Below are 57,671 nucleotides of genomic sequence, written 5' to 3' on the forward strand. Positions count from 1 at the left end.
TCACCTGACATGCTGTTGATCGATGCGATGACGCTGGATATTGGAATTGAACAGCAATCAATCATAAAAGGAGATGCCAGAAGTGTGAGCATCGCTGCAGCATCCGTAATCGCTAAAGTGACGCGGGATCGCTTCATGACTGAACTTGCTAAACAATATCCATATTACCGGTTCGAGCAAAATGTAGGCTATGGTACGAAGGAGCATCTTGAAGGACTCAAGCAGCATGGACCGATTAAAGAGCATCGATTTAGTTTTGAACCGATTAAATCCTTTAAGAATGAGTAGAGTAATCGACGACTAGGGAGGAAATTCTATGACGTCATCAACGATTCTGAGTGGCCTAAGAACACCAGGATTAAATAATGAGAGACAGCAGAACCATCCTTTATTAAAGGATGGTCAAATCGTTTTCAGTATAATAAAAAAACAGTTACCTAACCAAATGGCCGAAGTTCAAATTGGGGAGCAGCGTTTGATCGCGAAGCTTTCAACACCTTTAAGTGTGGGAGATCGTCAATGGGTACAAGCCACTCAAAATGGTCATGTTATAGAGCTAAAAGCGATAGCAGCGCCGTCCAATGCGGGATCGAACGGAAAGATGGTAAATAGCCTTCTTGAGCATCTTGGAGTGCTTAAAACAACAGAAATGCGCAGTCTTGTGGCAGAAATGGTCAAAGCACAGTGGCCAATGAATAAACAGATTTTGTCACACGCAAGTGAATGGCTTTCTACATCCGCCAATAAAGGTGAAGCACTGGAAGTCATCCGCTTAATGATGACGAAAAATCTTCCATTTTCTCAAGAAGTTTTTTCCGCTTTGAAAATGGGAAACGAATCATTTAGTACTTCCATTACAGCACAGCTTAACCATCTTGGACAGCTGTTACAAAAAGAACCTTCCTCCCCTGTTATTGTAAGGGCTTTGGCCGCAATTGAAACAGTGGAGGCACCGTTTCAAAAACAGATAATTCAGCAGGTCATTTCGAATGCAATTGCTGCACTTTCTGATTCAACTCTCCCATCTTCTTTTAGAGCTTCAGCTCTGCAATTGCTGCAGGACATGCAAGTTATTCCAAAAGCAGCAACCCTATCTACATGGATAGGACAATCCATGCGAGCAAGTATAAATGATGTTGAACCAATATCAGCAGTAAACCAAGCTATAATACAAATCTCGAAAAATCATAGCCAGCCATCCGCCAGTAAAGTGCTTCAGAACGAATTACAGCAGCTGCAGCAAACGATCACTGATTTACCTGCACGCGGGAGCTTACAAGAAAAGGTAACGAATATACTGGGGTCTATAGAGAAGTCAGTCAGCCTCCTTCAAAATAGGAAAGGTGGACAAGTTGTAGCTGAACAAATCTTTAGTACCATGATAAAAGGGCAGGCGCTTGTTAATCAAATGATTTCAGCAGATCCACATACTGGTAGGGAAATGCCCTTGAATGAACTGAAAACAAACGTATTAATGGATTTATTATCTCAACGAGGATCGAATCAAGCTATGACCCAGCAGTTATTTACTAATGCTTTGAAATCAATTCAACTAAAAAACTCTATGGCGATGCCTAATTCAGCAGAATCCCTCCTTTTATCATTATCAAATCAGGCTGAGAATACCATGAGCCAGCAATTTAACGGGAAAATGATAGAGTCGATGATGCGGCAGGTTTTTGATTCAATGGGTATCGACTATGAAGCAAAACTTGCACGCATGTCTCTCCCTTTAGAAAAAATCACAGAAAGTTTGAAGCCACAGCTTCTAGGCCTAATAAACGACCCGCTGGTTAGTGATCAGACGAAAGATGCAGCAGAAAGTATTCTGTTGAAGTTTAACGGACAACAGCTTCTCTCCTCTGAAAACGGTCCGTTTCAGCAAATAATCTATCAACTACCATTTTCTTTTCTAGGACAACAAATAGATATGACCATGCAGTGGACGGGTCATAAGCGCAAGAATGGCAAGTTGGATCCGGATCATGCCAGAGTACTATTTTATTTGAATCTTTCTGCTTTAAGTGAGACGGTAATTGATATGCAGGTACAAAATCGTATCATTTCTATTAATATCTATAATCAGGCTGATAATTTGAAAGAATTGGCAGAACCATTCACTCCTATTCTAAAAAAAAATCTGGAGAAAATGAAGTATCAGCTCTCTTCGGTTCAATTTATTTCGACAAAGGAAATAGAGGCTCCTATTATCAATCCGGTTGTTGATCAGCTGCAGTCATTATACTCGGGAGTGGATATTAGAATATGAATAAAACGGAAAAATATCAAAGGAAAGAAGCGGTTGCATTATCTTATCGTCCGGAAAATCATGACGCTCCTACAATAACTGCTAAAGGAAAAGGCAAAATAGCTGAAGCGATTGTGTCAAAAGCCCTTGAAAACGACATTCCAATACAGGAAGATGCTAGTTTAGTAGAACTTTTAGGAAAGCTTGAAATTAATGACTCTATTCCAGATGAGCTATATCAAGCAGTCGCGGAGGTGTTTGCCTTTGTATATCGCCTTGATCAGGACACCCAGCAGAATAAAAAAACCAGGAAAATTGATGGGTAAAGTATTTTATAATAACTGCAAAATATATTATTTTTAGTTAAATGATGTAATAAATAAACCTTGTTTTTAAAAAAATTGTAGCTTTTTTCACAATATAGTCATAAAAGGTAGACAGATGAACGGTAATTTTTATACAATGAAAGCGCAGTCTATTTTCAAAAGAGTTTGATAGGAGGACGGAAGATGAATATCCACGAGTATCAAGGGAAGGAAATCCTCAGAAAATATGGGGTATCCGTTCCAAAAGGTTACGTTGCATTTACACCAGAAGAAGCGGTGGATGCAGCTAAAGAACTTGGCTCTAACATAACAGTTGTTAAAGCACAGATCCATGCTGGAGGCCGTGGAAAAGCGGGCGGTGTAAAAATTGCAAAGAGCATTGATGATGTGCGTACATATGCAAAGGAATTACTCGGAAAAACGCTCGTTACTCATCAAACAGGACCTGAAGGAAAAGAGATTAAGCGCTTACTGATCGAAGAAGGTTGCGATATTAAGAAAGAGTACTATGTTGGACTAGTGCTTGATCGTGCGACATCGAGAATTACATTAATGGCGTCAGAAGAAGGCGGAACGGAAATTGAAGAAGTTGCAGAAGCAACTCCTGAAAAAATCTTCCGTGAATCTATTGATCCAGTGGTTGGATTAACAGCCTATCAAGCAAGACGTATTGCTTTTAACATTAACATTCCAAAAGAGTTAATTGGTAAAACTGTTAAATTTATGCTAGGTCTTTATACTGCTTTTGTAGAAAAGGATTGCTCCATTGCTGAAATTAATCCGCTTGTAACAACAGGTGAAGGTCAGGTTATGGCACTTGATGCAAAATTGAATTTTGACAGCAATGCACTTTATCGTCAAAAAGACATTCTTGAATATCGTGATCTTGATGAAGAAGATGCAAAAGAAATCGAAGCTTCAAAATATGACCTGAGCTATATTTCACTAGACGGGGATATTGGCTGCATGGTTAACGGTGCAGGTCTTGCGATGGCTACGATGGATATTATTAAACATTATGGCGGCGATCCCGCTAACTTCCTGGATGTTGGGGGCGGCGCTACAGCAGAAAAGGTGACAGAAGCATTCAAAATTATTCTTTCAGATGCTGCTGTTAAGGGGATATTTGTAAATATATTTGGTGGTATTATGAAATGTGATGTTATTGCAGAGGGAGTAGTTGCTGCTGCGAAGGAAGTAGAAATTAAAGTTCCTCTTGTTGTACGTTTAGAAGGAACGAATGTAGATCTTGGAAAGAAAATCCTGAATGAATCAGGCTTAGATATAGTAGCGGCTGAGTCTATGGCTGACGGCGCACAAAAAATTGTGGAACTAGTAGGCTAAGAAAGGCAGGGAGCGTAGATGAGTGTCTTTATCGATAAGAATACAAAAGTAATTGTGCAAGGAATTACCGGTGCAACAGCCCTATTTCATACAAAGCAAATGATTGAATATGGTACGCAGGTTGTAGCTGGTGTAACACCTGGAAAAGGCGGTACAGAGGTTGAAGGCGTAGCTGTTTATGATACAGTGGACGCGGCTGTTAAAGAAACAGGAGCAAACGTATCAGTGATCTTTGTACCAGCACCATTTGCAGCCGACGCTATTCTTGAAGCTGTAGATGCTGAACTTGACCTTGCGATCTGTATTACTGAGCATATTCCAGTGCTTGATATGATTAAGGTAAAACGTTATATGGAAGGTAAAAAGACACGTCTATTAGGACCGAACTGTCCCGGCCTAATCACACCTGAAGAATGTAAAATTGGCATTATGCCTGGATATATTCATACAAAAGGTCATATTGGTGTTGTATCCCGTTCTGGAACGTTAACGTACGAGGCTGTGCATCAGCTTTCTCAAGAAGGAATCGGGCAATCCACAGCGGTGGGAATTGGTGGAGACCCTGTGAACGGAACAAGCTTTATCGATGTTCTAAAAGCGTACAATGAAGATGATAATACGTATGCAGTTATTATGATCGGTGAAATCGGCGGAACTGCTGAAGAAGAAGCTGCTGAATGGGTGAAAGCGAATATGAAAAAACCCGTTGTAGGCTTTATCGGTGGAGCTACTGCACCTCCTGGAAAACGTATGGGTCATGCCGGTGCTATTATTTCTGGTGGTAAAGGTACCGCTGAAGAAAAGATTAGAGTATTAAATGAATGCGGTATTCAAGTAGCCGCTACTCCTTCTGAAATCGGTGAAACATTGATTAAAGTAATAAAAGAAGAAGGAATTTACGAGAAATGTAAGACACATTAATAGAAAATTTATAGCCCCTATAATAGATTAGGGGCTATTTACCATTTTGAAAATTAGGAGGTTATTATGACGAATATTGAGAGACGCGATTTATTGCTGCATCTGCAATTTGGTCAAATTTTATCGAATAATCAGATCTGCCAATGGCTTCAGCATGATCCAGAATTTAATTTCTGGCGAAGAATAAGGCCTCCCTTTTGGCCGCCGGGAATGAAAATGACAGCCCAGCAGCACTCACGTCTTTTGGCTTATCATCACTCATTATCCTCAGTAGATCTTCTTGAAAAACTGGAGAAGCAAAATATATCCATTCTTACAATCCTCGACACAAACTATCCAACTCATTTAAAGGAAATCTATGATCCCCCAGTTATACTCTATGCCAAAGGCGATCTTACTAAACTGGAATCCTCTCATTTTTTAGCTGTAGTAGGCGCTAGAAAATCAAATGATTATACTCATTATTCACTCAACCTAGTCATTCCAGCACTTCTTGTGCATAACATTTGTATAGTAAGCGGTATGGCAGTTGGTGCTGATGGGGAGGCGCATAAAATAGCCATGTCAGGTAATACAATCGGTGTTTTGGGAGGCGGCTTTGATCACTTATATCCGAAAACACATGCAAAGCTTTATCATGAAATGATTAAACACCAACTTTTGCTTTCCGAATATCCTCCCCATATAAACCCTCAAAAATATTACTTTCCAATGAGAAACCGTATTATAGCAGGATTATCCAGAGGGGTTTTAATTACACAAGCAGCTATTCGAAGCGGCTCAATGATTACAGTTGACCGTGCTTTGGAAGAAGGAAGAGACATTTTTGCCATTCCAGGTCCAATTCATGATGAACTGTCACAGGGAACAAATGAGCTAATTAAGCACGGGGCAAAGCTGGTAGCCCATCCGAAAGATATCTTAGAAGAGTGGGGATTGTGAAAAGAGGATAGGGAATCTTCATTAAAAATAGTTGCAATTTAATAAAAGATGGTTTACATTGTGCTTCAGGCATAGATATGAAAAAGTAATGCTGCGTGCCGTATAATACCGCTAGTGTAAACGATACCAAAATGAATTGGAATGAAAGATTTAACAACAATTATTTGTATAGTAGAACAGGAAATATATTGACAAATTAAAAATTGTACACATATAGTTACACATAAATAGAGAAGTATATACAACCTCTGGGGAGGATTATGAATGGCAGATTTTTTAGTAATTGTAGAATCACCCGCCAAAGCAAAAACAATTGAGCGGTATTTAGGGAAAAAATATAAAGTTCGTGCATCCATGGGCCATGTCCGTGATTTGCCAAAAAGCCAAATGGGTGTGGATGTAAAAGATAATTACGAACCAAAATATATTACGATTCGTGGTAAAGGCCCAGTATTGAAGGAATTAAAAACTGCTGCAAAAAAAGCAAAAAAAGTCTATCTCGCAGCCGATCCAGATCGTGAAGGGGAAGCAATTGCCTGGCATTTAGCTCACAGCCTCGATCTTGATTTGGACTCTGAGTGCCGCGTAGTCTTTAATGAGATTACGAAAGATGCGATCAAAGAATCATTTAAGCATCCTCGGAAAATTGATATGGACCGAGTCGATGCGCAGCAGGCAAGACGTATACTCGATCGCCTCGTTGGATATAACATCAGTCCGATATTATGGAAAAAAGTCAAAAAAGGACTGAGTGCTGGACGTGTTCAATCCGTTGCTCTTCGTTTAATTATCGACCGAGAAAATGAAATTAAGAATTTTCAGCCTGAAGAGTATTGGACGATAGATGGGGCATTTAAAAAAGGAAATGATACATTTCAAGCTAATTTTTATGGTATTAATGGAAAGAAGAAAAAGCTAGAAAGTGAAGAGGATGTAAAGGCTATTTTAAATCAAATGGAGGGGAAGGATTTTTCGATCACGAATGTATCAAAAAAGGAAAGAAAAAGAAATCCCTCTTTGCCATTTATTACATCCTCTCTACAACAGGAAGCAGCGAGAAAATTAAACTTCCGTGCCAGAAAAACAATGATGCTTGCACAACAATTATACGAAGGTATTGATATTGGGAAAGAAGGTACAGTCGGATTTATCACTTATATGCGTACCGATTCAACTAGAATTTCTGATATTGCAAAGCAGGAAGCGATCACCATGATCGAACAAGAATATGGCAAGGAATACGTTCAGCAATCTCCAACATCAGCTAAACCGACGACTGCCAAAACCCAGGACGCGCACGAAGCGATCCGACCAACAAGTGCGATGCGAACACCGTTATCCGTAAAGCAATACTTAAGCAGAGACCAGTTGCGTTTATACCGTCTCATTTGGGAAAGGTTTATTGCAAGTCAAATGGCACCTGCCATAATGGATACAATGAGTGTCGATTTAATGAATGGAAACATTCAATTTCGAGCAACTGGTTCAAAGGTAAAGTTTCCTGGATTTATGAAAGTGTATATTGAGGGAAGCGATGATCAGTCCGAGGAAAAGGAAAATTTTCTTCCTGATTTGAGGGAAGGTGAAACTGCACAATCCGATTCCATTGATCCTAAGCAGCATTTTACACAACCACCTCCGCGTTATACGGAAGCACGGCTTGTAAAGACGCTTGAAGAACTTGGAATAGGTAGGCCATCAACCTATGCTCCTACACTTGATACCATTCAAAAACGAGGCTACGTTTCGCTAGATAATAAACGCTTTATCCCAACCGAGCTTGGTGAGATTGTATTGGAACTCGTTGTTGAGTTTTTCCCTGAAATTATCGACGTTGAATTTACGGCGAAAATGGAAAAGGACCTAGACAGTGTGGAGGATGGACAAATTCGGTGGGTAACCATCATCGATGATTTTTATCAAGATTTTGAGAAGCATCTTGATAAAGCAGAGAAAGAGATGGAAAAAGTTGAAATCAAGGATGAGTACGCAGGAGAAGATTGCGAAAACTGTGGTAATCCAATGGTTATCAAAATGGGCCGCTACGGAAAATTTATGGCCTGCAGCAATTTTCCTGACTGCCGAAACACAAAGCCTATTGTAAAAGAAATTGGGGTTAAATGCCCAACTTGTAAAACGGGTAATATCATTGAACGCAAAAGTAAAAAGAAGCGAATTTTTTACGGCTGTGACAACTATCCTACCTGCGAATTCTTATCTTGGGATAAGCCGATCGACCGACCTTGTCCTAAGTGCAACGAGATGCTTGTTGAGAAAAAACTGAAAAAAGGAAATCAAATTCAGTGCTCAATATGTGATTACAAGGAAGAACCACAACAATAGATTACAAAGAGTCTTGGCGGAAATCACCGTCAGGCTCTTTCTTAATGAGGGTTAAATTAAGATAAATGTAGAGGGTTTATGTTAAACTACATAGTGAAAAGATGCTAGGAGGAAAATGAAATGACGCAACCAATTGTAAATGTTGTAGGTGCAGGGCTTGCCGGAAGTGAAGCAGCATGGCAGCTCGCACAACGAGGAATATCTGTCCGATTATATGAAATGAGGCCGGTAAGACAAACGGCTGCTCATCATACTGATAAATTTGCAGAGCTAGTATGCAGCAACTCATTGCGTGCAAACAACCTTACGAACGCAGTAGGCGTGTTGAAGGAAGAAATGAGAATACTTAATTCAGTTATTATAGGAGCTGCTGATGCATGTGCAGTACCAGCGGGTGGAGCACTGGCTGTTGATCGCCACGAATTTGCGGGCTATGTAACTGAAAAAGTAAAAAATCATCCCAACGTTACTGTATACACTGAAGAAATCACAAAGATCCCAGAAGGGATTACCATTATCGCGACTGGTCCACTGACTACTGAAGGGTTAGCGGCAGAATTAAAAGAGCTCACAGGTGAGGACTACTTGTATTTTTACGATGCAGCAGCACCAATTCTTGAAAAAGAAAGCATCGATATGGAGAAAGTGTATCTAAAATCTCGATATGACAAAGGTGAGGCAGCTTATTTAAATTGCCCGATGACGGAAGAAGAGTTTGATCGTTTTTATAATGCATTGGTCGAAGCTGAAGTTGTACCATTAAAGGAATTTGAAAAGGAAATTTATTTTGAAGGGTGTATGCCTGTTGAGGTTATGGCGTCACGAGGCAAAAAAACGCTTCTTTTTGGACCGATGAAGCCTGTTGGATTAGAAGATCCAAGAACAGGAAAGCGTCCGTATGCCGTTGTACAGCTTCGTCAGGATGATGCTGCTGGAACGCTTTATAATATTGTCGGTTTTCAGACACATTTGAAATGGGGACCACAAAAGGATGTTATCCAATTAATTCCGGGGTTAGAAAATGCTGAGATTGTTCGATATGGTGTGATGCATCGCAACACGTTTATAAATTCTCCAAAAGTATTAGAGGCTACTTACCAGTTCAAAGAAAGAAAAGGGTTGTTTTTTGCAGGGCAGATGACTGGGGTTGAAGGATATGTAGAATCGGCTGCTAGCGGCTTAGTGGCAGGGATAAATGCCGCTAAATTGGCACTTGGGGAAGAGCCAGTGACATTCCCAGTAGAAACAGCAACTGGAAGCATGGCGCGTTATATCACATCTGCCAACACTAAAAATTTCCAGCCGATGAATGCGAACTTTGGTCTATTTCCTGACCTTGGCGAAAAAATCAAAGGAAAAAAAGAACGTGCTGAGAAACACGCTGAGCGTGCATTAGAAACAATTCAGAACTTTTCGAAAAAGGTGTGAAATTTATTGCCATAGCTTCTAAATCATGATAGAATTTAGAAGCTTTTGTGAGGTGAAACCATGAATGACCAGTTGACAGATGCAAAAAATTACTTTGTGCAATATTTGCAAACTGAAAAAAATTATTCTTCCCTTACAATAAGTCATTATGTTCATGACATTGAACATTTTTTTGCTTTTCTTCATCGTGAAGGGGTAGCTAAATTAAGTACGATTGAGGATCTTCATTCAAGACTTTATTTAGTCACCTTACACAATGAGCAATTCTCGCGTGCCAGTGTTTCCAGGAAAATTTCTAGCTTGAGAAGCTTTTTTAAATTTTTAGAGCGTGAAGAGCAAATATCAGCCAACCCGATGTCATATGTTTTACACCCAAAACGTGAGGGCAGGTTGCCCCATTTTTTTTATGAAGAGGAAATGGAGCAGCTTTTTTTAGCATGTGATGGAACAGATCCTTTGAGTTTGAGAAATAAAGCAATTTTGGAGCTGTTGTATGCAACGGGGATTCGAGTAAGTGAGTGTACATCGATTGAGCTTAAAGATCTTGATCTTTCATTGTCGACGCTCCTTGTTAAAGGGAAAGGCAGGAAGGAAAGGTATGTCCCGTTTGGAGGATTTGCTCAAGATGCTATTGCGCAGTATTTAAAACTAGGCAGACCTGAACTAATTAAGGAGCAGCCTCATTCATCTTTGTTTGTCAATCATAGAGGGAAGCCCTTAACGGCTAGAGGTGTTCGCCATATATTAAGCACACTTGTTGAAAAGACAGCTTTGACAGCTTCTATTCATCCTCATATGCTTAGGCATACTTTTGCCACACATTTGCTGAATAACGGAGCAGATTTAAGGACAGTACAAGAACTGTTGGGCCATGCCCATCTTTCTTCTACTCAACTATATACGCATGTGACAAAAGAGCATTTACGAAAGACATACAATTCGTTTCATCCTAGGGCATAATAAACAAAACAATAAGATGTACGATAAAAAAAGAAAGAGGTATCGCAATGGATCAATTTCATGCTACGACGATATTTGCTGTTCAGCATAAAGGACAATCCGCTATGTCAGGGGACGGGCAAGTCACATTTGGCAATGCAGTTGTAATGAAGCACACAGCGCGTAAAGTGAGAAAATTATTTAACGGTAAGGTGATTGCCGGATTTGCTGGTTCTGTTGCAGATGCTTTTACACTTTTTGAGATGTTTGAAGGAAAGCTTCAGGAATTCAATGGAAATCTTCAGCGTGCTTCTGTAGAAGTAGCAAAACAATGGAGAAGTGATAAGGTGCTTCGCAGACTTGAAGCCATGCTTATTGTTATGGACAAAGATGGACTTCTCCTTGTTTCAGGCACTGGAGAAGTAATTGAGCCGGATGATGGCATTCTGGCGATCGGCTCTGGCGGAAATTACGCATTAGCAGCTGGGCGAGCACTGAAGCAGTATGCTGGAGAAGCGATGACGGCTAGAGAGATTGCGGATGCGGCTTTACATATCGCTGCAGATATTTGTGTATATACGAACACTCAAATCATAGTTGAAGAACTGTAAAGGAGTGATTGGATGGTAAAAACTAATGAACTTACCCCTAAACAAATTGTTGAAAGACTCGATCAATATATTGTAGGGCAGCGAGATGCAAAAAGGGCGGTAGCCGTTGCTCTTCGGAATCGATATCGTCGAAATCTTCTTGATGAATCCTTGCGTGATGAAATCATCCCAAAAAATATTTTGATGATGGGACCAACAGGAGTAGGTAAAACTGAAATTGCACGCCGCATTGCTAAGCTGGTTGGTGCGCCATTTATTAAAATTGAAGCAACAAAATTCACAGAAGTTGGCTATGTAGGCCGTGATGTTGAATCAATGGTTCGTGACTTAATGGAAACATCCGTTAGAATCATTAAAGAAGAAAAGATAATCTCGGTTCAAGGAAAGGCAGAAGAAAATGCCAATCAGCGATTAATTAAACTTCTTGTTCCAACAGCTAAAAAAACTGCAAATTTTAAAAATCCATTTGAATTAATGTTCGGTGGTAATGATGACAGCTCAGATGATCCATCCAACGATCAAAAGGAAGAAGAAGCTTCTATAAAAGATCGCAGAAGAGAAATCTCCCGCCAGCTTGCTGCAGGTGAGTTGGAGGAACGATTTGTTACGATTGAAGTTGATGAACAGCAAATGTCTTCCATGTTTGATATGCTTCAAGGTTCAGGAATGGAACAAATGGGGATGAATATGCAGGATGCTTTAAGCAACCTTATGCCGAAAAAGAAAAAGAAGCGTAAGCTTAAAGTAAAGGATGCACGAAAAGTGTTAACACATGACGAGGCAGCGAAGCTGATTGATATGGATGAGGTATCGCAAGAGGCGCTTTATCGAGCGGAACAAATGGGGATTATCTTTATCGATGAAATTGATAAAATCGCTTCTAAATCTTCCGGTTCAAGCTCAGTTGATGTTTCTAGGGAAGGTGTACAACGAGATATCCTGCCAATTGTGGAAGGTTCAACGGTTAACACTAAATATGGACCGGTCAAAACAGACCATGTTCTATTTATTGCAGCTGGAGCATTCCACATGGCGAAGCCTTCTGACCTTATTCCAGAGCTTCAAGGGCGTTTCCCTATTCGTGTTGAGCTTCAGAAGCTAACGGTTGAAGATTTCGTACGGATTTTAGTTGAACCTGACCAAGCGCTAATTAAGCAATACATTGCGCTTCTAGCCACAGAAGGAATTGAAGTGGAATTTACAAAAGAAGCCATTCACCGTCTTGCCGAAATTGCTTATCAAGTAAATCAAGACACAGATAACATTGGTGCAAGAAGACTTCATACAATCATGGAAAAGCTGTTAGAGGATCTTTCTTTTGAAGCGTCGGATATAGCGATTGGGACGATTTCCATAACACCAGCATATGTAGAAGAAAAGCTCGGTTCTATAGCTCAAAACAAGGATTTAAGCGAATTTATTTTGTAACGTTTTGATTTTTTTGATAATGGGAAAGATGGTACAACAAAGCAAATGATTTTGTAGATAATTTAGGAGGATTTGATAAACATGAATTTATTAGGAAAAACAAGAACAATTAATGCAATGCTTCAGCAATCTGCTGGAAAACCAGTTAACTTTAAAGAAATGGCAGAAACACTGAGTGGAGTTATTGAAGCCAATGTATTTATTGTAAGTAGAAAAGGAAAGCTATTAGGCTTTGCCATTAACCAGCAAATTGAAAATGAACGTATGAAGCAAATGCTTGTGGATCGTCAATTTCCTGAAGAATATACAAAAAATCTTTTCAATATATCAGAAACATCTTCAAACCTAGATGTGCAAAGTGAATATACTGCTTTTCCTGTTGAAAACCGTGAGCTTTTCAGTACAGGTCTTACAACAATTGTACCAATTATCGGCGGGGGAGAGAGACTGGGTACTCTTATCCTTGCAAGAGTAGAACAAGCATTCGAGGATGATGATTTGATTCTTGCTGAATATGGTGCAACAGTTGTTGGAATGGAAATCTTGCGCGAAAAAGCAGAGGAAATTGAAGGAGAAGCGCGAAGTAAAGCAGTGGTTCAAATGGCAATCAGCTCTCTTTCATATAGCGAGCTTGAAGCAATTGAACATATTTTCGAGGAACTTGATGGCAACGAAGGACTATTAGTGGCATCGAAAATTGCAGATCGCGTAGGAATCACACGATCTGTGATTGTAAATGCACTTCGTAAACTGGAAAGCGCAGGAGTAATCGAGTCTCGTTCTTTAGGGATGAAGGGTACGTACATTAAAGTATTGAATGATAAATTCCTTAACGAGCTGGAGCAAATAAAAAACAGTTAAAGATTATATAGTTCGGCAATGAGCTGATCCAAATTAAAGCAGCATCATATGGTACAAATTATCCGGATGAATTAGATGCATCTGGATAATTTGACCATTTGGTGACATCTTTAATGAGGATTGGCTTTTTTTTTTGCTTTTCTTATTGAATTTTAAAAATAGTTATGATACTTTTTTTGGATAAAATATTACGTTTATATAACAAAATTAACATATTTTTTTTAAAGAAAGTAACCAGAAACTGTTCTATAATAGGATTGTGGATGATATTTGTCGAAAAATAGAATAAACTAGTCTTAAAGAATTATTTTTCAAAAATAGAACTTTATTACTATAACAATCTTAGTTGATGCCATAGACAGTAAATGATCAACCCTTTAAAATAATGTATAAGTGTTTATTTATATTGTGTAGATAAGTGATGAATTATGTAGGAATAAGGGGAGCGGTGTAAAAATGAATTTGTTCTCAGGGACTATAGCTCGCCTAGAGCGAGGATTAGCGTATTCATCTGTTAAGCAAAAAGTCATTGCAAACAATATTGCAAATGTTGATACAGCAGGATATAAGTCGAAAGATGTGAGTTTTAATAAGATGTTACAAACTGAAATGCAATTGTCATCATCGGGAGGGGAGAGTCGTCATCCAAAACATTTCAACCTGACTTCAGGTGAGACGAACCCAAAAGTCTATAATAGAATGTACAGCGTTCGTGAAAATGGCAATGGCGTAGATATGGACAGAGAAATGGCCAATTTGGCAACTAATCAGATTTACTATGATGCGATGATAGAACGCGTAAGTGGAAAATTTGGGAGTTTAACTACAGTGATTAGAGGAGGTCGTTAATCTTTATGTTTACTAGCATGAATACAACTGCTTCAGCTCTTACAGCCCAACGGCTTAGAATGGATGTTATTTCTTCGAATATGGCAAATGTAGATACCACGCGTGCTACTTTTGAAAATGGAGAATGGCAGCCTTATAGAAGAAAATCAGTTGTTTTGCAGCCTAAAGATGCCGAATTTTCATCTTTTTTACATACAGCAATGAACCGAGCTGATCGAGGCGGGACAGGAAATGGTGTTACGGTGTCTGCTATTGAAGAAGATGCAAATACACCTCCAAAGTTAGTATATGATCCCCTGCACCCAGATGCGAGTGATGATGGCTATGTCGAGCTGCCAAATGTTGACCCTTTAAGAGAAATGGTCGATTTAATGTCGGCTACTAGATCGTACGAAGCAAATGTTACAGTCTTTAACGCAAATAAATCTATGATGATGAAAGCATTGCAAATTGGAAAATAATAATTCAAAGGATGAGTTTATTGTCTAACTATCAAATACATTCGGTTGGGATGGATATTTTAAGTCCGTCAACTGATCAAAAAATCAAAAGAACTTCTCCGTTCGAAGCTCAACAGAATTTTTCATCGATGTTGAAGGAAGCGATCAGCAATGTAAACAGTAGTCAGATAGAATCTGACCGTATGACTGACAAACTAATAAATGGTGAAAATGTTGAACTTCACGATGTCATGATTGCATCACAAAAAGCATCTGTTTCAATGACCTTAACAATGGAGATGAGAAACAAAGCAGTTGAAGCCTATCAGGAAATTATGAGAATGCCAGTATAGATTACATCCTAAATAATGAAACTGCGCACTTTTAGAAAGACCGGAGGATTGTGATGAATGAGAGATTTCAACAAATAAGAACGAAAACAAGGGCTTTTTTTGCTGAGAGATCACGCAAGACGCTAATTCTAATAGGGAGCGCTGTGCTTCTTTTTGTTTTAGTGATTGTGTTCGTGTCGATCTTCACGAATCGGAGCGAAATGGTTCCTTTATATAGTAATTTAACTCCTTCAGAAACGGGAGCAATAAAAGAGAATTTAGATGGCAGAGCCATTCCTTCAGAGATTGGAGAGGGAGGAACGGCTATACTAGTGCCAGCTGAACAGGTCGATACACTAAAAGTAGAGCTTGCTGCGGAAGGGATTCCTCAATCAGGTAATATTGACTATTCATTTTTTAGCCAAAATGCCGGATTTGGTATGACGGATAATGAATTTAACGTTTTAAAGCTAGATGCCATGCAAACAGAACTTGCGGACTTGATGAAGGGAATCGAAGGAGTACAGGATGCGAAGGTGATGATAACACTTCCACAACAAGGAGTGTTTTTAAACGATTCGGTTGAACAGGCCTCTGCATCGATTGTATTAAATACGAGACCTGGATACCAATTTGATGAAGCTCAAATCACTTCTTTATACCATTTAGTATCAAAAAGTGTACCAAATCTGCCTACAGATAATATCGTCATCATGAATCAATTATTTGAGTACTTTGATATGAAAAAATCAAATTCATCTTTTGCTGGTGTAGATCTTTCAGAACAAATGGCGCTTAAGCAAACGATCGAACGCGATCTGCAGCGCCAAGTTCAGATGATGCTTGGTACCTTAATGGGACAGGACAAGGTTGTTGTATCTATCACGACAGATATTGATTTTGATCAAGAAAATCGTGAAGAGAATCTGGTAGAGCCTGTTGATGAAGAAAATATGGAAGGCATTGCTGTAAGTGCACAACGGATTTCTGAAACATTTGAAGGAACAGAAGGAGCTGCTGGCGGTGTACCTGAAGGTGGGGATCCGGCCGATAATTTAGTTGGATTTGTTGAAGGCGCTCAAGGTAACGGAGACTACGAGCGTGTGGAAGAAACGATCAATAATGAAGTGAACCGTATAAGACGGAACATTGTTGAAAGTCCTTACCGTATACGGGATATAGGATTCCAGGTCATGGTGGAGCCTCCTGATCCAGAGAATGCTGCTACCCTGCCGCAAGAAAGAGTAGACGATATTGAAACAATGCTTCAAACCATCATCAGTACCTCAATCGATAACGATATTTCAAATCAATTAACCCCTGAACAGCTTGCAGACAAAGTGGTGGTGTCAGTTCAGCCGTTTAATGGCCGAATTGCGTTTGATGAAAATCCAGTTCCTCCAGCCATACCTTGGTGGGCGTATTTAATTGGTGGTGTACTCGTTACAATTATTGGTTTATTAATCTTCTTTATTCTTCGCTCTAGAAGACAAAGAGAAAAAATCGAAGAAGAGATTATTATTGAGCAGGAAGCCGCACTTGAGGTTCCTGATGTAAATGACGAGAAAGAAACAGAAAGCACTTTACGGCGCAAACAGCTTGAACGAATGGCAGCAGAAAAACCTGAAGATTTTGCCAAGCTGCTACGGTCTTGGATTGCAGAGGATTAGGAGTGAGTAATAGTGGTTAGGAAAGCAAAGGAATTATCAGGGAAGCAAAAAGCAGCCATTTTGCTCATTTCCCTCGGACCGGACGTTGCATCGTCTGTTTACAAGCATTTAAACGAGGAAGAAATTGAACAATTAACATTAGAAATCTCTGGAGTGAAAAAAGTTGATTCAGATTCGAAAGAAGAGGTGCTGGAGGAATTCCACAGTATAGCTTTAGCACAGGATTATATTTCTCAAGGTGGAATTGGCTATGCAAAATCTGTCCTGGAAAAAGCATTGGGCTCAGATCAAGCGAACGCGGTAATTAATCGTTTAACCTCTTCTTTACAAGTTCGGCCTTTTGATTTTGCAAAGCGAGCAGATCCAATGCAAATCTTTAATTTTATACAAAATGAACATCCACAGACAATCGCACTAATTTTGTCATACTTAAATCCTCAGCAAGCAGGACAAATTCTTTCAGCTCTTCCACAGGATGTGCAGGCTGACATTGCAAAGCGTATTGCCGTAATGGACAGTACTAGCCCTGAGGTGATTAGTGAAATCGAATCAGTATTAGAACGCAAGCTGTCATCTACTGTTCAGCAGGATCATACGGAAACAGGCGGAATTGAAGCGGTCGTGGAAGTATTAAACGGTGTAGATCGAGCAACTGAAAAAACGATTCTGGATGCACTTGAGATACAAGACCCTGAATTGGCAGAAGAAATAAAGAAACGAATGTTTGTATTTGAAGACATCGTAACCCTAGATAATCGTTCGATTCAACGAGTTATTCGTGACTGTGAAAATGAAGATTTGCTGTTGTCTATGAAGGTGTCAACGGATGAAGTGAAAGAGATTATTTTTAAAAACATGTCTCAGCGTATGGCTGAGAATTTTAAAGAAGAGATGGAATATATGGGTCCAGTAAGGCTTCGTGATGTTGAAGAAGCACAGTCTAGAATTGTAGCCATTATTAGGAGGCTGGAAGAAGCTGGTGAAATCATTGTTGCGCGCGGTGGAGGAGATGATGTAATTGTCTAGAATTATTAAATCTCAATCTGTTGGAATTAGTTTAAAAGAAGCGAAATCGATTCCATTCCTGCCACTTGATTTTAGTGAACCGCATCTTAATGATTCATTGCAATGGACAGTTGATCAAGCAAAAAAAGAATCCACTCAGCTGATTGCAGATGCACAGAAGCGGTCACAACTGATCATCAAACAAGCTGAAGATCGTGCTGCTGAACTATCGAGCCAAATTCAACAGCAGCAACTGGGCTGGGAAGAGGAGAGGACACTTCTTCAACAGGATGCTTATGAAAAAGCCTTTCAATTAGGACATGAAGAAGGACGTGAAAAAGGATATTCTGATCTCTCTAGCGCAATTGAAGAAGCAAAGCAAATGATTGCTGCTTCAAAAGAAGCATTTGAAGATCATATCAACAACAGTGAACAAGTAATACTGCAGATTGCCATGAAATCAACTGAAAAAATTTTGGCTCAAGTGTTGGAAGATAAACCAGAGCGCTTTCTGGAAGTGGTCAAAAAAGGCATAAAAGAAGCTCGAGAAATGAAAGAAGTAAAGGTATATGTTGCTTTGCAGCAGTTTACCCTAGTTCAACAAGAGCGTGAAGAATTACGTGCAATCTTTCCTGTTGATGTACAGCTGTATATATATCCAGAAGAAGAATTAGCACCATATCAATGCTTTATTGAGAGTAATCAAGGAAGAATTGATGTAAGCGTCGATGCGCAGCTAACCCAAATGAAGCGTAAATTATCTGATTTGCTAGGTGATGAGTAATGAAATCTGCTGAATTGCTACCCTTTATCGATACGATACCAACAATGCGCCATTACGGGAAAGTTAAAAGAGTAATCGGACTCATGATTGAATCACAGGGACCTGAAAGCTCAATAGGTGAGGTTTGTTATATTCATGTCCATTCCGCATCAAAAAGGTGTGAGATCAAGATTAAAGCTGAAGTAGTGGGATTTCGGGATGACATTGTTGTTCTTATGCCGTTTACTCATCTGCAAGATATATCTCCAGGAAGTATTGTTGAAGCAACGGGGCGTCCTTTAGAAATAAAAGTTGGGGAAGCATTGATAGGTAAAACTGTCAATCCTCTCGGTTTACCAATCGATGATAGTCCATTACCAATAGGAATGCGAGCTGTAACGACTGAGAATGATCCTCCCAATCCTTTAACACGTCCTCCAATTAATGAAATAATGGAAGTTGGAGTACGTGCAATTGATGGGATGCTTACTGTAGGAAAAGGGCAAAGAATAGGAATTTTCGCCGGTAGCGGCGTAGGAAAAAGTACGCTATTAGGTATGATTGCGAGAAATACGCATGCTGATCTAAATGTAATTGCACTTGTTGGTGAGCGGGGAAGAGAGGTCAGGGAATTTATTGAACGCGACTTGGGTTCAGAAGGCGCTAAAAGAAGTATTATTGTTGCGGCAACATCAGATCAGCCAGCATTAATGCGTATAAAGGGTGCATTCACAGCTACTGCCATTGCGGAATATTTTCGTGATAAAGGGCTTAATGTCATGCTGATGATGGATTCTGTTACAAGGGTTGCGATGGCACAAAGGGAAATTGGATTGGCCATTGGGGAACCGCCTGCGACGAAAGGATACACGCCATCTGTATTTGGAATCTTGCCAAAACTGTTAGAGCGCGCAGGAACGAATGAACATGGAAGTATTACCGCTTTTTATACGGTACTTGTCGATGGTGATGATATGAATGAACCGATTGCAGATGCAGTAAGGGGTATTCTTGATGGCCATATTGTATTGGACCGTGCAATTGCAAACAGAGGACAATACCCTGCGATCAATGTTTTAAAGAGTGTTAGCCGACTGATGAATCACCTGGTGGATAAAAACCATTTAGCCGCCGCAGAAAAGCTAAGACAGCTGATGAGTACATTTGATCAAGCCGAAGATTTAATCAATATCGGTGCATATAAAAAAGGTTCTTCTCAAGAAATTGATGAAGCTATTCGATATAGCCCGATGATTAAATCCTTATTAAAACAGGCATTTGATGAAAAAATACCAATGTCAACTAGTGCCCAGCAGCTGATTCAATTATCTGAAAAAGGTGAGTGGTCTTGATGGTTTATCAGTTTCGATTTGACCGGGTATTAACGGTAAAAGAGCGTGAACAAAAGGAAGAGGAAGATCGTTATCGTGAATCAATAGAATCTTTTGAAGCGATTGCTCAAAAGCTGTACCACCTGCTAAAGCAGAAAGAAATGATGGAACAAAATCAAGCGGATCAAATCAAAACAGGTATCCCTGTTCAATCACTGCGTCACGGACAACATTTTTTAACAAATATTGAAAAAAGTATTGCTCATCAGCAAAAACTTGTGATAGAAGCTAGAACAAATATGCAATGGCATGAGCAAAAATTAATGGACCGCAATATTGAAGTGAAAAAATACGAAAAAATAAAAGAAAAAGATTATAAGAAACATTTAATTCAAGTAAATGATCTGGATCATCGGAGAATGGATGAATTATCAATGATGCAATACATGAAATCACGGAAATAGGTGATAAAAATGAACAAACAAGTGACAAAAGAAATAGAGGAAGAAGTGAAGTCACCAGGTCGTTTTCAAGTGTTCCTTTTTATCTTCTTTATTCCGATTCTCTTTCTTGTATTTGTAGCTTTTGTCGTGTTGACTTTGTCAGATATAAATGTTGTGAAAAAAGCAGAAGAAATCGGAATCTCAATTCCTTTTTTATCAGAAGATAAGACAGCTGAACAAACTTCAACTGCAGAAAGCTCTGACCAAAAAGTTGTGAAACTTCAAGATCAAATTAAAGAAAAAGAAGCAGAAATCTCTAGTCTGAATAGCGAAATTTCACGGCAACAGGAAGAAAATCAACAATTGGTCCTTGAGCAAGAACGATTACAGGAAGAAATGGACGCGCTGAGACAAGCTCAGGAGCTTGATGGCAAAGAATTTAATGAAATCGTTTCTATTTTCAAAGAAATGTCAGGGAAGTCTGCTGCTCCTGTCATTATGAATATGGATGACGAAGAGGCAACACGCATTCTATCACAGCTTCCACCTGATATACTTGCAGATTTCTTTGAAAAGATGCCTGCTGAAGAAGCTGCTCGTTATACGCAGCTATTAGCAGCTAGTACTCCATAATGAACCTTCATTGAAAGGAGGTGAAATATACAAATGATCGCTCATTTACCATCTGTTCATCTTCCAGCAGCTGAAGCTTCAAACCAGAAATTAGGAAGCACAGCAACTAAATCAACTCAATTCACAGATCGTTTTGAAGGCTTTGGATTCACTCTGAGTAATATGCTTAAACCTTCAAATAACGAATCCTCTGAAGAAAACAAAGAAGAGGAGCAAGCTCAAATTCAACTGTTTATGGATCTAATGAACACTGATTCCATTCAAGAACTGAAGGAATTACTGAACAATGGCCAAGTAGGGATGGTTTTAAGCCAGGAATCTAATCAAGAGATCATGCCTGAAACAATTTTATCAAAGAATACCGCTTCGCTTACAACTGAGGAAGTAGAATCGGCTTCAACACAGAAATTACCATCAGTTGAGTTCCCGAGTATGTCTATGACGCTCCCTGAACTGCTGAAAAACCTAAATCTATCAGTGGAGACCATTCAACAGCTAGCAGGAAAAGAGTTCAGTGCAGAAATACCAGACGTAAAGCTTTCACAACCGGAAGCTCTGTTATGGGTTGCATCATTAGGGGATAAAGTTAATTCTCTAGAGAACAAACAACTGTTGACTGGCATCATGCAGCAAGCTGTTACTGTATTAAAAGGAATAGCACTTCTTGCAAAAGCGAGTGACGGCCCTGCCGCACAAAGTGTCTTCGTTTCTAATATAACGAAAGTCTTGTCAAGAATTGAAGAAAAATTAGGCTCCATGCAAAAAGAGCGGACAGTAATGCCCACTAGCATTAAAGCGAATAATTCACTGCTTGAGATAAAAGGCTTGAATGAAATGAATGGGTTCAGCAATTGGTCAAATACAAGAGAAAACAAACAAGTGCTTTTACCAAGTGAAAAAGCGTTCGAACAGCCGACGATGATTAACCTTGCAACACTGCAATGGCAGTCTAGTCAGTCCAAGTGGTCTACGGCTGCTGCTCCACTAAAACAGAATGAACAAACGACCACGCTAATGGAGCAATTTCAGTCCGTTATGAAGAATGCGAAATTCGGAAAATTTAATGGGACAGAAAAGCTGATGATTAAATTACAACCAGAACATTTGGGCACACTTCGGATTGAATTAGTGCATAAATCAGGAATGTTAACTGCCCGAGTGATGACTACGACTGGTGCTGCAAAAGAGTTAATGGATTCACAGCTCCATCAGCTTCGACAATCATTAACTGGACAGAATATTCAGGTTGAAAAAATTGAAGTGCTTCATATACAGCCGGAAGCCTCAAAATCCGATCGGCCAATGGATCAGCCTTCACAACAATCAGAACAGCAAAAGAAACATCCAGATCAACAAAATCAGGAAGAACAGTCAGAGGAACAAAGCTTTCACCAAATTTTTATGAATATTGAGGTATAAGCGATGGAAGTAAAATCAATGAAAGAAGATCTTTTTCTGTCTTCATTACAGAAAAAAGCATTACAGCCAAAAAATAACACAATGGACAAAGATGCATTTTTAAAACTACTTGTCGCTCAGCTGTCAAACCAGGATCCTACAAATCCAATGGAAGATAAAGAGTTTGTGGCACAAATGGCCAGTTTTTCCACGTTAGAACAAATGACAAATATGAGTGAATCATTTGAACGATTTGCATCTATGCAGGAACAGACTCAATTGATTCAATATAATAATTTTGTCGGAAAAGAAATAAAGTGGGATAAGTTTGAAGAGCCTGAAGAAGGCGGAGATCCTAAAGCGGTTAGTGGTGAAGGCATCGTGGAAACCATTCGTTTTAAAGGACAGTCAGTTGAATTTGTACTCACTGATGGAACCGTATTGACACCAGGAAATGTATCAGAGGTTCACACGGAAAAAAAAGGGGATTCATTCCAGGAAGCAAGTCAATTAATTGGTAAAAAGGTAAGTTGGAAAGATGATAAGGATCAAGAACTTGAAAGTCTTGTAACCTCTGTCTCTCGCAAAGATGGGGTCGTTTGGCTTCATACAGAAAATGAAAAAAGAATCAACCTGGAAGAGCTTATAAAAATTGGACTATAAAGGATCTGGTTTGGATGGAGAAAATAAGATTTACACCCATTCTATCACCGCCGATTACGGTTAAAGGAAAGACGGATAATCCAGCTTCAACCTCAAGTTTTGCTGATAAATTTAAAGATGCACTTCATCAGGGTGACCTGAAAATTAGTAAGCATGCGAATGACAGATTGATTCAAAGAAATATTGATATTTCAGAAGCACAGTGGCAGAAGGTTGGAGATAAAGTCCGGGAAGCGAAATCCAAAGGAGTACAGGATTCACTGGTATTACTTAAAGATGCTGCATTAATCGTCAGTGTCAAAAACCATACCGTTATCACGGCGATAGACATAGCAGATGCAAAGGATCAAATTTTTACAAACATTGATGGAATGATTTTCGTGCAAGAATAGGTGGACCTGATAATGGAGCCTATTGGCTGCTGACTGATTGAAGCAGTCACATTTTGAAAGGGGAGAACACAATGATACGTTCAATGTATTCAGGGATTGCAGGTCTTAAAAATTTTCAAACAAAGCTTGATGTTATAGGTAATAATATTGCCAATGTTAACACATATGGGTTTAAGAAAGGCCGTGTTACGTTTAAAGAAGCCATGACACAAACGATTCAAGGCGCTTCTGCTGCACAAGAGGGAAGAGGAGGGACAAATCCGCTTCAAATTGGACTCGGTTCAACTACGGCCACTATTGATAGTGTACAAACACAGGCCTCACTTCAAACAACAGGCCGCTCACTTGATCTGTCAATTAATGGAGATGGATTTTTCGTCGTCCAAGGCCCTGGTGGACAGAATTTTTATACGAGAGGCGGGAATTTTTACCTTGATCAAGGGGGACAAATGGTTACCGGTGAAGGCTATCGAGTTCAGCAATTTCAAAATGGTGTTGTAAATGATGTGGTTATTAATAGCGGGGCTGTCATGCCTGCACAGCAAACCGAAAATATTACATTTAGCGGAAATTTATCATCGTCTGTTTCATATAGCGCTGATAATCCGTACACATATACACAACAAATGAAAATAGTTGACGACGCTGGAGAAGAGCATGTATTTCAAATCGAAATGTCTCCTGGTGGTGGAGGTACAAATGCTTGGAATGTGACCGCTACAAACTTTGCCATTGATGATGAAGATGGTACTGTTGAAAATCAATCAACCGGTGTTATTACATTTAACGCTGAAGGTGTAGCAGAATGGACTACGCCGCTTAATTCTTTGCGAATCATTCAAGGAGGAGCCCCAATGGATTACTTTGGTGCTGGTACGCCTAACTTGCAAGGTCTTACAAACAACGTAGGTGAAGTAACGGCCATGATTGGAGCAGATGGCAACATTGACGGTTCGCTTGAAAGCTTTAATATTGGTGCTGCTGGTGAAATTAACGGCGTCTATTCAAATGGACAAATAACACCCCTTGGTACTTTAGGTCTTGCGAGATTTAACAATCCATCTGGTCTTGTGAAAGTTGGAAATAATTTATTCCAAGAATCTGTGAACTCAGGGGTTGCAAATATTGGAACTGCTGCAGCTGGCGGGGGATCAATTTCTGCAGGGACACTTGAAATGTCAAACGTTGATTTGTCTGAGGAATTTACTGAAATGATTACAGCCCAGCGTGGTTTCCAAGCAAATACACGTATCATTACAACATCTGACCAAATTTTAGAGGAATTAGTTAATCTTAAACGTTAACATTCTTTAAGGGGGTGACAGGGCTGGGTTTTATCCAGCTCTGACTGTAATGATCAAAGTAACCAGATTAAATGGAAAAGAATTTATGCTTAATGCAATGTATATAGAAACGGTTGAATCATTTCCCGACACGACCATTACCTTGACAAATGGAAAAAAATTTATAGTTAAAGATTCTATTTATTATGTCAAACAGGAAATTGAATTGTTTTATCGCTCGATTCATGTGCTGAACATGAATCATCTTAAGGAGGAGAACGTTGATGAAGAATAAGCTATTATTATTTATGCTTATTATTTTAGTCAGCATAACGCTGGTGGGAGTTGTTACATTAATCGTTCTCAATCAACTTTCAGCTGAAGAAGATGAAGTGAAAGAACCGACTATAGAGGAGATTGTCGAATCTTCGGTAGATATTCCAGAGATTACAACAAATATTTCAGGTAATAACTTTGCCCGTTTATCAATAAAAATTCAAACGGACAGTCCGGAAGCAGCAACAGAGCTGGCACAGCGTGATTTTCAAGTAAAGGATATTTTAATTGAAGAGCTTTCTGAAATGACGAAAGCAGATTTGGAAGGAAAAGAAGGAAAAAAAGCCTTTGAAGATACAGTTAAGCTTCGTGTTAATGAGCTTTTACAAGAAGGTAAGGTTATTCGAATTTATACAACTTCCATCGTAATTCAATAGTGTTGGAGTAAATTGAGAATGGGGGTGAAATCGTTTGGCCGGAGATATTCTTTCGCAAAATGAAATAGATGCTCTTTTATCCGCTATTTCTACTGGAGAAATGTCTGCAGATGAAATTAGGAAAGAGGAGCAAGAAAAAAAGGTGAAGGTATATGACTTTAAAAGGGCTCTTCGCTTTTCTAAAGACCAAATACGAAGCCTAACAAGAATTCATGAAAACTTTGCTAGATTATTAACAACTTTTTTCTCAGCACAACTGCGAACTTTTGTACAAATCACAGTAGCTTCTGCTGATCAAATACCTTACGAAGAGTTCATTCGTTCTGTTCCAAAAATGACGATTTTAAACGTATATGAGGTACCCCCATTAGATGGCAATATATTAATGGAAATTAATCCTAATATTGCTTATGCCATGATGGACCGTGTCCTTGGAGGAAAAGGGACAAGCGTAAATAAAGTAGAAAATTTAACAGAAATAGAAACAAAAATTATGACCAATATGTTTGAGCGCGCGTTTGATAATCTGCGTGAAGCGTGGGCGAGCATTGCGGATATCGATCCAATATTAACCGAGTTTGAAGTCAATCCACAATTTTTACAGGTGATATCACCAAATGAAACTGTAGTCGTGATTTCGTTTAATACCATGATTGGTGAAACGAGCGGAATGATTAATATTTGTATTCCTCACGTCGTGTTGGAGCCAATCATGCCCAACCTATCAGTTAAATATTGGATGCAAGCCAATAAGAAGGAAGCAAAGCCGGAAGAGCTTGTGCAACTGGAAAAACGCGTAAAGAAGGCTGAATTGACGATTGCTGCTGAACTTGGTACTGTTCCGATGTCAATTGAAGATTTTTTATTGCTCGAAATCGGCGATGTGCTTGAACTGAACCAACGTATAGATAAACCAGTGACATTACGAGTTGGTGACATACCGAAATTCACTGCTCAACCGGGTCAAGTAGGTAAAAAGCTTGGCGTTCAAATTATTGATGAATTGAAAGGAGGAGAGGAAGATGATGAGTGATGACATGCTCTCCCAAGATGAAATTGATGCTTTATTGAAAGGAACATCTGATGAGGATGAAATACATCCATCCCTTGAAATAACGACAGATCGATTGGATGTACATAATTATTTAGATGAAATGACAATCGATGCGTTGGGCGAGATTGGAAATATTTCCTTTGGAAGTTCCGCTACAGCTCTCTCTACATTGCTGAACCAAAAGGTCGATATTACAGCTCCCCAAGTAACGATTGTAAAAACGAAAGAAATATCTAATGCGTTTCCTCATCCTTCTGTTGCGATAAATGTAAATTATACAACAGGTATTCAAGGAAATAATCTGCTCGTCATTAAACAATCAGATGCAGCTGTCATTGCTGACTTAATGCTCGGTGGTGATGGAACAAACCCTTCTGGTGATCTTGACGACATTCAGCTTAGTGCGGTACAAGAAGCAATGAATCAAATGATGGGTTCTGCAGCGACGTCAATGTCAACTATTTTTAATGACAAAGTAGATATTTCTCCACCTAGTATTGATCTAATGGATTTGAAAATAGGACAAGGAATGGCAAACCTGCCTGATACAGAGTTATTAGTACAAATCTCCTTTAACTTGAGAGTTGGGACGTTGATTAATTCTAATATCATGCAGCTGCTTCCGTTAGAATTTAGTCAATCACTTGTCCAACGTCTAATGGGGAACAGCGAATCGCATGAGCAAGAAGCAGCAACTACTGCAGTAGTCGATCGAACTGAAACGGCTGAAAACACTTCAAATACACCTGCTATTCATTCAGCTAGACTGAGCAGCGATGATGTTGAACCATACATTGAGCAAAGCGGAAAAACGAAAATGTATGAAGATGAAATCATTTTAAACCGTGAACAAGCACTCGGAAAACAACAAGTAAATGTTCAGCCTGTTCAATTTTCATCATTCGACACACCTGGATTAAAATCAGGTGAATCACGTAATCTAAATTTATTGCTTGATATTCCTTTGCAAGTAACGGTTGAACTTGGTCGAACAAAGCGATCAGTAAAAGAAATACTGGAGCTGACATCGGGTTCTATTATTGAACTTGATAAACTAGCTGGTGAACCAGTTGATATTTTAGTGAACAGTCGACTAATTGCAAAAGGCGAAGTGGTGGTAATCGATGAGAATTTTGGCGTTCGTTTAACGAATATTGTTAGTCAATCTGATCGATTAAAAAAAATACGATAACGAGTTGGGAGATAAAGATAATGGCAAAAAAGATTTTAATTGTGGATGATGCAGCATTTATGAGAATGATGATTAAAGATATTTTAACGAAAAACGGTTTTGATGTCGTAGCAGAAGCAGCAGATGGTGCTCAAGCAATAGTACAGTATAAAGAACATTCACCTGATTTGGTTACTATGGACATTACAATGCCGGAAATGGATGGAATTACGGCTCTTAAAGAAATCAAAAAAATTGATGCTGGGGCAAAAGTGATTATGTGTTCTGCAATGGGGCAGCAGGCAATGGTTATTGATGCCATTCAAGCTGGAGCGAAGGATTTTATTGTAAAGCCATTCCAGGCTGACCGTGTGATTGAGGCTATTCAAAAAGCGATAGGTTGATGAAAAATGCGGACTTATAAATTATTTTCTTTTTCTTTACTAATATGTTTGATCCTCCTGAGCTTCTTTTCAGCAGGAGGATCAAACACTGTATATGCAGAGGAGCAAATGGTAGAGGAATGCTTTGAGTTGCAAGACAAGTGTGAGGATGAAGTCATTCCTTCGATTAGTGAAGAAGAACAGGCTGGAAGCAACACAGTAGGTTTAATGGATTATATAAAAATGATTGGTGCACTTGTACTCGTTATAGCTTTATTATACGGGCTGTTAAAGTTTGTAAATAATAGAACGAAAAATTTCCAGCAATCTAAGCTCATTCAAAATATGGGTGGGACAACACTAGGTGGCAATCGTTCTGTTCAGATAGTAAAAATCGCCGGAAATTATTATGTTCTAGGTGTTGGAGAAGATGTACAGCTAATTAAAGAAGTGACGGATGATGTTGAGCGTCAAAAGCTTGAGGAATATTTTGAGGAAAAAGAAGAGGAATTTGTGCAAAAAAGTCCAATAGGACACCTTATTTTAAAATGGAAAAGCAGACTAAACCAGCCAAATAAGCAGGAACAGTCATCTTTTCAATCACTCCTGTCACAACAGCTAACGGAGCAGAAAGAAAAACGTAAAAAGCTGTTTAATAGGGCGAAGAGCAAGGAGAATAATAAAGATGGATGATTTTATTCAGTTTTTTAATGATAGTCCACCTGATGATGTCGCAACTTCGGTACGTTTGCTTTTACTGTTAACGGTCTTGTCATTGGCTCCGGGAATACTGATTTTGATGACGTCATTTACAAGAATCATCATTGTATTATCTTTTGTCCGAACATCACTTGCAACACAACAAATGCCACCTAACCAAGTACTTATTGGATTGGCATTGTTTTTAACCTTTTTCGTAATGGCTCCTACGTTTAATGAAGTGAATGAACGAGCGCTTACACCATTATTTAATGAAGAAATCAATTTGGAAGAGGCCTATGATGAGGCTTCAATTCCATTAAAGGAATTTATGAGCAAGCATACAAGGCAAAAAGACTTAGAGCTTTTTCTTAGTTACACCCAGGCAGAGCGTCCTGAAACCATACAAGACATCCCATTAACCGTTATGGTACCAGCCTTTGCTTTAAGTGAAATTAAAACGGCTTTTCAAATGGGATTTATGATCTTTATTCCATTTCTCGTCATTGATATGGTAGTTGCGAGCATTTTAATGTCCATGGGTATGATGATGCTGCCTCCTGTTATGATTTCATTGCCCTTTAAGATTCTATTATTTATTCTAGTTGACGGTTGGTATCTTGTAATGCAGTCCTTACTGCAAAGCTTTTAGGCGGGTGAATATCTATGACCGGTGAAATGGTTATATCCATTGCAGAACGTGGGGTATATATAACCTTGTTAGTAAGTCTTCCCCTGATGCTCATTGCACTCGTGGTAGGACTCCTAGTGAGTATTTTTCAAGCGACAACACAAATTCAAGAACAAACACTTGCCTTTGTTCCAAAAATTATTGCGGTTCTGGTCGCATTGATTTTTTTTGGACCATGGATGCTCACACAATTAGTAACATACGCAGCCGATATTTTTAGTAACCTTGTTCGGTATATAGGGTGACGTGATGGAAGAATTATATCCCAGGTTAACGGTCCTGCTCTTAATCGTTGTTCGAGTCAGCGCTTTTTTTGTTACAATGCCCTTGTTTTCCCATAGGGCGGTACCACCAACGCATCGTATCGCCTTTGCGTTAGTGTTGTCGTGGATGATGTATTATACATTAGATGTTGAACCTTTTGAAATAGACGGCCAATATATCTTACTTATTATTAAAGAAGCAATCGTTGGTTTATTTATCGGCTTAATTGCATATATCGTTTTGTCTGCGATTCAAATTGCAGGAGGTTTAATTGATTTTCAAATGGGGTTTGCAATGGCAAATGTGATTGACCCCCAAACAGGAGCACAAAGCCCGTTAATGGGTCAGTATTTATATACAATAGCACTTCTATTGCTGCTTTATTTTGATGGACATCATCTTATTTTAGATGGAATATTTTATAGCTACCAGTATGCACCGATGGATCAGCTTTCTTTGGGATTTGGTGAACCTGGTGCTGCGGAATTTGTCATCAAAGCCTTTGCTGCTGCGTTTGTTATCGCCTTTCAGATCGCTGCTCCAGTAGTTGCAACTTTATTTTTAGTAGACGTTGCTCTTGGAATAGTAGCAAGAACAGCACCACAGTTTAATATTTTTGTGATTGGTTTTCCGATAAAAATTATTGTGGCGTTTATCATTCTAGTTATATTAATGGGTGTAACATTTCAAGTCATCCAGCGTTTATTTAATCTTATGTTTGTCGTTATGCGTGATTTAATGATGTTCATTGGAGGGGCATAAAATGAGGTATATCCCTTTAGATCTTCAATTTTTTGCTGGTGAAAAAACAGAAAAAGCAACGCCTAAAAAACGCAATGATTCACGTGGAAAAGGACAGGTTGCAAAAAGTCAGGATGTTACAACCGCACTTATTCTATTTGCTGTTTTCTTATTCTTATTTTTTGCAGGCGGTTTTTTTGAAAAACGAATGCTTGATCTAGTCACAGTTCCACTAATGGATTATATTTTGATTCCGGTAACAAGAGACACAGCGATGATTGTATTCATTGACATGATCATCCAAGTAGCGTGGATTGTGGGTCCAATTATGGCTGTATCGGTGCTTGCGGGAATCGTAGGTAATTACATCCAAGTAGGTTTTTTAGTCGCAACAGAACCATTAACACCAAAGCTTTCAAAAATGAATCCAATTCAAGGATTTAAGAGGATATTTTCTGTAAGAGCAATAGTAGAGTTTCTTAAATCAATCTTAAAAATATCAATTATCGGTGTCACGACAGTCTCGGTGCTTTGGATGAGCATTGAACATGTTTTATCTTTATCGCTTAAACCCGTGGTAGAATCACTTCATACTGCAGGCAGCTTAACAGTAAGAATGGGATTATATGCTTCTATTTTATTGTTGATTTTATCCATCATGGATTATTTATATCAAAAATATGATTTTGAAAAAAATATTCGAATGTCAAAGCAAGATATTAAAGATGAATATAAGAACATGGAAGGGGATCCGCTGGTTAAGTCAAAGATTAAACAACGTCAGCGGGAAATGGCCATGCAGCGAATGATGCAGGAAATTCCGAATGCAGATGTTGTCATAACCAACCCTACGCATTACGCCATTGTTTTGAAATATAAAGACGGTGAAGTTGATGCACCGATTGTTGTAGCAAAAGGCGTCGATTTTATTGCACAAAAGATTAAGCTTATTGCTAAGGAAAATGACATCGTTGCGATCGAAAACCGTCCACTGGCACGTGCTTTATTTGATCAAGCTGAAATAGGGGACCCGATACCTGAAGAGTTTTTTAAGTCGGTCGCTGAGATTCTAGCATATGTCTATCGAATTAAAAATAAGATTTAACACAAGGGGAGACCAGCATGTCGGCAAGAGATTTAACCGTTTTGTCCAGCGTAATAATGATTGTTGCAATGTTGGTTATTCCGTTGCCATCATGGTTGTTAAGTATACTGATCATCGTTAATATCATGCTTGCACTTGTAGTATTGCTCACCGCAATGAATATGAAAGAACCACTTGAGTTTTCTATCTTTCCTGCACTCTTGCTGTTACTCACATTGTTCAGGTTGGGGTTAAACGTATCTACTACCCGAGCTATCTTAAGCCGTGGTGAAGCAGGTGGAGTGATCGAGGTTTTTGGAGACTTTGTCGTGGGTGGGAATATACTGGTTGGATTAGTAATGTTCCTTATACTGGTTATTATTCAGTTTATTGTTATAACTAAAGGAGCAGAGCGCGTTTCAGAGGTGGCTGCTCGTTTTACACTTGATGCGATGCCTGGTAAACAAATGAGTATTGACGCTGATTTGAATGCTGGAATGATTTCAGATACAGAAGCAAAAGAACGAAGAGAAAAAGTTGGCAAGGAAGCTGACTTTTATGGAGCTATGGATGGTGCCACCAAGTTTGTAAAAGGTGATGCGATTGCTGGTATCATCATCGTTACGATTAACCTGATTTTCGGCATTATTATAGGTGTTGTTCAAATGGGCTTGCCAATTGGAGAAGCTGCTAGTCATTTTACATTGATGACAATTGGCGATGGTCTTGTAAGTCAGATACCTGCATTATTAATTTCAATTGCAATGGGGATTGTTGTTACACGTGCAGCATCGGAAGGAAATATTGGTCACGATATTACCTCCCAACTATTTGCGTCTTCACCAATTATGTATGTTGCAGGTGGAGCAATCATTCTTCTCGGTCTCTTTACACCTATTCATGATTTTTTAACGCTTTCTATTGGCGGGACTTTAATTGCATCGGGTTTTGTACTTTCTAGAGCCGCTAAACAAGGAGGAAGTGAAAGTTTTGAAATGGAAGAAGAAGCTGCAACAGATGAAATGAAAAGTCCAGAGAGTGTCGTGAATCTGTTGAATGTCGATCAAATTGAGTTTGAGTTTGGCTATGGTTTAATTCCTTTGGCTGATACCAATCAGGGTGGAGATTTATTAGACAGAATTGTCATGATTCGAAGGCAGCTTGCACTTGAACTTGGACTCGTTATCCCAGTTGTTCGAATTCGAGATAACATCCAGCTGCAGCCAAATGAATACCGTTTGAAAATTAAAGGGAATGAAGTGGGAAAAGGGGAGCTGCTTCTTGATCATTACTTGGCCATGAGTCCAGGAGATGACGATTTGATTGATGGAATTGATACAATCGAACCATCGTTTGGCCTGCCTGCAAAATGGATCGATGAGTCTGTCAAGGATCAGGCAGAGCTGCTTGGATATACTGTTGTAGACCCTCCATCAGTAGTATCTACACACATAACGGAACTGATTAAATCGTACGCACACGATTTACTAGGTCGTCAGGAAACAAAGCAGCTTATTGACCATATAAAAGAAACGTATCCAATCCTGGTAGAAGAGGTAACCCCCTCGCCTTTATCAGTAGGTGATGTACAAAAAGTACTAGCTAAACTATTAAAAGAAAATGTTTCCATTCGAAATCTTGCGATTATTTTTGAAACGCTGGCAGATTATGCGAGACATACGACAGATACAGAAGTATTGACAGAATATACAAGGCAGGCCTTAGCACGTCAAATTACCTCACAATACGCTCAAAGTGGCGGAATGTTAAAGGTGATAACGCTATCTGGAAGAGTGGAAAAGCTGGTTGCAGATCACATACAGCAAACTGAGCATGGCAATTATTTAGCGCTAGACCCCAATGATTCACAGCGTATTTTGGAGACTATGGCTAGTCAAATTGAACAAATATCAATGACAGAGCAAACGCCAATAATACTTTGCTCGCCAGCTGTCAGAATGTACATTAGGCAATTAACAGAGCGGTATTTTCCGCAAATACCAATTCTGTCATATAACGAGTTAGAAGCGAATGTGGAAGTGCAAAGTGTAGGGGTGGTGAACATTGAATGAAAATGAAGAAAATTATAGCATCTTCAATGTCTGAAGCAATGAAAAAGATAAGAGATGAGCTTGGTCATGATGCAGTCATTTTAAATTCAAAAGTAATTTATACCGGTGGTTTTTTGGGCCTTTTTAAATCTAAACAAATTGAAGTGGTTGCTGGTGTTGATCCAAGAGAAATGCCAATTTCACAAAGAGTCCAAAAAGAGGAAATGAATACTTCACAGGATCAAGAAGCATCTGTTCAGCTTAAAAATGAAATTAATGAGCTGAAAGAAATGATGTCTGTGATGTCAAAGCAACGAATTTCTCCTGCATCAACTGCTCATTTTCCTACTGTTATTGAAACTGTTCTTGATTGGTGGAGAGAACAGGATTTTGAAGAAGAGTGGATTCTAATGCTCGGAGATTACTTGCTGCAAGAGTGGAAAAAAAACCCGAGTGATGACCAACTTCAAGAGTGGGCAAAAAAATGGTTGAAAATTCAAATAGAAAACATGACACATCGTGGGATTGAACACGATAAAAAGTATATTAATGTTATTGGTCCCACTGGTGTAGGTAAAACCACTACTATTGCTAAAATAGCGGCAAAGCTAGTTGTAGAAGGAAGAAAAAAAGTAGCTTTTATTACGACAGACACGTATCGGATTGCTGCAATTGAACAACTAAAAATATATGCTCAGCTATTAAACGTTCCATTAGAAGTAGTATATAAACGCTCCGATTTTGAAAAAGCAATTGAAAAATTTGAAGATTACGATCACGTATTTATTGATACCGCAGGTCGTAACTATCGAGATCAGCAATATGTAGAGGAATTAAAAAGAGTAATCGATTTTAATGAAAACATGCAGAGCTTTCTTGTATTGTCTATGACTTCAAAGAAGCGGGATATGCAGATGATTGTCGATCAATTTCATTCTATTGAAATTAACAGATTTATCTTTACAAAATGGGATGAAAGCATAACGGTAGGCCCTATTTTTCATTTGATGCAGCATAATGATAAGGGGGCGGCCTATCTGACAACTGGTCAAGCCGTTCCAGAGGACATTATCGAGGCCTCTCCTTTGTCAGTATATAAACTATTGACTGAAGGTGTAAAGACATGATGGACCAGGCAGAAACACTCAGAAGACAAATGCTGAAATCACAAGGTAAACTTGGAAAAGCAATTGCGGTTGTCAGTGGAAAAGGTGGAGTAGGGAAATCAAATTTCTCGATTAATTTTGCTACTGAGCTCTCTTCAAAAGGATATAAAGTTATTTTGCTTGATATGGATATCGGAATGGGGAACGTTCATATTTTAGTTGGCCATACAGCGGACAACACAATACTTGATTATCTTGAGGGTGAACAGCCTATTATGGATGTTGTTCAAAAAGGACCAGGGGGGTTATTTTACATTTCTGGGGGTTCGGGATTGAATCGAATGGTTGAATGGAAAGATATTCAAGTGGACCGTTTGTTAAGGGGCTTTGAAGATCTCCAAAAGGAGTATGACTATCTTATTTTCGACATGGGTGCTGGAGCGTCTGCAAACGGCCTTGAGCTAATTACGGCTGTGGATGAGGTAATTGTGATCACTACCTCTGAACCGACATCCATTATGGATGCCTATTCTATGATGAAATTTATTTATTTGAGGGATCAGGAAAAGAAATTCTCTATTTTATGCAATCGTGTTATGAACCCAGAGGAAGGGAAACAAGCTCTTTCACGTTTACAAATTGCTATGCGCAGGTTCTTAAATAAAGAGGTTCATATACTTGGGAGTATACCCGAAGATTCTACCGTTCGGAAAGCTGTCTCTGAGCAAAGCCCCTTTGTTGCTAGTTACCCAGATTCAAAAGCAGCAAAAACGCTTAAACTTCTCGCGACGCATTATATTGATCAAAGCGAGGTAGAGGTTCATGCAAGCTCAAATCACTTCATCCAAAAATTGACAAAACTATTTTCGAAGCGTTGAGGTGAAATTATGGCGGGTGAACAAATAATAAAAGTTTTAGTAGTAGATGATTCTGCTTTTATGAGAAAACTTATTGGGGATTATTTATCTGAAGATAAACAAATCGTTGTTGTTGGCACAGCCAGGAATGGGCAGGATGCCATAGCAAAAATAAAACTGCTTCGTCCTCACGTGGTAACAATGGATGTTGAGATGCCTGTTATGAATGGCATAGAGGCGCTTAAAACGATTATGGAACAAGATCCACTACCTGTTATTATGCTATCAAGCACGACCAAAAAAGGTGCTGATAACACGCTTACCGCGATGGAACATGGGGCAATAGATTTTGTGACAAAACCATCCGGAACCATTTCACTTGATTTACATAAAGTCAAAGAAGAGCTTGTCGTAAAAGTAAAAAATGCCGCAAAAGTGCACATAAATAAAATAATAAATCCAACTGCCCGAATTAAATATTTCAGTCATGATCATCGTGTGAATAAAACACTAGGACAAAATAATCAGCAAACCATAAATAAACCTGTTCCCCCCCGAATAAGGCATCAAAAATTAGTATTAATCGGAACGTCCACTGGTGGTCCTAGAGCGTTGCAGGAGGTCATCACATCTTTGCCTAAAACGATAACTGCACCTGTTTTAGTCGTTCAGCATATGCCTGCAGGATTTACCAAGTCTTTAGCAAATCGTCTTAATTCGCTTTCCGCGGTAATTGTAAAGGAAGCTGAGCACGGAGATGTGTTAACAGCAGGAACCGTTTACATTGCACCTGGGGGCTTTCACCTCATCGTAGACCGTGTAGGTGAACAGCTTATTGCCCAATTAACGAAAGAATCTGCACGTGGAGGGCATCGTCCATCAGTCGATGTATTGTTTGAATCTGTAGCTAAACTCACGGAGATTGAAAAAATTGCTGTAATTATGACAGGTATGGGCGCTGATGGGTCTAAAGGTCTGGTGAAATTAAACCACAACCCCCCGCTGCAAATTATTGCTGAGTCGCAACAAACATGTATTGTATATGGAATGCCTAAGGCGGCAATAGCTACAGGGCTCGTTCAGGATGTTGAGGATTTGCAAGACATCGCAAAAACAATCATGAAATATCTTCCTTAGAAGGGTGAGTGCCAAATGGAGATGTCACAATACTTAGAAGTCTTTATTGAAGAAAGCAAGGAGCATTTACAAAATTGCAATGAACAGTTACTGGAGCTAGAAAAGAACCCGCAAGATTTAAAGGTAGTGAATGAAATTTTTCGTTCAGCTCATACGTTAAAAGGCATGTCAGCTACTATGGGATACGAAGATTTGGCTAATTTAACGCATCAAATGGAGAATGTGTTAGACGCAATACGCAATGAAAAAATTGCTGTTTCAACCTCTGTTATGGATATCGTCTTTTTAGCTGTCGATGACCTTGAAGATATGATTACATCCATTGCAAACGGCGGTGAGGGAAAAAAAGATGTATCAACGATTGTTGAACAGTTAAAGAGGATTGAAAATGGTGAAGTAGATTTACCTGAATTAATAAAAGATGAAACGGACGATTCAAAAGAGCTAATTTCATCGGTATCCTATGATGAATACGAAAGTGCAATCATAAAGCAATCCTTTGAGCAAGACTATCAAGTTTTTGAAGTTTCGATTCGTCTTCGTGAGGATTGTGTGCTAAAAGCAGCACGGGTTTATATGGTTTTTGAAGTGCTTGAAAAAATGGGTGAAATTATAAAGTCTACACCTCCCGCAGAGCAACTGGAGGAAGAGAAGTTTGATATAGACTTTCACGTAACTGTAGTAACAAAAGAAAAAGCTGAATCTGTTGAGGAGTTGGTTATGAAAGTTTCTGAAGTTGAAAATGTGAAAATTTTATCTCTTTCAGCATTATCCCTTGAATCCTCTAAACAACAACAAGAAACAGCCGCAACTTTAGACGCGGCTTTAGAGACATCTGTTTCTACCGAAGAAGTGAAAATGGATCTTCCTGCAATCAATGCTTCAGCTTCGTCTGAAAAGGATACAAATAAAGGAACCGTTCAAAATAAAACCATTCGAGTCAATATTGAGCGTCTTGACATTTTAATGAATTTATTTGAGGAACTAGTCATTGACCGGGGAAGATTAGAGCAGATATCGAAGGAACTCAATCACGGAGAGCTTAATGAAACAGTAGAACGAATGTCTCGCATCTCAGGAGATCTTCAAAACATTATTCTCAATATGAGAATGGTGCCGGTAGAAACCGTATTTAACCGTTTCCCTCGTATGGTACGTCAGCTTACACGTGATCTTAAAAAGAAAATCGTTCTTAATATTGAAGGGGCTGAGACTGAGCTCGACAGGACCGTAATTGATGAGATTGGAGATCCTCTTGTACATTTATTAAGAAACGCAATGGATCACGGGATTGAAACACCAGAAGTTCGTATGGCAAAAGGAAAACCAGAAGAAGGACAGGTTGAACTTCGTGCGTATCACAGTGGAAATTATGTATTTATAGAAATTGAGGATGATGGTGCCGGAATTAATCGAGATCGTGTGCTCGAAAAAGCTGTTTCCAAGGGCATCATAACAAAAGAAACAGGCGATTCTATGTCCAATCAGCAGGTCTTTGAACTAATCATGGCATCAGGCTTTTCGACCGCTGAGACAATATCAGATATATCCGGACGCGGAGTTGGACTTGATGTGGTTAAAACGACCATTGAATCTCTCGGAGGTTCTATTACCATTGATTCAATAGAAGGACAAGGATCACGATTTTCTATTCAGCTTCCATTGACACTCTCCATTATTTCCGTGATGTTGGTTGAAATGGAAAAAGAAAAATTTGCGATTCCGCTTTCATCCATTATCGAAACAGCTCTTGTTCATAAAGATGACATTCTAAATGCACATAATCAAAAGGTGATTGATTTCCGTGGTAAAGTCGTGCCAATCATTTTTCTTCATGAAGTATTTGGAGCCCCATCGGTATCGTTGAATGATGATGTATACTCCGTTGTCATTGTTCGAAAGGGTGATAAAATGGCAGCCTTAGTTGTTGATTCATTTATCGGTCAGCAAGAAGTTGTTTTAAAATCATTAGGGGACTATTTAGGGGACGTGTTTGCAATATCTGGTGCAACTATTCTTGGTGACGGACAAGTAGCGTTAATTGTTGATTGTAACGCTTTGATTAAGTAACGTACAAGTTGAAAACAGCTGAAGGATGGGAGTGTATGACGTTTGACAGTAGAATCGATGACACAAGAAATGAAGGTAATTGTCTTTCAATTGGTTGATAAAGAATATGCGATCCCGGTTAACAACGTTCAATCAATTGAAAAGTTAATCCATATTACAAGGGTTCCCCGAGTTTCATCTTATATTAAAGGTGTAATAAATCTTCGAGGCGTTGTGACACCCATTGTTGATTTAAGAAAACGGTTTAATTTGGAAGAAAGCATGTATGATGATCGGACAAGAATTATTATTGTCAGCGACAAAGGCAGGGAAGTAGGATTAATTGTTGATTCTGCAAATGATGTGCTTGATCTTTCCGCCGACAGTATCGAACCTCAGCCGGAAGTTGTGGGAAGTATAGAAACAGATTTTATTAGCGGGATCGCGAAGTTAGAAAGAAGACTTCTTACTTTGCTTCATTTGGATAAAGTGTTGGAGGAAAACTAAATGGGGTTTGAGACCAACATAAAGCCATATCATTTAGATGTTCTTAAAGAGATAGGCAATATTGGAGCAGGACATGCGGCGACGGCTCTTTCAACCCTCTTAGGGAAGGCAGTTGATATGCAGGTACCCAATGTAAAAGTGGTGTCGTTTAATGACATCATGGATATGGCTGGTGGTTCTGATGAAGTAGTAGTAAGTGTTTTCCTGCGGATCGAAGGCGAAATGACGGGCAGTATGTTCTTTATCCTTTCTCTAAGACAAGCGGAACGATTTATTAGATCATTAACAAAGGATGAAGATTTTTCTTTTAAGTGTCCGCCATTTTCAGAAGTTGGATTATCGGCCATGCAAGAAATGGGGAATATATTGTCTGGCTCCTATTTATCCTCTTTATCTGATTTTACGAATTTGAATTTGTATCCTTCCGTACCTGCCTTGAGCATTGATATGGTAGGAGCGATCATTAGTTATGGTCTTATTGAAGTCTCTCAGGTTAGTGATTATGCTATTGTGATTGATACGGCATTTATTGATTCTGAGGATTTTGATGGGGAAGGAATAAACGGTCAATTTTTCCTTCTCCCTGATCCTGAATCGTTTATCGTTTTGTTTAAGTCTTTAGGGGTTGAATAATATGAATGAACTAAAAAAAGTGATAAAAGTAGGCATTGCTGATATGAACATGGTCAAAGCACCTGAATCGATCCGCACATCTGGCTTGGGCTCATGTGTTGGACTAGTTCTATATGACCAAGAGACGAAGAAGGCCGGATTATTACATGTGATGCTGCCGGATTCTGGGATTTCAAAATCAGAGCCGTTCAACCATGCGAAATTTGCTGATACAGGCGTTGATGAGTTAATTAAGAAGCTGGCTCAAGAGGGTGTAAGTGTCCGAAGGCTTAAAGCAAAAATGGCGGGCGGTGCACAGATGTTCCAATTCAATATGATGCGGGATACGATGAGAATTGGACCGAGAAATGTTGAAGCCGTTAAATTTCAGTTGAATCAATTCAAAATTCCACTTATTGCAGAAGATGTTGGAGGTAACAGCGGACGTACAATCGAGTTTGACCCCGAGACTTCTAAACTCCATGTTAGAACGGTAAACCAAGGCGAAAAAGTCATTTGAAAGAACGAAAAAAGAACGAAATTCGGTTCGTTCTTTTTTCATGTTTTTTCCTTTAATATTGTCATTCTAGTAGCCACATTGACGCAGGAATTTGATATAATAATTTATATATATGACATGTGCGTAAAGAGGAGGAGTGCCATGAGTCATTCAGCCGTTAGCCTTGAAAGACAATATTGGAAACAATGGGCTGCCTCAAGGGATGCTTATGCAGGTGATATGCTCGTAACACGATATATGCCTTTGGTGCAGTATCATGTGCAAAGAATAGGGGTCGGTTTGCCTAAAAGTGTATCCAGAGACGATCTGAAGAGTTTAGGCCTGATGGGATTAATCGATGCTCTTCAAAAATTTGATCCTGACCGTGATCTGAAATTCGACACATATGCCTCGTTCCGGATAAGAGGAGCAATTATTGATGGTCTTAGGAAAGAGGATTGGCTTCCAAGATCGACAAGGGAAAAGGCAAAGAAAGTAGAGGCAATGGTAGAGGAGCTCGAGCAGCAGCGTCTAAGACATGTTGAACCGGAAGAAGTGGCGCAAGCACTTCAAATGGACGTCCACGAAGTTTATCAGACGATGCAGGAGCATTTTTATGCAAATGTTCTATCCATGGATGATCAATCTTCCGACCAAGACGATAAAGAATCTACTCGTTTTGTATTAAAGGATGAAAAAACTGTATTACCTGAAGAGCGGTTGGTTAAAAATGAATTAATTAATGATTTGTCCCGTGTCATCAGTGAATTAAATGAAAAGGAACAGCTCGTATTAAGTTTATTTTATAGCGAGGAACTTACACTTACGGAAATTGGTGAAGTATTAAACCTTTCGACTTCAAGGATTTCACAGATTCACTCCAAATGCTTGTTTAAGCTGAAAAAACTGCTAATCGAAGAGTACAATCAGTCTTAAATCCGAACTGAGGAGGAAATGTTCATGAGTTTAAAGTTGATTGAATTACAAGTCGCAATACCAAAAGCAGTAGATGCCGGAAAGTTGGCTAGTCAACAACAGGAACAAAACGCTGTTGCACAAAGTCAAATTGCCGCTCTTGCAGAAAAAGAAATTCAAAAAAAGCGGACTTCTGTTATTGAATCAGCAGAAGGAGAAAAAACAACGCTTGGAAAGTTTTCCGGATCCTCCGCAGATCAATTGAACCACCAGAGGCAATTAAGTGAAAAAAGTGAGAGTCCCCCGAAAAACGCGCTACACCCATTTAAAGGGAAACGTGTCGATTTTTCAGGATAAAAAGGAGTAACTATGACTTACATCTTACTTGTTATATCTATATTGTTCAATCTCACTGCATTTCTCGCAATCTATTTGTTGTTTTTACGGCAAAACCGTTTGCTTCACATCGAACAAAGGAATAAACAATCTTTAAAAGAAATAGAAGAAACATTCACTAGTTACATTTATGAAATAAAAGAAGAGAATACTGCGTTTTTAAAACAATTTGAACAGCTGCAAGATGAAACGGATCGTGATCATACGGATACGCAAGAAAAAAGTGCTGAACCAGAATTAGTTTCGCCTTCAATCCAACGTGCTTCACGCTCACTGGCTGCAAATCGATACCGGAAAATGGCATCTAGTGAGGAGGAACATGCAGAGCCTGTTTCTCCAATCGACATAATCGAAAGCATGGAGGAAACGGTAATAAGAATGAATAATGAAGGTTTTTCCATTGCAGATATTGCAAAAACACTAAATAAAGGCCAGACAGAAATTGAACTGATGCTAAAGTTTCAAAAAAAAGCTGATTAATTTCTTGATGACATAAATTATATATGCTATAGTAATCAATGGTGTTATCACACACGCTTCGTGATTTAGCGAAAGGTGCTATCTTTCAGATAGTTTTCGTACTAAAAAGGATCGAGGCGGAGGAGAAAAACCACAAGGAGGAATTAACACTATGTCAGTAATTTCAATGAAACAATTGCTAGAAGCGGGTGTTCACTTCGGTCACCAGACTCGTCGCTGGAACCCGAAAATGAAGAAGTACATTTTCACAGAGCGTAACGGAATCTACATCATTGACCTTCAAAAAACGGTTAAAAAAGTAGAAGAAGCGTACAAATTTGTGAAAGAAGTTTCTGCTAACGGCGGAACATTACTTTTCGTAGGTACAAAGAAGCAAGCTCAAGAATCAGTTAAAGAAGAAGCGGGCCGTGCTGGTATGCACTACATTAACCAACGCTGGTTGGGTGGAACATTAACTAACTTCGGTACAATCCAACTTCGTATTAACCGTCTTAAGAAAATCGAAAAGATGGAAGAAGATGGCACCTTTGAAGTGCTACCTAAGAAAGAAGTAGTACAATTAAAGAAAGAACACGAGCGTCTTGTTAAATTCCTAGGCGGAATCAGAGACATGCAAAAGCTTCCTGATGCATTGTTCATCATCGACCCACGCAAAGAGCGTATTGCGGTTGCTGAAGCTATTAAATTGAACATTCCGATCGTTGGAATCGTAGATACTAACTGCGACCCAGACGAAATTGACTACGTAATCCCAGCTAACGATGACGCGATTCGCGCTGTCAAGCTTTTAACATCTAAAATGGCAGATGCAATTCTTGAGTCTAAACAGGTTGAAGAAGACGAAGAAGAAGCAGTAGCTGCTGAGTAATGCAAGACTGTAAAAGGTGATAAGTGGATTTTCCCTTATCACCTTTTTTCAAGGAAATTAAAGAAACATAATGCGATTGAAGGAGGAAGTTTCCACATGACAATTACAGCTCAAATGGTTAAAGAACTTCGTGAAAAAACGGGTGCAGGAATGATGGACTGCAAAAAAGCTCTTCAAGAAACAGAAGGGGATATGGACAAAGCGATCGATTTCCTACGTGAAAAAGGAATTGCTAAAGCAGCTAAAAAAGCTGATCGTATCGCAGCAGAAGGCTCTACTTACATCGTAAGTGAAGGAAACACAGCAGTAATTCTTGAAGTTAATGCTGAAACAGACTTCGTTGCTAAAAACGAAGGCTTCCAAATTCTTGTGAAAGAATTAGGTGCTCATTTGTTAGCGAACAAACCTGAAACGGTTGAAGAGGCGCTTGAGCAAAAAATGGAAAATGGAAACACTGTTGCTGAGCAAATCAACAATGCGATTTCTAAAATTGGTGAAAAATTAACACTTCGTCGTTTTGCTATTCGCACTAAGGGTGACAATGATGCATTTGGTGAGTACCTTCATATGGGTGGACGCATTGGTGTACTAGCTGTTCTTGAAGGAACAACAGATGCTGCTGCTGCGAAAGATGTAGCTATGCACGCAGCTGCACTTAACCCTAAATATGTTTCTCGCGACCAAGTGTCTCAAGAAGAAGTGGATCGTGAGCGTGAAGTGTTAACGAAACAGGCTCTTGAAGAAGGAAAGCCTGAAAACATCGTTGCGAAAATGGTAGAAGGACGTCTCAGCAAATATTTTGAAGAGATTTGTATCCTTGATCAGCCTTTTGTAAAAGACCCGGACCAAAAAGTTCGTAAATTCCTCGAAACTAAAAATGCTACTTTGACTGACTTTGTTCGTTACGAAGTTGGAGAAGGTATTGAAAAACGTCAAGATGACTTTGCTGCTGAAGTAATGAGCCAGGTTAAAAAATAATAAAAGTGAAGTTCATCTTTTCATTGATGGTACTCTTACTAATGGGGGACACTTAGTGTTCCCTATTTTTTGGAATAAAACATACATAAGGAGGATCTCATGAGCGAATCAAAATATAAACGTGTGGTATTAAAATTAAGTGGAGAAGCTTTAGCGGGGGATACCGGATTTGGTATTCATCCTCCGATTATTAAGTCAGTTGCTGAACAAGTAAAAGAGCTGGCTGAGCTTGGAGTTGAAGTAGCTGTTGTTGTAGGCGGCGGGAATATTTGGAGAGGCAAGATCGGTAGTGAAATGGGTATGGACCGTGCATCTGCCGATTATATGGGTATGCTGGCTACAGTGATGAACTCTTTGGCGTTACAGGACAGCCTTGAAAATTTAGGTGTTCAAACGCGTGTTCAATCATCTATTGAAATGCGTCAGGTAGCTGAGCCTTACATTCGCAGAAAAGCGATCCGTCACCTGGAGAAAAAAAGAGTTGTCATCTTTGCTGCTGGAACTGGAAATCCATATTTTTCAACAGATACAACAGCTGCGTTACGAGCTGCTGAAATTGAAGCAGAAGTGATTCTTATGGCGAAAAACAATGTTGATGGCGTTTATTCTGCTGATCCTAAGATTGATAGCACTGCAGTAAAGTATGATGAATTAACATTCTTGGATGTGCTTCGTGAAGGATTAGCTGTCATGGACTCTACTGCATCATCTCTTTGTATGGACAACGACATTCCACTCATAGTATTCTCAATTATGGAGAATGGAAATATCAAACGAGCTGCATTGGGAGAACCAATCGGCACAATTGTCAGGGGGAAAGCGTGATGACGAAACAAACAATTGATCAAACAAAAGATAAAATGGATAAAGCGGTTCAAGCTTTTTCGCGAGAGCTAGCTTCTATTCGTGCAGGTCGTGCAAGTGCATCACTATTTGATAAACTTACGGTTGATTACTACGGAGCACCAACACCGATTAATCAAGTAGCTTCAATCACTGTTCCGGAAGCTCGACTGATTCAAATTACTCCTTACGATAAAACGATTCTTGGGGATATCGAAAAGGCTATTCAAAAATCGGATCTTGGACTGAACCCATCAAATGATGGATCGCTCATTCGTATCACCATTCCTGCCCTTACAGAAGAGCGTCGCAAAGACCTTGCGAAACAGGTTAAAAAAGAGGCGGAAGAAGCTAAGGTTGCAGTACGTAATGTGCGTCGCGATGCAAATGATGAACTTAAAAAGCTAGAGAAAAGCAGTGAAATTACAGAAGATGAGCTGCGCAGCTATAATGATGACGTACAAAAAATGACGGATCTTCATATATCCAAAATTGATGAGCTAGCAAAAGAAAAAGAGAAGGAAATACTGGAAGTATAAGATTCCTTGGAAAGCCCTCTATTCAATAGGGGGCTTTCTTGTTTATAAATTATCGTTATGTTTGAAAACAGTCACAATTAACATTATGATATACGTAGGTTTTAAATGAGAATAGACATTTCTGCTAGAAAATTTGTTATGATAGGAAGAGCATGATTTCATGCCAATTACTGTATGGGGGATGTACAATGCTCGATAAAATGAAAATATGGAAGTCCACGAAAGAGCTGGGCACCCTTGAAGATCGAATAAATGATTGCATGCAATGTGAAATTCCTAAACATATTGCGATTATTATGGACGGGAATGGAAGATGGGCAAAGAAAAGAGCTCTTCCAAGAATAGCGGGTCATCACGAAGGAATGAAAACGGTACGTAAAATTACAAGATTAGCAAATCGTCTGGGAGTTAAGGAATTAACGTTATATGCGTTTTCGACAGAAAATTGGAAGCGGCCTAAACTTGAAGTTGATTATTTAATGAAACTACCTGAGGAGTTTTTAGGCTCATTTTTGCCTGAACTTGTTGAAGAAAATGTTCAGGTGCAAATGATGGGAGATCAATCCCTAATCCCGTCACATACAATAAAAGCGATAAGCCATGCGGTTAAAGAAACGTCTCATAATGATGGACTAATTTTGAATTTTGCTTTTAATTACGGCAGCCGATCAGAAATATTGTCTGCAGTTAAAAATATTGCTTTGGAAGTTCAAAACAGTGAACTGAACATTCATCAAATTGATGAGAAATTGTTTTCTTCCTATTTAATGTCAGGTCATTTATCGGATCCGGATTTACTTATTCGGACAAGCGGTGAAATAAGATTAAGTAATTTTATGCTTTGGCAAGTTGCGTATGCAGAATTATGGTTTACAAATGTATTATGGCCTGATTTTAGTGAACAGCATTTGCTTGAAGCGATCGAAGCCTATCAAAGTCGCAGTAGACGATTTGGCGGACTGAAAAGCGAGGAATCGTAGATGAAGCAGAGAATTATTACAGGTATTATTGCGGGAGGGCTGTTTCTGCCGATTGTATGGATCGGTGGAATGCTCTTTGTTATTGGTACATATGTTATTGCTACGATCGCATTACAAGAGGTTTTGAAAATGCGGTCTATAAAAGTGTTGTCAATTCCGGGTGCGATTTCCATTATAACGCTCTGGGTGTTTTTACTGCCTGATGAGTATTATGAAATTTTAAACAGATTAAATTACACAAAAATTGAAACTGCATTATTTGCAGTACTTCTCCTTTTAATTTATACGGTAGCGAAAAAAAATCGATTTACGTTTGATGACGCAGCATTTTCGATTTTTGCAATGCTGTATGTTGGGATTGGATTTTATTATTTTATTGAAACAAGAGATGAGGGCATCCAGTTTGTCATTTATTCTTTGTTAGTTATTTGGACAACAGATTCAGGAGCTTATTTCGTGGGAAGGTCATTTGGACGCCGAAAGCTTTGGCCTGACATTAGTCCAAACAAAACAGTAGAAGGATTCATTGGAGGAATATTATCAGCGATTGTATTTGCCGTTGTATTCGCTCTTTTTGTACCGCTAGGCCTACCAATTTGGTACCTTCTGATTGCAACCGTCATTTTATCAATATTTGGCCAGTTAGGAGATCTGGTTGAATCTGCATTAAAGCGTCATTATGGCGTAAAGGATTCAGGCAACATATTACCTGGACACGGGGGGCTATTGGATCGATTTGATAGCTTGTTGTTTGTTCTTCCTTTATTACACATTTTGCAAATTGTATAGTTACAGGTATTTTAATTTGGAGGTTTGGCAATGAAAAAAATAAGTTTAATGGGTGCTTCGGGTTCGATTGGCATACAAACCCTCGATGTCATTCGTCAGCACCCTCATGCTTTTTCATTAGTAGCATTTTCTGTAGGAAAGAATTTGGATGTTGCGAGATCGGTAATTATGGAGTTTAAACCTGCGTTAGTATCTGTGCAAAATAAAGAAGATGCATTGATACTTTCTTCTGAACTGCCCACTGGTACGAAAATTATGTTCGGGCTGGAAGGATTAATTGCGGTTGCTACATATGATCAAGCTGAGGTTGTCGTCAATGCGGTCCTTGGAAGCATTGGGCTTGAGCCTACTATGAAAGCAATAGAAGCGAAAAAAACGATCGCCATTGCAAATAAAGAAACGTTAGTAACAGCTGGACACCTGGTAATGGAAGCAGCGAGAAAGCACGCGGTTAATATCCTGCCAGTTGACAGTGAGCATTCAGCGATCTTTCAGGCACTTCAGGGTGAATATAAAAAAAACATTGAAAGGTTGGTCATTACGGCATCTGGGGGAAGCTTTAGAGATCGAACAAGGGCTGAATTAAAAACAGTTACTGTAGAGGATGCTCTAAAACATCCCAATTGGTCAATGGGTGCAAAAATAACGATCGATTCAGCAAGCATGATGAATAAAGGATTAGAAGTGATTGAAGCGCATTGGCTGTTCGCTTTGCCATATGATCAAATTGATGTACTTCTTCACAGGGAAAGCATCATTCATTCAATGATCGAATTTCATGACAGCAGTGTGATGGCTCAGCTTGGAACACCTGATATGAGGGTTCCGATTCAATATGCACTTACATACCCGGATCGATTGCCCTTAAAAGACGCAACAAGATTACGTTTAGAAGACATTGGTAAGCTGCATTTTCAATCAATGGATTTTGATCGGTTTCGCTGTTTGGGTTTTGCCTATGAAGCGGGACGAATTGGTGGAACGATGCCCACAGTATTAAATGCAGCGAATGAATCAGCTGTTGCTGCATTCCTTCAAGGGAAAATCAGCTTTTTAGAAATCGAGGATATGATTGAACGAGCCATGCATGAGCATCAGCTAATTCAAAATCCTGATCTTTCAACCATTCTTGAGGTTGATAAGGAAACGAGACATCGAGTTCTCTCCTTTAAACCGTGATGAAAAATTACCCCGCTCTTTTTGAACGTGTTACAATAAGTGAGGATAATAAAATGAATGGGGATTTGAATATTGCAAAGCCGCTCCATTCGTCTTATGGTTTATAAATACTGGCTCTGTTAAACTCGCCTGTTGATTTCCGCTTCAGGCGTTCGTTTTCCGCGGACGCTCTGTCGCTCTTCGGCGCTATGCGCCTGCGGGGTTCTCCCATTGACTCGCTTCTCCCGCAGGAGTCTCACGCCTTTCGCTCCAATCAAAATCGTGCAAAAATCAACAATGATCTTTAACATAGCCTAAATAATAAAGGTGGTTGTGACAATGAATACGGTCATAGCATTTATCGTCATTTTCGGAGCGCTTGTTTTTTTCCATGAGCTTGGTCATTTTGTTTTTGCAAAACGTGCAGGGATTTTGTGCCGTGAATTTGCGATTGGAATGGGTCCTAAGATATTGGCGTTTAAACGTAATGAGACACAATATACAATCAGGTTACTTCCAATCGGCGGTTACGTTCGCATGGCTGGAGAAGACCATGAAATGGTGGATTTAAAGCCTGGTTTTCGAGTGGGCCTTATTTTAAATGAAGATAACACCGTTCAAAAAATGGTCGTCAATAATAAAGATCGTTACCCCAACCTCCATGTAATTGAAGTTGCTGAGGCTGATATTGAAAAAGAACTGTTTATTAAAGGGTACGAAGAGGGAGAAGAAGAGCTACAAATCTTCCGAATTGCACGAAATGCAGTATTTGTTGAAGATGAAGTAGAGTCCCAAATTGCTCCTTGGGATCGTCAATTTGCATCAAAACGTCTTGGACAGCGGACAATGACTATTTTTGCAGGTCCTATGATGAATTTTGTTCTAGCGTTTTTTGTTTTTATGTTTATCGCATTACTTAATGGTACACCTACAAATGAACCTGAGCTGGGTACTTTAATTGAAGATGGCGCTGCAAAAGAAGCTGGTCTCCTAGAGGGTGACCGTGTATTGCAAATAAATGGTGAATCAATCGAAGAATGGTCAGACATAACTGCGATTATTCAGCAAAGTCCGAATGAAGAAGTTATCATGAACATAGATCGTGATGGACAATCATTGTCAATTCCAGTGACACCGAAAGCTCAACAATTTGAGGATGCAGAAGTAGGCATGATTGGAGTATACAGTCCGATTGAAAAGTCACCAATACAAGCTGTTCAATTCGGTGCTGAGCAAACATATTTCTGGACGGTTGAAATTTTCAGGCTGCTAGGTCAGCTAGTAACAGGTCAGTTTACCATTGACGCATTATCAGGACCGGTCGGTATATATAAATCTACAGAGATTGTTGCAGAATCAGGGATCTACAACTTAATGCGATGGGGTGCTATTTTAAGCATCAATTTAGGTATCATGAACCTTCTCCCTCTTCCTGCTTTGGACGGAGGAAGACTGTTGTTTTTCGCAGTGGAAGCTCTTCGTGGAAAACCGATCGATCGTCAAAAAGAAGGAATGGTCCACTTTATTGGATTTGCACTTCTAATGGTATTAATGATCGTGGTTACATGGAATGATATACAGCGATTCTTTTTACAGTAATTTATTTTGAGCAGAGGTGCTAACAATGAAGCAAAGTCAAACGTTAATTCCAACACTGCGTGAAGTTCCAGCAGATGCGGATGTGAAAAGTCATCAATTATTGCTGCGTGCAGGATTTATTCGTCAAAATACAAGTGGTATATACTCTTTCCTGCCGTTAGGACGAAAAGTTCTCCAAAAAGTTGAAGCAATCGTTCGTGAAGAAATGGATGCTGCAGGTGGAGTCGAGATGTTAATGCCGGCTCTTCAGCAAGCAGAGCTTTGGCAAGAGTCTGGTAGATGGGCTTCGTACGGACCAGAATTAATGAGAATGACAGATCGTCATAATCGTGAATTTGCTCTCGGTGCAACCCATGAGGAAATGGTTACAAGCTTAATTCGAGATGAGATAAAATCATATAAAAGGTTACCACTCACTGTTTACCAAATACAATCAAAATTCAGAGACGAAAAACGACCAAGGTTTGGATTGCTTCGTGGCAGAGAATTTCTTATGAAGGATGCATATTCCTTCCATAGTGATCAAAAGAGTTTGGATGAAGCCTATGATCTTATGGTTACCGCTTATTCAAATATTTTCAGACGCTGTGGCTTGAATTTTCGGGCTGTTTTGGCTGATTCAGGAGCCATTGGAGGGAAAGACAATCATGAATTCATGGTGCTTTCTGAAATAGGCGAGGATACAATTGCGTACTCCGATTCATCCGACTACGCAGCTAACCTTGAAATGGCTGCCGTTACGGTTGAGTATGAACAAAGAAAACATAGTGGCCAAAAAATGGCCCGGATAGAGACTCCTGATAAAAAATCGATTGCTGATGTGGCTGATTTTCTTCAGGTGGATCAGCAAGAAACTGTTAAATCGATGCTGTTTATTGTTGACGAAAAGCCAGTCCTTGTACTAGTTCGTGGAGATCATGAAGTAAACGATATAAAAGTTAAAAACGTAATGAACGCAAAGGTAGTGGAGCTAGCTACCCCTGAAGAAACCGTTAAATGGCTCGGCGTAAACGTGGGGTCCATTGGACCAGTTCAAGTTCCAGAGAGTATTGAAGTGATTGCTGACAATGCGGTTAAGTTTTTGGGCGATATTGTTTGCGGGGCAAATGAAGAAGGAACTCATTATAAACATGTTCAGCTAGATCGCGATTTTTCTGTTAAAAAGTTTGATGATCTTCGCTTTGTTATTGAGGGTGATCCTTCTCCAGATGGAAATGGCACGATTCAATTTGCAAAAGGGATTGAAGTCGGACACGTGTTTAAGCTAGGTACGGTATATAGTGAAGCAATGAATGCAACAATCCTTGATGAAAATGGACGTGCCAAGCCGATGATTATGGGCTGTTATGGTATCGGTGTATCAAGAACGGTGGCTGCAATAGCTGAACAATTTAATGATGACAATGGTCTTGTGTGGCCCGTTAATATTGCTCCATACAACCTTCATATTATTGCAGTCAATATGAAGGATGAGACGCAAGTTCAAGTCTCAGAAGAACTATACAAGCTATTGACTGATTACCGCTACAATGTACTACTGGATGACCGGACAGAGCGAGTAGGAGTGAAATTCGCTGACTCTGATTTAATTGGTTTACCAGTACGGATTACAGTCGGTAAAAAAGCGTCTGAAGGAATTGTAGAAGTGAAAATCCGTAAGACAGGTGAAACATACGAGGTCCAAAAGGAAGAATTGACAGATAAATTACAGGATATTTTCCGTCAGCTCTCGAATATTTAACCCATACTATAATGTGAGGCAAAGGCTGGCGCACAAAGGTGCCAGCCTTTGTTAATTGGAAAGCGAGATCAATCCGATCAGACTTGATAGACGTGTGCTTTTTGCTACATTACAGTCGAGCATCAATCCCGTCCAGCTAGTCAAGAATCATGAAGCTCTCATCATTGTATATATTTGTCGAGAGGTGCAAGGAGATTTAACCTCGAAATACCACATGATCGGATTAATATAAGGAGGGTAGAAGATGACCCAGTCAATCGAATTAACTAAAAGAGAAAAGTTTCGGCTCCTCTTGACTCAGCTGGAGCTTACAGAAGATCTATATGCACGCCATTTCGAAGAAGCTGAGATCGATCGTCTATCCATTCATAAAGCATCGAAAACATGGCATTTTCATTTCTTAATAAAACAAATAGTACCAAGTAACCTGATCATAGAATTTACAAAGCGTCTTAGGCAATCATTTCAGCACGTTGCAAATGTAAACTACTCATTCCGCACGGTTGGCGGAGAATTTGACCAAGAACGCATTTTAGACTATTGGGAAACTTGCCTGCAGGAGCTTCAAGGGATTTCACCTCCTTTGCTCTCCCTGTTAACGAAGCAAAAACCTATAATTAATGGCAATCGAATTACTGTTTCTGTCTCTAACGAAACGGAAGGTATGCAAATTAAACGAAAATATGCAGACACACTATGCTCGGCATTTTCTCTTTATGGTTTTCCTCCGCTTACTCTTCAAACAGAGGTAAGCGAGACGAATTCAACAGAAGAATATGAAGCGTTTGTTCAGTCCAAAAAGAAAGAAGAAGAAGCATGGGCGAAACAAGCGTTGATTGAGATGCAGAGAAAAGAAGAGGCAAATGCGCAAAGCGATGCTCCGACCGGTCCTGTTTCAATTGGTTATTCTATTAAACCGGAAGAACCCGTGGAAATACGTACCATTCATGATGAAGAACGCAAAATTGCGATCCAGGGACTAATTTTCGATGCAGAAGTTAAAGAGCTTAGAAGCGGGCGGTCATTATTAACCTTTAAGGTGACGGATTACACAGATTCAATTCTTGTGAAAATGTTCTCGCGTGATAAAGAAGACGCAGTGATTATGAATCAAGTGAAAAAAGGAATGTGGGTTCGAGCAAAAGGCTCCATTCAGAACGATACATTTGTTCGTGACTTGGTGATGATTGCCCAGGATGTAATGGAAATACAGCCAAATTTGAGACAAGACACTGCGCCTGAAGATGAAAAACGTGTAGAACTTCACTTGCATACACCGATGAGTCAAATGGATGCAGTATCTTCCGTTTCAAGCCTTGTCGGTCAAGCGGCAAAATGGGGACACAAAGCGATCGCCATTACAGACCATGCTGTAGCCCAGTCTTTCCCAGAAGCTTATAGTGCCGGTAAGAAAAACGGTGTGAAAATTCTGTATGGATTAGAAGCCAATTTGGTTGATGATGGAGTTCCGATTGCTTATAACGATGCTGATGTGCTTTTAGAAGACGCAAATTACATTGTTTTTGACGTAGAAACAACAGGTCTATCTGCCGTTTATGATAAAATTATTGAACTTGCGGCCGTGAAAATCCACGGTGGTGAAATCATAGACAAATTCGAACGATTTGCCAATCCGCATCATCCTTTATCCGCGACCACCATCAATTTAACGGGTATCACAGATGACATGGTAAAAAATGCTCCTGAAATCGAGCAAGTGCTGAAAGATTTTCATGAATGGGCGAAAGCCGATATTTTAGTTGCGCACAATGCTTCATTCGATATGGGATTTTTGAATGTCGGCTACCGCAGAATTGGTCTTGGTAAAGCAACAAATCCGGTTATCGATACATTAGAGCTTGCAAGGTTTTTGCATCCGGAGATGAAAAACCATCGATTGAACACGCTTGCCAAGAAATTTGAAGTAGAACTTACGCAGCATCACCGTGCTATATACGATGCGGAAGCGACAGGATATATCTTAGCGAAGATGCTGAAAAGCGCTCAAGAAAAAGAAATTCATCGTCATAATGAGTTAAATAATTATATGGGAGTCGGGGAAGCATTTAAACGTGCTCGGCCTAGTCACGTAACTATTCTGGCTGAAACGGAAGTTGGATTAAAAAACCTTTTTAAGCTTGTATCTATCTCCCATTTAAATTACTTCTTCCGTGTTCCAAGAATTCCTCGATCGATCCTTCAAAAGTATCGTGAAGGCCTGTTGATCGGTTCTGCTTGTGAAAAAGGGGAAGTTTTTGGAGGAATGATGCAAAAATCACCTGAAGAGGTAGAAGAAACGGCATCCTTCTATGACTATATAGAGCTTCAGCCTAAGCCAGCGTATAAACATTTAATTGAGCAGGAACTTGTTCGTGACGAACAAAACCTTGAAGAGATCATGAAAAAAATAGTTGACCTTGGAGAAAAGCTCGATATTCCAGTAGTAGCAACGGGAAATGTACATTATTTAAATGAAAACGATAAGATTTATCGAACGATATTGATTTCTTCTCAAGGAGGAGCCAATCCGCTTAATCGTCACGAGCTACCGGATGTCCATTTCAGAACAACAAATGAAATGCTTGATGAATTTTCATTCTTAGGACAAGAGAAGGCAAAAGAAATTGTCGTAACAAATACGAACGCGATTAGTGAACGTATTAAGGATATAAAACCGATTAAGGACGACTTGTATACACCAAAAATCGAAGGTGCAGATGAAGAAATGCGTGAAATGAGCTATAACATGGCACGAAGCATATATGGTGAAGATCTGCCTGAAATTGTAGAAGCCCGTCTTGAAAAAGAATTGAAAAGCATTATTGGACATGGCTTCGCTGTTATTTATTTGATTTCACACAAGCTTGTGAAAAAATCGCTGATTGACGGATATCTGGTTGGTTCCCGTGGATCTGTCGGGTCATCATTTGTCGCCACGATGACAGAAATTACAGAAGTAAACCCGCTGCCTCCCCATTATGTTTGTTCATCATGCAAGAAATCTGAATTCTTTAATGATGGCTCTGTTAGTTCAGGTTTCGATTTACCGGATAAAGATTGTCCAGACTGTCATATTCCATACACGAAGGATGGCCAGGACATTCCATTTGAAACCTTCCTAGGTTTTAAAGGAGATAAAGTACCTGATATTGATTTGAACTTTAGCGGTGAATATCAGCCGGTTGCCCATAACTACACGAAGGAACTGTTTGGTGAAGATTATGTATACCGGGCTGGAACTATAGGCACGGTAGCGGATAAAACAGCCTTTGGATATGTCAAAGGGTATGCAAATGATCGAAATCTTCAATTCCGAGGAGCGGAGGTTGAACGGCTCGTTCAAGGATGTACAGGAGTTAAGCGGACAACCGGACAGCATCCGGGAGGAATTATCGTTGTTCCAGATTATATGGATATTTATGACTTTTCACCAATTCAGTTCCCGGCCGATGATAATAAGTCAGGATGGAAAACGACTCACTTTGACTTCCATTCTATCCATGACAATTTGTTAAAGCTGGATATTCTTGGCCACGATGATCCAACCGTTATTCGTATGCTGCAGGATCTTTCAGGAATTGATCCAAAAACGATTCCTACAGATGACCCGGAAGTCATGAAAATCTTTAGTGGAACCGAATCACTAGGGGTTACGGAAGATCAGATTTTGTGTAAAACAGGTACATTGGGAATACCGGAGTTTGGTACCCGTTTTGTAAGACAAATGCTTGAAGACACAAAACCAACCACCTTTTCCGAGCTTGTACAGATCTCAGGGCTATCCCACGGAACAGATGTATGGCTTGGAAACGCACAGGAGCTCATTCATAATGGCATTTGCGAGCTATCTGACGTAATTGGCTGTCGTGATGACATCATGGTTTATTTAATCTATCAGGGTCTTGAACCTTCACTTGCTTTTAAAATTATGGAGTCTGTTCGTAAGGGGAAGGGCTTGTCTCCTGAATTTGAGGAAGAAATGAAGAAAAATGAAGTGCCTGACTGGTATATCGATTCCTGTAAAAAAATCAAATATATGTTTCCGAAAGCCCACGCCGCAGCATATGTATTGATGGCAGTACGTATTGCGTATTTTAAAGTTCACCATCCACAGCTTTACTATGCAGCATACTTTACTGTACGGGCAGAGGATTTCGATCTTGAAGCAATGAAAGCAGGCTCTCAAGCGATAAAATCAAAAATTGAAGAGATTAATGCAAAGGGGCTTGATGCAGCTCCAAAAGAAAAGAGTTTGCTGACGGTGCTTGAGCTTTGTCTTGAAATGTGCGAGAGAGGCTATTCTTTTACACAGGTAGATTTGTATAAATCAGATGCCAAAAACTTTATCATTGAAGGAAATAGTCTTATTCCTCCATTTAATGCGATACCTGGGCTTGGAACGAATGCGGCACTTAATATTGTTGCAGCGAGAGAGCAAGGGGAATTTTTATCTAAAGAGGATTTGCAGAAGAGAGGCAAGGTATCAAAGACGATAATCGAGTATCTCGATTCGCAGGGATGCCTTGATGGAATGCCTGATCAGAACCAGTTATCTTTGTTCTGATCCATTTGCATCAATGTTTAATATATGGTAATATTACTTTTGGAAATACTACTGATAACTCTGACGTCAAAAGAGTGGGTCCCGCCCGCTCTTTTGTGTTGTTTCAGACATTTTTCAAAGAATAATGGAGGAAACGATGAGTAAAATTAATGAACTCGTTGAAACATTGGTGACACCCATTCTTGATGACTTGGACCTTGAACTTGTAGAAGTAGAATTCGCAAAAGAAGGATCAAATTGGTTCTTAAGAGTATTTATTGATAAAGAAGCTGGGGTAGACATTGAAGAATGCGGGATAGTCAGTGAACGCTTAAGTGAAAAGCTTGATGAACTGGATCCGATCCAGCAGAACTACTTCCTCGAGGTATCATCACCAGGTGCTGAACGCCCATTGAAAAAGGAAAGAGACTTTCTAAAAGCAATAGGTAAAAATGTTTATATTAAAACATATGAACCAATTGACGGAATGAAGGAATTTGAAGGTATTCTCGAGTCTTATGATGGCATAACACTGGGAGTAGCAGTAAAGATTAAAACTAGAAAGAAAAATGTAACGATTCCTAAGGAAAAAGTCGCGAAAGCAAGACTAGCTGTTTCCTTTTCCTAGGTAAGGATCACGGGAACTCCCCTTACATAAGGGAACGGAAGGGAGATGACAATCTAATGAGTACAGAGTTGTTGGATGCTCTTACATTCTTAGAGAAAGAGAAAGGCATAAACCGGGATGTTTTAGTTGATGCAATTGAAGCAGCATTGGTTTCTGCCTATAAACGTAATTTTAATCAGGCGCAAAATGTTCGTGTGGATCTCAATTTGGACAATGGTTCCATGAGGGTGTTTGCAAGGAAAGAAGTTGTGGATGAAGTGTTTGATTCCCGACTCGAAATCTCCCTCGAGGATGCACATGAAATTGACCCTGGGTTTGATATTGGGGACATTGTTGAGCTTGAGGTGACACCTCGTAATTTTGGGCGAATTGCTGCACAAACAGCTAAGCAAGTCGTTACTCAGCGTGTTCGTGAAGCAGAAAGAGGCATTATCTACACTGAGTTCGTTGATCGTGAAGACGATATTATGACTGGAATTGTCCAGCGTCAGGATCATCGCTTTATTTATGTTGCACTTGGCAAAATAGAGGCCTTGCTTCCATTGAATGAACAAATGCCAAATGAGAGCTACAAGCCACATGACCGTATCAAAGTTTATATTACAAAGGTTGAACGCACAACGAAAGGGCCTCAAATTTTTGTGTCTAGAACACATCCTGGTCTTTTGAAACGCTTATTTGAAGTAGAGGTTCCTGAAATTTTTGATGGAACAGTTGAGATTAAATCGGTATCACGCGAAGCTGGGGACCGTTCAAAAATCTCTGTTTACTCAGATAATGAAGAAGTTGATGCAGTCGGCTCTTGTGTCGGTGCGAAGGGTTCAAGGGTACAAGCCATTGTAAACGAACTAAAAGGTGAAAAAATTGACATTGTTGAATGGTCTGAGGATCCAAAGTTATTTGTTGCAAATGCATTAAGTCCGTCTAAAGTGGTCGATGTTCAAGTTCGAGAAGAAGAAAAAGCAACGACAGTGATTGTGCCTGATTACCAGCTTTCTCTTGC

General features: G+C 39.4%; 58 protein-coding genes (2 of these 58 running past the window's edge). All 58 read left to right on the plus strand.

The window, feature by feature from the left end:
* Positions 1-288 carry the final stretch of a ribonuclease HII gene (locus tag KP78_RS11290; RefSeq protein WP_422723705.1) on the plus strand. It extends 483 nt beyond the left edge of the window, so 288 of the gene's 771 nt are visible here — the last part of the coding sequence; its start codon lies beyond the left edge, outside the window; the stop codon is at positions 286-288.
* Positions 289-316: 28 nt separating this feature from the next.
* Positions 317-2,269 carry a hypothetical protein gene (locus tag KP78_RS18660; protein ID WP_052474770.1) on the plus strand — a complete coding sequence of 651 codons (1,953 nt, stop codon included), beginning with the start codon at positions 317-319 and terminating at the stop codon, positions 2,267-2,269.
* A complete protein-coding gene (locus KP78_RS11300; RefSeq protein ID WP_041089023.1) occupies positions 2,266-2,574 on the plus strand; it encodes an EscU/YscU/HrcU family type III secretion system export apparatus switch protein in 309 nt (102 codons plus the stop codon). Before KP78_RS18660 ends, KP78_RS11300 begins: the two co-directional genes overlap by 4 nt.
* Positions 2,575-2,757: 183 nt before the next feature.
* A complete protein-coding gene (gene sucC, locus KP78_RS11305; RefSeq protein WP_041089025.1) occupies positions 2,758-3,918 on the plus strand; it encodes an ADP-forming succinate--CoA ligase subunit beta in 1,161 nt (386 codons plus the stop codon).
* 18 nt (positions 3,919-3,936) lie between these two features.
* Positions 3,937-4,839, plus strand: a complete 903-nt coding sequence (gene sucD / locus KP78_RS11310; RefSeq protein ID WP_041089027.1) for a succinate--CoA ligase subunit alpha — start codon at positions 3,937-3,939, stop codon at positions 4,837-4,839.
* A gap of 66 nt (positions 4,840-4,905) precedes the next feature.
* On the plus strand, positions 4,906-5,781 hold the full coding sequence (gene dprA / locus KP78_RS11315; protein ID WP_041089029.1) for a DNA-processing protein DprA: 876 nt from the start codon (positions 4,906-4,908) through the stop codon (positions 5,779-5,781).
* Between the two features lie 264 nt (positions 5,782-6,045).
* Entirely contained in the window at positions 6,046-8,124 is a 2,079-nt protein-coding gene (topA, locus tag KP78_RS11320; protein WP_041089031.1) for a type I DNA topoisomerase, read from the plus strand.
* Between the two features lie 120 nt (positions 8,125-8,244).
* Entirely contained in the window at positions 8,245-9,552 is a 1,308-nt protein-coding gene (gene trmFO, locus KP78_RS11325) for an FADH(2)-oxidizing methylenetetrahydrofolate--tRNA-(uracil(54)-C(5))-methyltransferase TrmFO (protein WP_041089033.1), read from the plus strand.
* Between the two features lie 60 nt (positions 9,553-9,612).
* Positions 9,613-10,512, plus strand: coding sequence for a tyrosine recombinase XerC (xerC, locus tag KP78_RS11330; RefSeq protein ID WP_041089035.1), 900 nt, complete (start codon positions 9,613-9,615; stop codon positions 10,510-10,512).
* A gap of 47 nt (positions 10,513-10,559) precedes the next feature.
* Positions 10,560-11,102 carry an ATP-dependent protease subunit HslV gene (gene hslV, locus KP78_RS11335; RefSeq protein WP_041089037.1) on the plus strand — a complete coding sequence of 181 codons (543 nt, stop codon included), beginning with the start codon at positions 10,560-10,562 and terminating at the stop codon, positions 11,100-11,102.
* Between the two features lie 12 nt (positions 11,103-11,114).
* Entirely contained in the window at positions 11,115-12,530 is a 1,416-nt protein-coding gene (gene hslU, locus KP78_RS11340; protein WP_041089038.1) for an HslU--HslV peptidase ATPase subunit, read from the plus strand.
* Positions 12,531-12,611: 81 nt separating this feature from the next.
* Positions 12,612-13,391: a GTP-sensing pleiotropic transcriptional regulator CodY gene (gene codY / locus KP78_RS11345; RefSeq protein ID WP_041089040.1), complete on the plus strand. Its 780-nt coding sequence runs from the start codon at positions 12,612-12,614 to the stop codon at positions 13,389-13,391.
* Positions 13,392-13,847: 456 nt separating this feature from the next.
* Complete coding sequence (flgB, locus tag KP78_RS11350) at positions 13,848-14,240, plus strand: flagellar basal body rod protein FlgB (protein ID WP_041089042.1); 393 nt, start codon at positions 13,848-13,850, stop codon at positions 14,238-14,240.
* Entirely contained in the window at positions 14,240-14,701 is a 462-nt protein-coding gene (gene flgC / locus KP78_RS11355) for a flagellar basal body rod protein FlgC (protein WP_041089044.1), read from the plus strand. The genes flgB and flgC overlap by 1 nt, the downstream gene beginning before the upstream one ends.
* 50 nt (positions 14,702-14,751) lie before the next feature.
* Entirely contained in the window at positions 14,752-15,033 is a 282-nt protein-coding gene (fliE, locus tag KP78_RS11360) for a flagellar hook-basal body complex protein FliE (protein WP_041089924.1), read from the plus strand.
* 53 nt (positions 15,034-15,086) lie between these two features.
* The gene (gene fliF, locus KP78_RS11365; RefSeq protein WP_041089046.1) at positions 15,087-16,682 is read left to right on the plus strand and encodes a flagellar basal-body MS-ring/collar protein FliF; all 1,596 of its coding nucleotides are present in this window, start codon (positions 15,087-15,089) and stop codon (positions 16,680-16,682) included.
* A gap of 12 nt (positions 16,683-16,694) precedes the next feature.
* Positions 16,695-17,708: a flagellar motor switch protein FliG gene (gene fliG / locus KP78_RS11370; RefSeq protein ID WP_041089048.1), complete on the plus strand. Its 1,014-nt coding sequence runs from the start codon at positions 16,695-16,697 to the stop codon at positions 17,706-17,708.
* Complete coding sequence (gene fliH, locus KP78_RS11375; protein ID WP_041089050.1) at positions 17,701-18,471, plus strand: flagellar assembly protein FliH; 771 nt, start codon at positions 17,701-17,703, stop codon at positions 18,469-18,471. Before fliG ends, fliH begins: the two co-directional genes overlap by 8 nt.
* Positions 18,471-19,802, plus strand: coding sequence for a flagellar protein export ATPase FliI (gene fliI / locus KP78_RS11380; protein WP_041089052.1), 1,332 nt, complete (start codon positions 18,471-18,473; stop codon positions 19,800-19,802). The genes fliH and fliI overlap by 1 nt, the downstream gene beginning before the upstream one ends.
* Positions 19,802-20,245 (plus strand): flagellar export protein FliJ, encoded by a 444-nt coding sequence (fliJ, locus tag KP78_RS11385; RefSeq protein ID WP_041089053.1) that lies wholly within the window; start codon positions 19,802-19,804, stop codon positions 20,243-20,245. The genes fliI and fliJ overlap by 1 nt, the downstream gene beginning before the upstream one ends.
* Positions 20,246-20,254: 9 nt before the next feature.
* Positions 20,255-20,857: a MotE family protein gene (locus KP78_RS11390; RefSeq protein ID WP_041089054.1), complete on the plus strand. Its 603-nt coding sequence runs from the start codon at positions 20,255-20,257 to the stop codon at positions 20,855-20,857.
* Positions 20,858-20,890: 33 nt separating this feature from the next.
* Complete coding sequence (locus KP78_RS11395) at positions 20,891-22,276, plus strand: flagellar hook-length control protein FliK (RefSeq protein WP_041089056.1); 1,386 nt, start codon at positions 20,891-20,893, stop codon at positions 22,274-22,276.
* 3 nt (positions 22,277-22,279) lie between these two features.
* Positions 22,280-22,918, plus strand: coding sequence for a flagellar hook assembly protein FlgD (gene flgD, locus KP78_RS11400; protein WP_041089058.1), 639 nt, complete (start codon positions 22,280-22,282; stop codon positions 22,916-22,918).
* 14 nt (positions 22,919-22,932) lie between these two features.
* Complete coding sequence (locus KP78_RS11405; protein WP_041089061.1) at positions 22,933-23,310, plus strand: TIGR02530 family flagellar biosynthesis protein; 378 nt, start codon at positions 22,933-22,935, stop codon at positions 23,308-23,310.
* A 71-nt stretch (positions 23,311-23,381) separates the two neighbouring features.
* Positions 23,382-24,614 carry a flagellar hook protein FlgE gene (locus tag KP78_RS11410; protein ID WP_041089063.1) on the plus strand — a complete coding sequence of 411 codons (1,233 nt, stop codon included), beginning with the start codon at positions 23,382-23,384 and terminating at the stop codon, positions 24,612-24,614.
* A gap of 49 nt (positions 24,615-24,663) precedes the next feature.
* Complete coding sequence (locus tag KP78_RS11415; RefSeq protein WP_041089065.1) at positions 24,664-24,888, plus strand: flagellar FlbD family protein; 225 nt, start codon at positions 24,664-24,666, stop codon at positions 24,886-24,888.
* Positions 24,878-25,306 carry a flagellar basal body-associated protein FliL gene (gene fliL / locus KP78_RS11420; RefSeq protein WP_041089067.1) on the plus strand — a complete coding sequence of 143 codons (429 nt, stop codon included), beginning with the start codon at positions 24,878-24,880 and terminating at the stop codon, positions 25,304-25,306. The genes KP78_RS11415 and fliL overlap by 11 nt, the downstream gene beginning before the upstream one ends.
* A gap of 34 nt (positions 25,307-25,340) precedes the next feature.
* Positions 25,341-26,339 carry a flagellar motor switch protein FliM gene (fliM, locus tag KP78_RS11425; RefSeq protein WP_041089069.1) on the plus strand — a complete coding sequence of 333 codons (999 nt, stop codon included), beginning with the start codon at positions 25,341-25,343 and terminating at the stop codon, positions 26,337-26,339.
* Positions 26,329-27,552: a flagellar motor switch phosphatase FliY gene (gene fliY / locus KP78_RS11430; RefSeq protein WP_041089071.1), complete on the plus strand. Its 1,224-nt coding sequence runs from the start codon at positions 26,329-26,331 to the stop codon at positions 27,550-27,552. The genes fliM and fliY overlap by 11 nt, the downstream gene beginning before the upstream one ends.
* Before the next feature lie 20 nt (positions 27,553-27,572).
* Entirely contained in the window at positions 27,573-27,935 is a 363-nt protein-coding gene (locus tag KP78_RS11435; RefSeq protein ID WP_041089073.1) for a response regulator, read from the plus strand.
* 6 nt (positions 27,936-27,941) lie between these two features.
* Complete coding sequence (locus KP78_RS11440; RefSeq protein ID WP_052474771.1) at positions 27,942-28,607, plus strand: flagellar biosynthetic protein FliO; 666 nt, start codon at positions 27,942-27,944, stop codon at positions 28,605-28,607.
* On the plus strand, positions 28,600-29,265 hold the full coding sequence (fliP, locus tag KP78_RS11445) for a flagellar type III secretion system pore protein FliP (RefSeq protein ID WP_041089075.1): 666 nt from the start codon (positions 28,600-28,602) through the stop codon (positions 29,263-29,265). The genes KP78_RS11440 and fliP overlap by 8 nt, the downstream gene beginning before the upstream one ends.
* A gap of 14 nt (positions 29,266-29,279) precedes the next feature.
* Positions 29,280-29,549, plus strand: coding sequence for a flagellar biosynthesis protein FliQ (fliQ, locus tag KP78_RS11450; RefSeq protein WP_041089077.1), 270 nt, complete (start codon positions 29,280-29,282; stop codon positions 29,547-29,549).
* 4 nt (positions 29,550-29,553) lie between these two features.
* Positions 29,554-30,330 (plus strand): flagellar biosynthetic protein FliR, encoded by a 777-nt coding sequence (gene fliR / locus KP78_RS11455; RefSeq protein WP_041089079.1) that lies wholly within the window; start codon positions 29,554-29,556, stop codon positions 30,328-30,330.
* A gap of 1 nt (position 30,331) precedes the next feature.
* Entirely contained in the window at positions 30,332-31,414 is a 1,083-nt protein-coding gene (gene flhB / locus KP78_RS11460; protein WP_041089081.1) for a flagellar biosynthesis protein FlhB, read from the plus strand.
* Positions 31,415-31,431: 17 nt separating this feature from the next.
* The gene (gene flhA / locus KP78_RS11465; RefSeq protein WP_041089083.1) at positions 31,432-33,465 is read left to right on the plus strand and encodes a flagellar biosynthesis protein FlhA; all 2,034 of its coding nucleotides are present in this window, start codon (positions 31,432-31,434) and stop codon (positions 33,463-33,465) included.
* A 2-nt stretch (positions 33,466-33,467) separates the two neighbouring features.
* Complete coding sequence (gene flhF, locus KP78_RS11470) at positions 33,468-34,571, plus strand: flagellar biosynthesis GTPase FlhF (RefSeq protein ID WP_327063176.1); 1,104 nt, start codon at positions 33,468-33,470, stop codon at positions 34,569-34,571.
* Entirely contained in the window at positions 34,571-35,428 is an 858-nt protein-coding gene (locus KP78_RS11475; protein ID WP_235420911.1) for a MinD/ParA family protein, read from the plus strand. The genes flhF and KP78_RS11475 overlap by 1 nt, the downstream gene beginning before the upstream one ends.
* A 9-nt stretch (positions 35,429-35,437) precedes the next feature.
* Positions 35,438-36,544 carry a protein-glutamate methylesterase/protein-glutamine glutaminase gene (locus KP78_RS11480; protein WP_041089090.1) on the plus strand — a complete coding sequence of 369 codons (1,107 nt, stop codon included), beginning with the start codon at positions 35,438-35,440 and terminating at the stop codon, positions 36,542-36,544.
* A gap of 15 nt (positions 36,545-36,559) precedes the next feature.
* Complete coding sequence (locus KP78_RS11485) at positions 36,560-38,614, plus strand: chemotaxis protein CheA (protein WP_041089092.1); 2,055 nt, start codon at positions 36,560-36,562, stop codon at positions 38,612-38,614.
* 57 nt (positions 38,615-38,671) lie between these two features.
* Positions 38,672-39,100, plus strand: a complete 429-nt coding sequence (locus KP78_RS11490) for a chemotaxis protein CheW (RefSeq protein ID WP_084220081.1) — start codon at positions 38,672-38,674, stop codon at positions 39,098-39,100.
* Positions 39,101-39,733 (plus strand): chemotaxis protein CheC, encoded by a 633-nt coding sequence (locus tag KP78_RS11495; RefSeq protein ID WP_041089097.1) that lies wholly within the window; start codon positions 39,101-39,103, stop codon positions 39,731-39,733.
* A gap of 1 nt (position 39,734) precedes the next feature.
* On the plus strand, positions 39,735-40,232 hold the full coding sequence (locus tag KP78_RS11500; RefSeq protein WP_041089099.1) for a chemotaxis protein CheD: 498 nt from the start codon (positions 39,735-39,737) through the stop codon (positions 40,230-40,232).
* Between the two features lie 141 nt (positions 40,233-40,373).
* Positions 40,374-41,147, plus strand: coding sequence for a FliA/WhiG family RNA polymerase sigma factor (locus tag KP78_RS11505; RefSeq protein WP_041089101.1), 774 nt, complete (start codon positions 40,374-40,376; stop codon positions 41,145-41,147).
* A 24-nt stretch (positions 41,148-41,171) separates the two neighbouring features.
* A complete protein-coding gene (locus KP78_RS11510; protein WP_041089103.1) occupies positions 41,172-41,483 on the plus strand; it encodes a hypothetical protein in 312 nt (103 codons plus the stop codon).
* Positions 41,484-41,495: 12 nt separating this feature from the next.
* Positions 41,496-42,002, plus strand: coding sequence for a DUF6115 domain-containing protein (locus KP78_RS11515; protein ID WP_041089105.1), 507 nt, complete (start codon positions 41,496-41,498; stop codon positions 42,000-42,002).
* 151 nt (positions 42,003-42,153) lie between these two features.
* Positions 42,154-42,870 carry a 30S ribosomal protein S2 gene (gene rpsB / locus KP78_RS11520; RefSeq protein WP_041089107.1) on the plus strand — a complete coding sequence of 239 codons (717 nt, stop codon included), beginning with the start codon at positions 42,154-42,156 and terminating at the stop codon, positions 42,868-42,870.
* Between the two features lie 96 nt (positions 42,871-42,966).
* Positions 42,967-43,848 carry a translation elongation factor Ts gene (tsf, locus tag KP78_RS11525; RefSeq protein ID WP_041089109.1) on the plus strand — a complete coding sequence of 294 codons (882 nt, stop codon included), beginning with the start codon at positions 42,967-42,969 and terminating at the stop codon, positions 43,846-43,848.
* 99 nt (positions 43,849-43,947) lie between these two features.
* Positions 43,948-44,673, plus strand: a complete 726-nt coding sequence (gene pyrH / locus KP78_RS11530; RefSeq protein WP_041089111.1) for a UMP kinase — start codon at positions 43,948-43,950, stop codon at positions 44,671-44,673.
* Positions 44,673-45,230 carry a ribosome recycling factor gene (gene frr, locus KP78_RS11535; protein WP_041089113.1) on the plus strand — a complete coding sequence of 186 codons (558 nt, stop codon included), beginning with the start codon at positions 44,673-44,675 and terminating at the stop codon, positions 45,228-45,230. Before pyrH ends, frr begins: the two co-directional genes overlap by 1 nt.
* Before the next feature lie 188 nt (positions 45,231-45,418).
* Positions 45,419-46,210 carry an isoprenyl transferase gene (locus KP78_RS11540; protein WP_041089115.1) on the plus strand — a complete coding sequence of 264 codons (792 nt, stop codon included), beginning with the start codon at positions 45,419-45,421 and terminating at the stop codon, positions 46,208-46,210.
* Positions 46,211-46,999 (plus strand): phosphatidate cytidylyltransferase, encoded by a 789-nt coding sequence (locus tag KP78_RS11545; RefSeq protein ID WP_041089117.1) that lies wholly within the window; start codon positions 46,211-46,213, stop codon positions 46,997-46,999.
* 30 nt (positions 47,000-47,029) lie between these two features.
* Positions 47,030-48,178 carry a 1-deoxy-D-xylulose-5-phosphate reductoisomerase gene (gene dxr / locus KP78_RS11550; protein ID WP_041089119.1) on the plus strand — a complete coding sequence of 383 codons (1,149 nt, stop codon included), beginning with the start codon at positions 47,030-47,032 and terminating at the stop codon, positions 48,176-48,178.
* A 318-nt stretch (positions 48,179-48,496) separates the two neighbouring features.
* Positions 48,497-49,756, plus strand: coding sequence for an RIP metalloprotease RseP (gene rseP, locus KP78_RS11555; protein ID WP_041089121.1), 1,260 nt, complete (start codon positions 48,497-48,499; stop codon positions 49,754-49,756).
* Between the two features lie 25 nt (positions 49,757-49,781).
* Entirely contained in the window at positions 49,782-51,497 is a 1,716-nt protein-coding gene (locus KP78_RS11560; RefSeq protein ID WP_041089123.1) for a proline--tRNA ligase, read from the plus strand.
* Between the two features lie 244 nt (positions 51,498-51,741).
* Positions 51,742-56,061 (plus strand): PolC-type DNA polymerase III, encoded by a 4,320-nt coding sequence (locus KP78_RS11565; RefSeq protein WP_041089125.1) that lies wholly within the window; start codon positions 51,742-51,744, stop codon positions 56,059-56,061.
* A 136-nt stretch (positions 56,062-56,197) separates the two neighbouring features.
* Positions 56,198-56,668 (plus strand): ribosome maturation factor RimP, encoded by a 471-nt coding sequence (gene rimP / locus KP78_RS11570; protein ID WP_041089127.1) that lies wholly within the window; start codon positions 56,198-56,200, stop codon positions 56,666-56,668.
* Positions 56,669-56,724: 56 nt separating this feature from the next.
* Positions 56,725-57,671, plus strand: the 5' portion of a protein-coding gene (gene nusA / locus KP78_RS11575; RefSeq protein ID WP_041089129.1) for a transcription termination factor NusA. It continues 178 nt past the right edge of the window; the window shows 947 of its 1,125 coding nt (coding positions 1-947); its start codon is at positions 56,725-56,727; the stop codon falls past the right edge of the window.

It is taken from the genome of Jeotgalibacillus soli (assembly GCF_000829435.1).
GTDB lineage: Bacteria > Bacillota > Bacilli > Bacillales > Jeotgalibacillaceae > Jeotgalibacillus > Jeotgalibacillus soli.

What these genes read in the sequence shown, in the direction of transcription:
- KP78_RS18660 (WP_052474770.1), top strand. Translation starts at nt 317, where the DNA reads ATGACGTCATCAACGATTCTGAGTGGCCTAAGAACACCAGGATTAAAT.
- KP78_RS11300 (WP_041089023.1), top strand. Translation starts at nt 2,266, where the DNA reads ATGAATAAAACGGAAAAATATCAAAGGAAAGAAGCGGTTGCATTATCT.
- sucC (WP_041089025.1), top strand. Translation starts at nt 2,758, where the DNA reads ATGAATATCCACGAGTATCAAGGGAAGGAAATCCTCAGAAAATATGGG.
- sucD (WP_041089027.1), top strand. Translation starts at nt 3,937, where the DNA reads ATGAGTGTCTTTATCGATAAGAATACAAAAGTAATTGTGCAAGGAATT.
- dprA (WP_041089029.1), top strand. Translation starts at nt 4,906, where the DNA reads ATGACGAATATTGAGAGACGCGATTTATTGCTGCATCTGCAATTTGGT.
- topA (WP_041089031.1), top strand. Translation starts at nt 6,046, where the DNA reads ATGGCAGATTTTTTAGTAATTGTAGAATCACCCGCCAAAGCAAAAACA.
- trmFO (WP_041089033.1), top strand. Translation starts at nt 8,245, where the DNA reads ATGACGCAACCAATTGTAAATGTTGTAGGTGCAGGGCTTGCCGGAAGT.
- xerC (WP_041089035.1), top strand. Translation starts at nt 9,613, where the DNA reads ATGAATGACCAGTTGACAGATGCAAAAAATTACTTTGTGCAATATTTG.
- hslV (WP_041089037.1), top strand. Translation starts at nt 10,560, where the DNA reads ATGGATCAATTTCATGCTACGACGATATTTGCTGTTCAGCATAAAGGA.
- hslU (WP_041089038.1), top strand. Translation starts at nt 11,115, where the DNA reads ATGGTAAAAACTAATGAACTTACCCCTAAACAAATTGTTGAAAGACTC.
- codY (WP_041089040.1), top strand. Translation starts at nt 12,612, where the DNA reads ATGAATTTATTAGGAAAAACAAGAACAATTAATGCAATGCTTCAGCAA.
- flgB (WP_041089042.1), top strand. Translation starts at nt 13,848, where the DNA reads ATGAATTTGTTCTCAGGGACTATAGCTCGCCTAGAGCGAGGATTAGCG.
- fliE (WP_041089924.1), top strand. Translation starts at nt 14,752, where the DNA reads ATGGATATTTTAAGTCCGTCAACTGATCAAAAAATCAAAAGAACTTCT.
- fliF (WP_041089046.1), top strand. Translation starts at nt 15,087, where the DNA reads ATGAATGAGAGATTTCAACAAATAAGAACGAAAACAAGGGCTTTTTTT.
- fliI (WP_041089052.1), top strand. Translation starts at nt 18,471, where the DNA reads ATGAAATCTGCTGAATTGCTACCCTTTATCGATACGATACCAACAATG.
- fliJ (WP_041089053.1), top strand. Translation starts at nt 19,802, where the DNA reads ATGGTTTATCAGTTTCGATTTGACCGGGTATTAACGGTAAAAGAGCGT.
- KP78_RS11390 (WP_041089054.1), top strand. Translation starts at nt 20,255, where the DNA reads ATGAACAAACAAGTGACAAAAGAAATAGAGGAAGAAGTGAAGTCACCA.
- KP78_RS11395 (WP_041089056.1), top strand. Translation starts at nt 20,891, where the DNA reads ATGATCGCTCATTTACCATCTGTTCATCTTCCAGCAGCTGAAGCTTCA.
- flgD (WP_041089058.1), top strand. Translation starts at nt 22,280, where the DNA reads ATGGAAGTAAAATCAATGAAAGAAGATCTTTTTCTGTCTTCATTACAG.
- KP78_RS11405 (WP_041089061.1), top strand. Translation starts at nt 22,933, where the DNA reads ATGGAGAAAATAAGATTTACACCCATTCTATCACCGCCGATTACGGTT.
- KP78_RS11410 (WP_041089063.1), top strand. Translation starts at nt 23,382, where the DNA reads ATGATACGTTCAATGTATTCAGGGATTGCAGGTCTTAAAAATTTTCAA.
- KP78_RS11415 (WP_041089065.1), top strand. Translation starts at nt 24,664, where the DNA reads ATGATCAAAGTAACCAGATTAAATGGAAAAGAATTTATGCTTAATGCA.
- fliL (WP_041089067.1), top strand. Translation starts at nt 24,878, where the DNA reads ATGAAGAATAAGCTATTATTATTTATGCTTATTATTTTAGTCAGCATA.
- fliY (WP_041089071.1), top strand. Translation starts at nt 26,329, where the DNA reads ATGATGAGTGATGACATGCTCTCCCAAGATGAAATTGATGCTTTATTG.
- KP78_RS11435 (WP_041089073.1), top strand. Translation starts at nt 27,573, where the DNA reads ATGGCAAAAAAGATTTTAATTGTGGATGATGCAGCATTTATGAGAATG.
- KP78_RS11440 (WP_052474771.1), top strand. Translation starts at nt 27,942, where the DNA reads ATGCGGACTTATAAATTATTTTCTTTTTCTTTACTAATATGTTTGATC.
- fliP (WP_041089075.1), top strand. Translation starts at nt 28,600, where the DNA reads ATGGATGATTTTATTCAGTTTTTTAATGATAGTCCACCTGATGATGTC.
- fliQ (WP_041089077.1), top strand. Translation starts at nt 29,280, where the DNA reads ATGACCGGTGAAATGGTTATATCCATTGCAGAACGTGGGGTATATATA.
- fliR (WP_041089079.1), top strand. Translation starts at nt 29,554, where the DNA reads ATGGAAGAATTATATCCCAGGTTAACGGTCCTGCTCTTAATCGTTGTT.
- flhB (WP_041089081.1), top strand. Translation starts at nt 30,332, where the DNA reads ATGAGGTATATCCCTTTAGATCTTCAATTTTTTGCTGGTGAAAAAACA.
- flhA (WP_041089083.1), top strand. Translation starts at nt 31,432, where the DNA reads ATGTCGGCAAGAGATTTAACCGTTTTGTCCAGCGTAATAATGATTGTT.
- flhF (WP_327063176.1), top strand. Translation starts at nt 33,468, where the DNA reads ATGAAGAAAATTATAGCATCTTCAATGTCTGAAGCAATGAAAAAGATA.
- KP78_RS11475 (WP_235420911.1), top strand. Translation starts at nt 34,571, where the DNA reads ATGGACCAGGCAGAAACACTCAGAAGACAAATGCTGAAATCACAAGGT.
- KP78_RS11480 (WP_041089090.1), top strand. Translation starts at nt 35,438, where the DNA reads ATGGCGGGTGAACAAATAATAAAAGTTTTAGTAGTAGATGATTCTGCT.
- KP78_RS11485 (WP_041089092.1), top strand. Translation starts at nt 36,560, where the DNA reads ATGGAGATGTCACAATACTTAGAAGTCTTTATTGAAGAAAGCAAGGAG.
- KP78_RS11490 (WP_084220081.1), top strand. Translation starts at nt 38,672, where the DNA reads ATGACACAAGAAATGAAGGTAATTGTCTTTCAATTGGTTGATAAAGAA.
- KP78_RS11495 (WP_041089097.1), top strand. Translation starts at nt 39,101, where the DNA reads ATGGGGTTTGAGACCAACATAAAGCCATATCATTTAGATGTTCTTAAA.
- KP78_RS11500 (WP_041089099.1), top strand. Translation starts at nt 39,735, where the DNA reads ATGAATGAACTAAAAAAAGTGATAAAAGTAGGCATTGCTGATATGAAC.
- KP78_RS11505 (WP_041089101.1), top strand. Translation starts at nt 40,374, where the DNA reads ATGAGTCATTCAGCCGTTAGCCTTGAAAGACAATATTGGAAACAATGG.
- KP78_RS11510 (WP_041089103.1), top strand. Translation starts at nt 41,172, where the DNA reads ATGAGTTTAAAGTTGATTGAATTACAAGTCGCAATACCAAAAGCAGTA.
- KP78_RS11515 (WP_041089105.1), top strand. Translation starts at nt 41,496, where the DNA reads ATGACTTACATCTTACTTGTTATATCTATATTGTTCAATCTCACTGCA.
- rpsB (WP_041089107.1), top strand. Translation starts at nt 42,154, where the DNA reads ATGTCAGTAATTTCAATGAAACAATTGCTAGAAGCGGGTGTTCACTTC.
- tsf (WP_041089109.1), top strand. Translation starts at nt 42,967, where the DNA reads ATGACAATTACAGCTCAAATGGTTAAAGAACTTCGTGAAAAAACGGGT.
- pyrH (WP_041089111.1), top strand. Translation starts at nt 43,948, where the DNA reads ATGAGCGAATCAAAATATAAACGTGTGGTATTAAAATTAAGTGGAGAA.
- frr (WP_041089113.1), top strand. Translation starts at nt 44,673, where the DNA reads ATGACGAAACAAACAATTGATCAAACAAAAGATAAAATGGATAAAGCG.
- KP78_RS11540 (WP_041089115.1), top strand. Translation starts at nt 45,419, where the DNA reads ATGCTCGATAAAATGAAAATATGGAAGTCCACGAAAGAGCTGGGCACC.
- KP78_RS11545 (WP_041089117.1), top strand. Translation starts at nt 46,211, where the DNA reads ATGAAGCAGAGAATTATTACAGGTATTATTGCGGGAGGGCTGTTTCTG.
- dxr (WP_041089119.1), top strand. Translation starts at nt 47,030, where the DNA reads ATGAAAAAAATAAGTTTAATGGGTGCTTCGGGTTCGATTGGCATACAA.
- rseP (WP_041089121.1), top strand. Translation starts at nt 48,497, where the DNA reads ATGAATACGGTCATAGCATTTATCGTCATTTTCGGAGCGCTTGTTTTT.
- KP78_RS11560 (WP_041089123.1), top strand. Translation starts at nt 49,782, where the DNA reads ATGAAGCAAAGTCAAACGTTAATTCCAACACTGCGTGAAGTTCCAGCA.
- KP78_RS11565 (WP_041089125.1), top strand. Translation starts at nt 51,742, where the DNA reads ATGACCCAGTCAATCGAATTAACTAAAAGAGAAAAGTTTCGGCTCCTC.
- rimP (WP_041089127.1), top strand. Translation starts at nt 56,198, where the DNA reads ATGAGTAAAATTAATGAACTCGTTGAAACATTGGTGACACCCATTCTT.